This is a genomic window from Flavobacterium sp. (assembly GCF_004211145.1).
Classification (GTDB): Bacteria; Bacteroidota; Bacteroidia; order Flavobacteriales; family Flavobacteriaceae; genus Flavobacterium.
Genome location: NZ_SEBS01000024.1, coordinates 57,672 through 106,331, shown reverse-complemented (window position 1 = coordinate 106,331; position 48,660 = coordinate 57,672). Strand labels below are relative to the sequence as shown.

34 protein-coding genes and 1 tRNA gene (1 of these 35 cut by a window edge) are annotated in these 48,660 nt (G+C 48.3%); 17 read left to right on the top strand and 18 right to left on the bottom strand.

Annotated features, from left to right (window positions below; translation table 11 throughout):
• From EOO50_RS12085 to EOO50_RS12075, 3 genes are all read right to left on the bottom strand, one after another.
• Window positions 1-906 (bottom strand): acetyl-CoA C-acyltransferase (locus EOO50_RS12085; RefSeq protein ID WP_290840472.1); only part of this gene is annotated, 906 nt, incomplete at its 3' end.
• A gap of 98 nt (window positions 907-1,004) precedes the next feature.
• Window positions 1,005-3,395, bottom strand: a complete 2,391-nt coding sequence (locus EOO50_RS12080; protein WP_290840471.1) for a 3-hydroxyacyl-CoA dehydrogenase/enoyl-CoA hydratase family protein — start codon at window positions 3,393-3,395, stop codon at window positions 1,005-1,007.
• Entirely contained in the window at window positions 3,379-3,837 is a 459-nt protein-coding gene (locus EOO50_RS12075) for a MarR family transcriptional regulator (protein ID WP_290840469.1), read from the bottom strand. The genes EOO50_RS12080 and EOO50_RS12075 overlap by 17 nt, the downstream gene beginning before the upstream one ends.
• 198 nt (window positions 3,838-4,035) lie before the next feature.
• Between EOO50_RS12075 and EOO50_RS12070 the strand changes: the two genes are divergently transcribed.
• Entirely contained in the window at window positions 4,036-5,727 is a 1,692-nt protein-coding gene (locus EOO50_RS12070) for a discoidin domain-containing protein (RefSeq protein ID WP_290840467.1), read from the top strand.
• A 519-nt stretch (window positions 5,728-6,246) separates the two neighbouring features.
• Here EOO50_RS12070 and EOO50_RS12065 read toward each other — a convergent pair.
• The 6 genes from EOO50_RS12065 to EOO50_RS12040 all read right to left on the bottom strand — a co-directional run bounded on the left by EOO50_RS12065 (window position 6,247) and on the right by EOO50_RS12040 (window position 17,844).
• Entirely contained in the window at window positions 6,247-7,785 is a 1,539-nt protein-coding gene (locus tag EOO50_RS12065; protein ID WP_290840466.1) for a T9SS type A sorting domain-containing protein, read from the bottom strand.
• A gap of 108 nt (window positions 7,786-7,893) precedes the next feature.
• The gene (locus EOO50_RS12060) at window positions 7,894-9,672 is read right to left on the bottom strand and encodes a long-chain fatty acid--CoA ligase (RefSeq protein WP_290840464.1); all 1,779 of its coding nucleotides are present in this window, start codon (window positions 9,670-9,672) and stop codon (window positions 7,894-7,896) included.
• Window positions 9,673-9,789: 117 nt separating this feature from the next.
• Complete coding sequence (locus tag EOO50_RS12055) at window positions 9,790-10,545, bottom strand: LuxR C-terminal-related transcriptional regulator (protein WP_290840462.1); 756 nt, start codon at window positions 10,543-10,545, stop codon at window positions 9,790-9,792.
• Between the two features lie 314 nt (window positions 10,546-10,859).
• Complete coding sequence (purL, locus tag EOO50_RS12050) at window positions 10,860-14,522, bottom strand: phosphoribosylformylglycinamidine synthase (RefSeq protein WP_290840460.1); 3,663 nt, start codon at window positions 14,520-14,522, stop codon at window positions 10,860-10,862.
• A 254-nt stretch (window positions 14,523-14,776) separates the two neighbouring features.
• Entirely contained in the window at window positions 14,777-16,270 is a 1,494-nt protein-coding gene (locus EOO50_RS12045; RefSeq protein WP_290840457.1) for a hypothetical protein, read from the bottom strand.
• Window positions 16,271-16,317: 47 nt separating this feature from the next.
• Window positions 16,318-17,844 (bottom strand): T9SS type A sorting domain-containing protein, encoded by a 1,527-nt coding sequence (locus EOO50_RS12040; protein WP_290840455.1) that lies wholly within the window; start codon window positions 17,842-17,844, stop codon window positions 16,318-16,320.
• 95 nt (window positions 17,845-17,939) lie between these two features.
• Here EOO50_RS12040 and EOO50_RS12035 point away from each other — a divergent pair, with 95 nt between their 5' ends.
• From EOO50_RS12035 to EOO50_RS11995, 9 genes are all read left to right on the top strand, one after another.
• Window positions 17,940-18,365: a PaaI family thioesterase gene (locus EOO50_RS12035; protein WP_290840453.1), complete on the top strand. Its 426-nt coding sequence runs from the start codon at window positions 17,940-17,942 to the stop codon at window positions 18,363-18,365.
• Window positions 18,365-19,402 (top strand): isochorismate synthase, encoded by a 1,038-nt coding sequence (locus tag EOO50_RS12030; protein WP_290840451.1) that lies wholly within the window; start codon window positions 18,365-18,367, stop codon window positions 19,400-19,402. The genes EOO50_RS12035 and EOO50_RS12030 overlap by 1 nt, the downstream gene beginning before the upstream one ends.
• A 509-nt stretch (window positions 19,403-19,911) precedes the next feature.
• On the top strand, window positions 19,912-20,628 hold the full coding sequence (gene bshB1, locus EOO50_RS12025) for a bacillithiol biosynthesis deacetylase BshB1 (protein WP_290840449.1): 717 nt from the start codon (window positions 19,912-19,914) through the stop codon (window positions 20,626-20,628).
• 63 nt (window positions 20,629-20,691) lie between these two features.
• A tRNA-His gene (locus EOO50_RS12020) sits at window positions 20,692-20,765 on the top strand.
• 85 nt (window positions 20,766-20,850) lie between these two features.
• On the top strand, window positions 20,851-21,642 hold the full coding sequence (locus tag EOO50_RS12015; RefSeq protein ID WP_290840447.1) for a hypothetical protein: 792 nt from the start codon (window positions 20,851-20,853) through the stop codon (window positions 21,640-21,642).
• A gap of 83 nt (window positions 21,643-21,725) precedes the next feature.
• Window positions 21,726-22,145, top strand: coding sequence for a response regulator (locus tag EOO50_RS12010; RefSeq protein ID WP_290840445.1), 420 nt, complete (start codon window positions 21,726-21,728; stop codon window positions 22,143-22,145).
• A 386-nt stretch (window positions 22,146-22,531) separates the two neighbouring features.
• Window positions 22,532-23,170 (top strand): autotransporter domain-containing protein, encoded by a 639-nt coding sequence (locus EOO50_RS12005; RefSeq protein ID WP_290840443.1) that lies wholly within the window; start codon window positions 22,532-22,534, stop codon window positions 23,168-23,170.
• Window positions 23,171-23,241: 71 nt separating this feature from the next.
• Window positions 23,242-23,727: a hypothetical protein gene (locus EOO50_RS12000; RefSeq protein ID WP_290840441.1), complete on the top strand. Its 486-nt coding sequence runs from the start codon at window positions 23,242-23,244 to the stop codon at window positions 23,725-23,727.
• 308 nt (window positions 23,728-24,035) lie between these two features.
• A complete protein-coding gene (locus EOO50_RS11995; protein WP_290840439.1) occupies window positions 24,036-24,290 on the top strand; it encodes a hypothetical protein in 255 nt (84 codons plus the stop codon).
• Window positions 24,291-24,573: 283 nt separating this feature from the next.
• On the opposite strand, the gene EOO50_RS11990 is transcribed toward EOO50_RS11995, so the two are convergent.
• From EOO50_RS11990 to EOO50_RS11960, 7 genes are all read right to left on the bottom strand, one after another.
• Complete coding sequence (locus EOO50_RS11990) at window positions 24,574-25,593, bottom strand: M28 family peptidase (RefSeq protein ID WP_290840437.1); 1,020 nt, start codon at window positions 25,591-25,593, stop codon at window positions 24,574-24,576.
• 49 nt (window positions 25,594-25,642) lie between these two features.
• On the bottom strand, window positions 25,643-26,686 hold the full coding sequence (locus EOO50_RS11985) for a DUF3667 domain-containing protein (RefSeq protein WP_290840435.1): 1,044 nt from the start codon (window positions 26,684-26,686) through the stop codon (window positions 25,643-25,645).
• A gap of 135 nt (window positions 26,687-26,821) precedes the next feature.
• A complete protein-coding gene (locus EOO50_RS11980; RefSeq protein ID WP_290840433.1) occupies window positions 26,822-27,589 on the bottom strand; it encodes a dienelactone hydrolase family protein in 768 nt (255 codons plus the stop codon).
• A 1-nt stretch (window position 27,590) separates the two neighbouring features.
• Complete coding sequence (locus EOO50_RS11975; protein WP_290840431.1) at window positions 27,591-27,866, bottom strand: hypothetical protein; 276 nt, start codon at window positions 27,864-27,866, stop codon at window positions 27,591-27,593.
• Between the two features lie 146 nt (window positions 27,867-28,012).
• Window positions 28,013-28,303, bottom strand: a complete 291-nt coding sequence (locus tag EOO50_RS11970; RefSeq protein WP_290840429.1) for a hypothetical protein — start codon at window positions 28,301-28,303, stop codon at window positions 28,013-28,015.
• A 16-nt stretch (window positions 28,304-28,319) separates the two neighbouring features.
• The gene (locus EOO50_RS11965; protein ID WP_290840427.1) at window positions 28,320-29,294 is read right to left on the bottom strand and encodes a YihY/virulence factor BrkB family protein; all 975 of its coding nucleotides are present in this window, start codon (window positions 29,292-29,294) and stop codon (window positions 28,320-28,322) included.
• A gap of 75 nt (window positions 29,295-29,369) precedes the next feature.
• Window positions 29,370-30,173, bottom strand: a complete 804-nt coding sequence (locus tag EOO50_RS11960) for an SRPBCC family protein (RefSeq protein WP_290840425.1) — start codon at window positions 30,171-30,173, stop codon at window positions 29,370-29,372.
• A 239-nt stretch (window positions 30,174-30,412) separates the two neighbouring features.
• Here EOO50_RS11960 and EOO50_RS11955 point away from each other — a divergent pair, with 239 nt between their 5' ends.
• The 5 genes from EOO50_RS11955 (at window position 30,413) to EOO50_RS11935 (ending at window position 40,245) form a co-directional block, all read left to right on the top strand.
• The gene (locus tag EOO50_RS11955; RefSeq protein ID WP_290840423.1) at window positions 30,413-30,991 is read left to right on the top strand and encodes an NUMOD4 domain-containing protein; all 579 of its coding nucleotides are present in this window, start codon (window positions 30,413-30,415) and stop codon (window positions 30,989-30,991) included.
• A gap of 269 nt (window positions 30,992-31,260) precedes the next feature.
• On the top strand, window positions 31,261-32,970 hold the full coding sequence (locus EOO50_RS11950; protein WP_290840421.1) for a patatin-like phospholipase family protein: 1,710 nt from the start codon (window positions 31,261-31,263) through the stop codon (window positions 32,968-32,970).
• 43 nt (window positions 32,971-33,013) lie between these two features.
• Window positions 33,014-33,619, top strand: a complete 606-nt coding sequence (locus EOO50_RS11945) for an HPP family protein (protein ID WP_290840419.1) — start codon at window positions 33,014-33,016, stop codon at window positions 33,617-33,619.
• Between the two features lie 87 nt (window positions 33,620-33,706).
• Window positions 33,707-35,266: a L,D-transpeptidase family protein gene (locus EOO50_RS11940; RefSeq protein WP_290840417.1), complete on the top strand. Its 1,560-nt coding sequence runs from the start codon at window positions 33,707-33,709 to the stop codon at window positions 35,264-35,266.
• 725 nt (window positions 35,267-35,991) lie between these two features.
• Window positions 35,992-40,245: a GEVED domain-containing protein gene (locus EOO50_RS11935; protein WP_290840415.1), complete on the top strand. Its 4,254-nt coding sequence runs from the start codon at window positions 35,992-35,994 to the stop codon at window positions 40,243-40,245.
• Window positions 40,246-40,514: 269 nt separating this feature from the next.
• On the opposite strand, the gene ligD is transcribed toward EOO50_RS11935, so the two are convergent.
• Both ligD and EOO50_RS11925 read right to left on the bottom strand, forming a co-directional pair.
• Window positions 40,515-43,181, bottom strand: a complete 2,667-nt coding sequence (gene ligD / locus EOO50_RS11930; protein WP_290840413.1) for a DNA ligase D — start codon at window positions 43,179-43,181, stop codon at window positions 40,515-40,517.
• A gap of 310 nt (window positions 43,182-43,491) precedes the next feature.
• The gene (locus tag EOO50_RS11925) at window positions 43,492-44,280 is read right to left on the bottom strand and encodes a Ku protein (protein ID WP_290840411.1); all 789 of its coding nucleotides are present in this window, start codon (window positions 44,278-44,280) and stop codon (window positions 43,492-43,494) included.
• A gap of 351 nt (window positions 44,281-44,631) precedes the next feature.
• Between EOO50_RS11925 and EOO50_RS11920 the strand changes: the two genes are divergently transcribed.
• Entirely contained in the window at window positions 44,632-45,015 is a 384-nt protein-coding gene (locus EOO50_RS11920) for a response regulator (protein ID WP_290840409.1), read from the top strand.
• A 1-nt stretch (window position 45,016) separates the two neighbouring features.
• Window positions 45,017-48,660, top strand: partial view of an ATP-binding protein gene (locus tag EOO50_RS11915; protein ID WP_290840407.1) — the 5' portion only. The gene runs 514 nt beyond the window's last position; only the first 3,644 of its 4,158 coding nucleotides appear in the window; its start codon is at window positions 45,017-45,019; its stop codon lies off the right edge, out of view.

Sequence of the window (48,660 nt, the reverse complement as noted above, 5' to 3'; positions counted from 1 at the left end):
TTTGAGCGCTTTCGGAATTGCTTTTACGGGACCGATTCCCATGATTCTTGGCTCGACCCCGGCGGCGGCGAAACTCACCAAACGCGCAATCGGTTCGAGGTTGAGTTCTTTTACCATTTCCTCGCTCATGATCAGCACGAACGCGGCTCCGTCGCTCATTTGGGACGACGATCCGGCCGTAACCGATCCGTCGGCGGCGAAAACGGGTTTCAATTTGGCGAGCGCTTCACGCGATGTGTCGGCTCTCGGTCCTTCGTCTTTATTGACGACGTACGAACGCGTGGCTTTCTTGCCGTTCGCGTCGACGTAGGTTTCTTCGATCGTAATCGGTACGATTTGCTTGTCGAATTTCCCTTCGGCTTGCGCTTTCAACGCTTTTTGGTGCGACTGGAATGCGAATTCGTCCTGGTCTTCGCGCGACACGTTGAATTGTTTGGCTACGGCTTCGGCGGTCAATCCCATTCCCCAATAATAATCCTCGTGGCCTTCTTTCGCGACGGCGTAATCGGGTACGGGTTTGTAGCCGCCCATCGGGATAAAACTCATGCTTTCGGCTCCTCCGGCGATGATGCAATCGGCCATTCCCGACTGGATTTTTGCGGTTGCCATCGCAACGGTTTCGAGTCCTGACGCGCAATATCGGTTCACGGTTACTCCTGGAACGTCATCGACTTTCAATCCCATCAGTGAGATCAATCGCGCGACGTTCAACCCTTGTTCGGCTTCAGGCATCGCGTTCCCGACCATGACGTCGTCGATGCGCTTCTTGTCGAAGTCGGGCAATTCGTTCATCATGTATTGGATCGTTTCAGCGGCCAATTCATCGGGGCGTTTGAAACGGAATAAACCTTTCGGGGCTTTGCCGACGGCGGTTCGGTATGCTTTTACTATGTATGCTGTTTTCATTTTTTTGTCTTTAAGATGATAGATGATAGACGGCAAGATGATAGACGATTCTGTCGCTGCACGGTCTATTATCTATCCGTCTATTATCTCAAGTCTTTTTAATTTCTAAGCGGTTTGCCTTTTGTGAGCATAAACTGTATCCTTTCCAGCGTTTTTCTTTCCGTACAAAGCGACAAAAATGCTTCGCGCTCCAAGTCCAAAAGATATTGTTCGGTGACCAAAGTCGCTTCGGATAAATCTCCACCGGCCATAACATAAGCCAGTTTGTTCGCGATTTTCTTATCGTGTTCTGAGATGTAATGCCCGGCTTCCATGCTGTCTGTCCCGACGTAGAACATGCCGAGCGCTTGTTTTCCAAGAACTTTCACGTCTTTGCGACGGATGGGTTGCGTATATCCGGCTTCGGCCAAAATCAAGGCGTGTTTTTTGGCTTCGGCGATTTGACGGTCGCGGTTCACGACGATCACGTCTTTTCCCTTTTGCAAGATTCCAGTGTCGAACGCTTCATAGGCCGAGGTCGAGACTTTCGCCATCGCAACGGCGAGGAAATATTCCTGAAGTACGTTGAGTTCGACATCGTTTTTATGGAATTGATCCGAAGCGCGCAAGGCCATTTCCTTCGATCCGCCACCGCCCGGAATTACTCCGACGCCGAATTCGACGAGTCCGATGTAGGTTTCTGCAGCTGCAACGACTTTATCGGAATGCAGCGTCAATTCGCAACCACCGCCCAACGTCATGCCGTGAGGCGCCGCAACGACCGGGATCGACGAATAACGCACGCGCATCATCGTATCCTGAAATTGCTTGATCGCGAAATTGAGTTCGTCGTATTCCTGTTCGACGGCCATCATGAAAATCATCCCGATGTTCGCGCCGACCGAAAAATTAGCGCCCTGATTCCCGATGACCAATCCCTGAAAATCCTTTTCGGCCAAATCGATGGCTTTCGTGATGCCTTCGATCACTTCGCCTCCGATGGTATTCATCTTCGAGTGGAATTCGAGGTTCAGGATTCCGTCGCCCAAATCTTGGATCGTCGCACCCGCGTTGCTCCAGACTTTTTTGGATTCGCGGATGTTGTTGAGTATGATGAACGAATCCTGTCCCGGGATTTTCTTCTGGGATTTAGTAGGGATATCGTAAGCGAACGTCGCGCCTTCCTTGATCGAGTAGAATGTTTTGTTGCCCGAAGCGAGCATGTCGTCAACCCAGGAAGCGTAATTCAAATTCGCGGCTTTGATGAGTTCGATTCCTTTTTCGACACCGATCGCGTCCCAAATCTCGAACGGGCCGTTTTCCCATCCGAAACCGGCTTTCATCGCGTCGTCGATCTTGTATAAATCGTCGGTGATTTCAGGAATTCTATTCGAGACATAAGCGAACATGCCCGCGAAATTCTTGCGGTAGAATTCTCCTGCCTTGTCTTTTCCGGTAATTAAAACTTTAAATCGGTCGATCGGTTTGTCGATGGTTTTCGTGAGTTCCAAAGTCGCGAACGATGCCTTTTTTGCCGCGCGGTATTCCAACGTATCGAGGTCGAGCGACAAAATATCCTTGTCGACTTTCTTGTAAAAACCTTGTCCTGTCTTGCTTCCGAGCCATTTGTTTTCCATCATTTTGGAGATGAAATCGGGCAGTTTGAACAGTTCGTGCGCTTCGTCCGATGGGACGCCTTCGTACAATCCGTTTGCGACATGCACCAACGTATCAAGCCCGACGACGTCAACGGTTCGGAAAGTTGCCGACTTCGGACGTCCGATTACCGGCCCTGTCAATTTATCGACTTCCTCGATCGTCAATCCCATTTCCTTTACGAGATGGAAAAGCGATTGGATGCCGTAAATCCCGATTCGGTTACCGATGAATGCGGGCGTGTCTTTTGCGACGACCGATGTTTTTCCGAGGAATTTCTCTCCGTAATTCTCGAGGAACGACAATACTTCGGGCGATGTTTTTGGGCCCGGAATGATCTCGAACAATTTCAAATAACGCGGCGGATTGAAGAAATGCGTGCCGCAAAAGTGCTGCTGGAATTCCTCGCTTCGGCCTTCGCTCATGAAATGGATCGGGATTCCCGACGTGTTCGACGTCACCAAAGTTCCCGGCTTACGGAATTTTTCGATCTGGTCGAACACCAATTTTTTGATGTCCAGCCTTTCGACCACGACTTCGATGATCCAGTCGGCTTCAGAGAGTTTCGCCATGTCATCGGTCGTGTTTCCCGTCGTGATGCGATTCGCGAATTTTTGATGGTAAATGGGAGACGGCTTCGATTTCAAGGCGTTCTGCAAGTGTTCGTTGACTATTCGGTTGCGAACGATCTTGCTTTCAAGTGTCAGGCCTTTTTTTATTTCGGCCTCATTCAATTCCTTTGGCGCGATGTCGAGCAACAGGACTTCGACGCCGATATTGGCAAAGTGGCACGCAATTCCCGAGCCCATGATGCCCGAACCGACTACGGCAACTTTTTTAATGCTTCTGTTCATTTGTAGTTGAGTTGAATATGTTTTTTTCTGCGATGAGCTCGTTTATGGTTTCGGCGACTTCGATAAAGTGGCGCAATTTCTCCTCGGTGATGTTGTCCTTCACAATCTCGTTGAACTTGAGCACGGTGTTTCGCGAGAGTTCTCTTTTTTCGCGCCCGAAATCGGTCAGGTAAATCAACACGCCCCGTCCGTCTTCAGGATTTGGTCGGCGTTCGATGAGACCTTTGTCTTCCATCGACTTCAATGTGCGCGTGAGGCTTGTGGCTTCCATTCCCATTTTTGGGCCGAGCGCGGTCGATGGCGTTCCTTCTTCGCGATCAATGCTCAACAATGCGAATCCCGTCGACATCGTCGCACCGTATTTCGCGGCTTCCTCATTATACATTCGCGCGACTGCCTGCCAGGTCGCGCGAAGGATGTAATCTATGGTTTTGTCTTTCATATTTTACGCAATCGTTTTCAAATATAATAAAAAAATACTATGCACGCATAGTAAATCGAAAAAATTAATGTTTGGATAACTTCCAAATTGCGTATTGCCATGCCAATCGGGTTTGCTAACTTTAGGAAATCGGAACCAAAAAATCCCAATATGTCCAAATTTCTTTTGCGTTGTTTTGTCTTTTTTAACGTGCTTGTAATGTGTGCGCAACAAAAGACGTTTTGCAACCCGATCAATGTCGACTACGGTTATCAACCTAATCCGGAGCATGTAAAATGGGGAAAACATCGCGCGTCGGCCGATCCCGTAATCGTGAATTACAAGGGCGACCTGTATCTTTTCAGCACGAATCAGGCGGGATATTGGCACAGTTCGGACATGCTCAACTGGAAGTTCCACGAGAAGAGATTTTTGCGGCCATGGAATGTAAACGGAGAGGAAATCTGTGCGCCTGCAGTTGGCGTAGTCGGCGATACGATGGTCGTGTTCGGAAGTACGTATACGCAGGATTTCACGCTTTGGGGCAGTACGAACCCGAAAGGAAACGAGTGGTTTCCGATAAAGGACAAATTCGCGCCCGGCGGCTGGGATCCCGCTTTTTTCACCGACGATGACGGAAAATTCTACATGTACAACGGCAGTTCCAACAAACATCCCGTGATGGGCGTCGAGCTCGATCGCAAGACGTTCGAACCGATAGGCGCGAGGCGACCGATGTATTTCGTCGAGGATTGGCGTTACGGATGGCAGCGTTTCGGTGAACACATGGACAATACGTTTCTCGATCCGTTCATCGAGGGCGCGTGGATGACCAGACACAACGGAAAATATTATTTCCAGTACGGATCGCCGGGAACCGAATTCAGCGGTTATGCCGATGGCGTCGTCGTCGGGGAGAAGCCGCTTTTCGATCTTGAACCGACCGTCGCCCAATCGGATCCGTTGAGTTTCAAGCCCGGCGGGTTTTCGAGAGGCGCGGGCCACGGCGCGACATTCCAGGACAATTCGGGGAAATACTGGCACGTTGCCACGAGCGTCGTTTGCGTTAAAAATACTTGGGAACGGCGCATGGGAATCTGGCCGTCGGGATTCGATAAGGACGACGTGATGTGGTGCAACACGGCTTTCGGCGACTATCCGCAGTTTTTGCCGTCGGCGCGAAAAGGCGAAAATACATTTTCAGGTTGGATGCTTTTGAATTATAAAAAGCCGGTCGAAGTTTCGTCGACGTTGGGAAGTTATTTCGCGAACAATGCGGTCGATGAAAATATCAAGACCTATTGGAGCGCAAAGTCGGGAAACAAAGGCGAATGGATTCAGACCGACTTGGGAAACATTTCGACGGTGAACGCGATACAGATCAATTACGCCGATCAGGACGCGGAACTCATGGGCAAGCAATCGGGAATATTTCATCAGTACAGGATTTTGATGTCAAACGATGGAAAGAAATGGACGCTTCTCGTAGACAAAAGCAAAAACACGAGCGACGTTCCGCACGATTACATCGAACTTGAAAAGCCAGTAAATACTCGGTTTATCAGGCTCGAAAATATTCATGTTCCGACGGGAAAATTCGCGATCAGCGGGTTGCGCGTCTTCGGAAATGGAAATGGAGAAAAACCGAACAAGGTCGGGCAACTCATCGTACTTCGCACCGACAAGGACAAACGCAGCGCCTACATAAAATGGCAGCCCGTCGACAACGCGTTCGCATACAACTTATATTACGGAACCGCGCCCGACAAATTGTACAGTTGCATCATGATCCACGATTTCAACGAATATTGGTTCAAGGCGATGGATTTGAAGAAGGCGTATTATTTTAGGATTGAGGCGGTGAATGAGAATGGGGTTTCGGAGAAAACGGATGTTTTGAGAGTGGAGTAGAGGTTTGGGGTTTAGGGTTGCGGAGAAATTTTTTACCATTAAGAACATTAAGGGCATTAATATTATGACTTGACTCTTTGGAGTTTTCAGAATTGTCGTAGTAGGTTTTTGTTAGCTTAATGTATTTAATGTTCTTAATGGTTCAAAAAAATTATCTTCTGCAGCATATTTCTTCGACTAATCTCATACCCTCATTTTAAAAGTCGCGGATAAAATAACTTACATAACATTTCGCATTGAAATTTGACACAAAAAAAAGCCTCCGAATTGAATCGAAGGCTTTTTTTTACCATTAAGAACATTAAGAGCATTAAGTTTATGACTTGACTCTTGGAGTTTTCAGAATTGTCGTAGTAGGTTTTTGTTAGCTTAATGTATTTAATGTTCTTAATGGTTCAAAGATCTCAATTGTCGTAAAACTCGATCAACTTGCGTTCGATTAAGCTACCTGAACTTATATGTATAAAAAAAAAGCCTTCGAACAATCGAAGGCCTTTCATCAAATTTGTTCTAAACAAATTATTTTTTCACGAAGTTGAATGTTTCCGCAACGTTGTCAAATTTCACGTAATAAACGCCTTGACCCAATTCGCTTACCGCGATCGAACCGTTGAAAGCGCCTGAAAGTACTTTTTGTCCAACCGTATTATAGATTGCAAAAGTGCTTCCCGCCAATTTCGCGTCGACATCGTTGAAAGAAATCACGCTGTTCGCAGGATTCGGGTAAAGTGCAATTTTCGAAGTCTTGACTTGTTGAGCGGCCAAATCGTTTCCTGAAAGGTAACGCGCCAAAGCAAAGTCGTTTCCTGTGTAACCGACTGCAAGGATTCGGTTGTCGGTTTGGATCGTCATGTCAAAAGCTTCGCTCATTGCGTTTGCGCTAAAGTTCGTCGTTACTTTTCCATCGGCATCAAATGTATTGTCGATCGTGTAATCTGCATTGATGCGGCTCAACGCGAATGAACGCGTCGTCGTGTTTCCAGTCGAACCCGCCATTACGAAACGACCGCTGACGTCCTGCTGTACGCGGTACGCCATTGATGTGTGCAACGCGTTGAATGAAACCGCTTCCTGGTTTGCCGAAGCTCCAAGCGCTCCGGTCGACGCGATCTCGAAAATGGTAAACGCGTAGTTCTGTGCCGAGATGTCGCTGCTTCCTGCCGCAACGATCGTGTTGTCGGATTTCAGGAACATTGAAAAGATCTTGTCGTTTCCGTTGAAAGAACCGTTGAAGTCGTTCGCTCCGTCAGTGTCGAAGGTCGTGTCCATCGTTCCGTTCGCGTTGATGCGTCCGGCCCAACCGTTGTTCGACCAAGGTTGTGACGGGAAATCTCTCCAGCCCACGGCCGTGATTTTTCCATTTGTCTGAACCGTCAAATCTTCGACGTTCATCAAATATTGTTGGTCGAGGTTGTTGAGCCACATCAAACGAATTCCTGTCGTATTGAATGTCGTGTCAAGCACTCCGGCCGACGTGTAACGAGCCACGACCGGTTTTGCCTTCGTAGTCGTCGTCATCGTGTTTCCACCGACGATGATGTTTCCTGTAAGTGCGTGGATTTTCACGACGCTGATATTACAAGCCTGTGTCGTTCCTTCAAAAGACGTCACCACTTTTCCTGTCGTGTTGAACGATGTGTCGAGTGAACCGTCGGTGTTGTAACGCACGAGCGCGCCTTTTTTCTGGCTTCCGTCGTCAGAATAACCGGCAAGGACGATTTTTCCGTCGGCTTGGATCGCGATCGAATTCGCTTCGTCTTCGCTGCCAAGTTGTACGTCGGTCGTGACGATTCCGCCTGTTCCGAAAGTCGTGTCGAGCGACCCGTTCCAGTTGTAACGAACCACGGCGAAGTCTTTACCCGTCGTCGCGTTTGTTGTCATTCCGGCAACGACGATTTTCCCGTCGGCCTGCAACGCAACTCCGAACGCTTTGTCGGCGCCTGTGTTGATTGATGTGATTACCTGACCGCCAGTCCCAAAAGTGGCGTCGAGGCTTCCGGCTTGTGCAAATGATGCCATACCGGCTAATAGTAAGCCAATTGAGTAGAATTTTTTCATTTTAAATTTTTTGTTTCGGGGCGTAAAATTAGACGATTAATCGTAACCGCAAACGTTTTCCCTGACAATTTTTGAGACAAAAAAAAACTCCCGATTAAGGGAGCGTTTTTATCGTTGACCGTAAATTTTCTGGTACAGGTCTTTGTATTTTTCGAGGATGTTTTTGCGTTTGAGTTTTAGCGTCGGAGTCAATTCGCCACCGTCGATCGACCAGATTTGCGGCGTGAGTTCGAACTTCTTGACTTTTTCCCAATTCCCGAATTTGTCGTTTATCTTTTCGATTTCTTCTGAGATGCGGGTTTTGACGGCTTCGTTGCACACGATATCCTGAGGTTCTTCGCCGATCTCCAGTTTGTGGATGCGCGCCCAATCTTTCACGAACCCAAAATTCGGTTGGATGAACGCGGCAGGCATTTTCTCGCCTTCGCCGATAACCATTACCTGTTCTATGAAACGCGATTGTTTCATGGCGTTCTCGAGCAATTGGGGAGCGATATATTTCCCGCCCGACGTCTTGAACATTTCCTTTTTGCGGTCGGTGATCTTGAGGAAACCTTCGCTGTCGATTTCGCCTATGTCGCCCGTGTGGAAATAACCTTCGGTGATGACTTCGGCCGTTTTCGCATCGTCTTTGAAATAACCCATCATGATGTTCGGGCCTTTGCACAGGATTTCTCCGTCCTGGGCGATCTTGACTTCGACGTTTTCTATCGGTTTCCCGACGGTTCCTATCTTGAAGTTGTGGTTGCGCATGTCGTTCACGGCGATTACGGGCGACGTTTCGGTAAGACCATAGCCTTCCATGACGGCGATATCGGCCGCGGCGAACATTCTCGCCAAACGCGGTTGCAACGCAGCGCTTCCCGAAACCATCATGTTTAGATTTCCGCCGAGCGCGTCACGCCATTTGCTGAAGATGATCTTGCGCGCCCATTTCAGCTGGAATTCGTACCACCAGCCGTTTTGTCCATAAGGTTGGTAGCGTTCGCCGAGCCCGATCGCCCAGAAGAACAACTTGTATTTTATTCCCGTGAGCTCGCTGCCTTTGGCGTGGATTTTTTCATATACTTTTTCGAGAAGTCGCGGTACGACGGTCATCACGTTGGGCTTGACTTCCTGGATGTTCTCGCTGATCTTGTCGATGGATTCGGCGAAATAGATGCCGACACCGTAATATTGGTACAAATAAACGACCATGCGCTCGAAGATGTGGCAGATCGGCAGGAAACTCATCGCACGCGTCCTGCCTGCGTCGAACGGGATTCTTTTTTCGCTTCCGAGTACGTTCGACACGATGTTCTCATGCGACAACATAACACCTTTCGGGCGTCCCGTCGTTCCTGACGTATAGATTATAGTCGCGAGATCTTTGGTCGTAATGCTGTCTTTGCGCGCCTCGACTTCGGCCTGATTGCTTTCGTCCTTCCCTGATTCGAGGATTTTCGACCAGTTCTCGCAACCTGAAATCTCGTCGAGACAATACACTTCCTTGAGTTTGGGAAGGTTTTTCCTCACCGAGTTCACTTTTTGGAGAACGGTTTCATCCGACACGAAACAATAGCTCGCTTCGCAATGGTTCAAAATGTATTCGTATTCTTCTTCGGTGATCGTCGGATACACGGGAACGTTTTGTGCGCCCGTCTGCAAAATCCCGATGTCGAGAATGTGCCATTCGGTGCGGTTGGCCGACGAAATCACTGCGATCTTGTCGTCTTTCTGCACGCCCATCCGCAGTAGTGCGCGCGATACTGTGTTGGCTTGCGCAAGATATTCGTCGGTCGAAGTCTTGATCCATTTGCCGTCGTGCTTGGTGACTAAAGCGTCAGGGATGTTATAGTTTTTCTGCTGATGATATGGGAAATCGAACAGGCGTGTGATGCTGGCCATTATTGGGATTTTATTTTGTGCAAATTATTAAAAAAAGCGATGCGGAATTGCGAATGGAAGTTTAAAATGCCATCTAAATTTTTGAGAATCTTTTGGGCTTGAATCCGCTTAAAATAATCAAATCAAACCTTGCAACACGCACATCTTGATTAGCTGCGCGACGTTTTTGCAACCCGATTTCTGCAGGATGTTCTTGCGATGCGTCTTGACCGTGTGCGGACTTATGAAGAGTTTGGTCGCGATTTCCTCGCTGTCGAGCCCGTCGCTCAGATCTTTTATGACCTGGATTTCCTTGGCCGAAAAAGAAAACGAACTTTGGGAATCGTCGAGCGGGATGTTCAAGAACGACGGTTCGCCATCCAATCCGATGATCGAGAAACGCTCGTTGTTGACCTCGGTCAAATGGTCGATGCGCGTGTGGATGTTGATCGCTTTGCCGTAACCGCCGTTGGGACCGAGCGTAAGCATCATCGCCTGATGGTTGAACAGCGCATAGTCACCATTCGCCAACCTGATCCTGAAATTGAAACTGCTTTTGTACCGCATGAGTTTTTCGGGCGTGACATTCTTGAAGAAAAATTGCGCCACGCCGGCTTCGAGCCGCATGATCAGGTCCATGTCATCAGGGTGGAAACTGGAAATGATCTCGCTGAATTTCAACGATGTAGGATTAAGTCCGAGCATTTCCTGAAACGAATTGCTTGTATTCGAAATCGACCCATCGGAGAAATCCACCACATAATAATAGAACGGCCCGAGACTTACGATTGAACTCGCGAGTTCGTTGAACGTCACGTTGCGTTCGGTTCCGGGAATGCCCCGGTTCGGGTCGGCGTCCCAGGTTTGATGGAGTTTTTGGAGCTTATCTTTCATTTTGGTATCGGACCCGAATTGGCAAAAACGTGTCACCGTGGACTTTTTTTGCTATGAATTTGTACTGTGGATTTTTTTTGGCGCGAAGCATGAACCAGACAGATTTGCTACGCGGATTTTTTCTAAACCATTAGCTCATTAATAACATTAAGATTCTCCGCGTTGTTTTCAAAACCATTAAGAAGTTAAGAGCAGTTAAGATTATGGTTTGCCTTAACTAAACTTAACTTCTTAATGGTAAAAAATATTTGAATACCGATTAATCCCTTAACTGGTCAGTGATACTGTAATTTCCTAAAACGTCGGCTAACCAATTAATCAACCTTTTCCAACCATTTACGCGCATTCACGAACGCTTCCACCCAAGGCGTGACCTCGTCCTGTCGGCCATCAGGATAATTCGCCCAGTTCCATTGGAAAACCGACCGTTCTATGTGCGGCATCGTAACCAGGTGTCGGCCCGTAACGTCGCACAACATCGCGACGTCATAATGCGAACCGTTCGGGTTTGCGGGATAACCTTCGTAACCGTATTTGGCTACGACTTCGTAATTGTCTTCGCTCATCGGCAACTCGAACTTTCCTTCTCCGTGTGAAATCCAAACGCCCAGAGTCGTTCCCGCCAACGTCGACAGCATTATCGAATTGTTTTCCTGTACTTTCACCGACGTAAATCCGGATTCGTGTTTGGCTGAATCGTTATGCAACATTCTCGGTTTCACATTGTGTCCCGGATTGATCAACCCAAGTTCGATGAACAACTGGCAACCGTTGCAGATTCCAACTGAAAGCGTGTCTTCGCGTCTGAAGAAATTCTCCAAAGCCGTTTTCGCTTTCTCATTATAAAGGAATGCGCCCGCCCAGCCTTTGGCCGAACCGAGTACGTCCGAATTCGAGAATCCGCCGACCGCGCCAATGAATTGGATGTCTTCCAACGTTTCGCGACCTGAAATCAAATCGGTCATGTGCACGTCTTTCACATCGAAGCCCGCGAGATACATGGCATTTGCCATTTCGCGTTCCGAATTCGAACCTTTTTCACGGATGATCGCGGCCTTCGGCTTCGGTTTCGAGGAATCGATCTGCGGTTTCTTTCCGTCGAAATGTGTCGGAAGCTCAAACCTCAAAGGTTGGTTCTTATAATTGTCGAAGCGTTCTTTCGCTTTCTTCTCGCCCGATTGTTTCGTGTCGAGCAAATACGATGTCTTGTACCAAACATCGCGCATTTCAGCTACGTTCAGGCTGATGTTGTCGTCGGCGTTTGCGATCGTTACCGTATTTCCTTCGACGACTTTCCCGATGTTGAAAAACTCGATATCATTTGATTTCAATGTCTTTTCAACCGAAGCATCGGCCTGGAAAACGATCCCGATATTCTCCGAGAACAACAGTTTGATCGTGTCATTCTCATTGATTTTCGTCAAGTCGAATTGGGCGCCGAGGTTCACGTCAGCGAAACACATTTCAAGCAAGGTCGTGATCAAACCACCGCTTCCGATGTCGTGTCCGGCTGCGATTTTTCCATTCGAAATCAATTGTTGCAAAACGTCGAATGTCTTCTTAAAGCTCGCGGCGTCGGTAACGTCCGGAGCTTCATTTCCGATCTTGTTGAGGATTTGCGCAAACGACGATCCGCCCAATTTGTGCGAATCCTGTGAAAGGTTGATGTAGTAGATATTGCCGCCGTTCTTTTTCAATACAGGTTCGACGACTTTCGTGATGTCGGTGCAATTTCCGGCCGCCGAAATGATCACGGTTCCCGGGGAAATCACGTCTCCGTCAGGATAACGCTGTTTCATTGAAAGCGAATCTTTTCCCGTCGGGATGTTGATTCCCAAAGCGATCGCGAAGTCTGAACACGCTTCGACTGCTTCATACAAACGCGCATCTTCGCCTTCGTTCTTGCACGGCCACATCCAGTTCGCCGACAGCGAAACGCCTGAGAGTCCTGATTTTATCGGTGCCCAGATCAAGTTTGAAAGTGATTCGGCGATCGCATTCCGGCTTCCGGCTTTCGCATCGATGATCGCGGCGATAGGCGAGTGGCCGATCGAGGTCGCGATCCCTTCTTTCCCGTTGAAATCCAACGCCATCACGCCGACATTGTTCATCGGCAATTGCAACGGACCTGCACATTGTTGTTTTGCCACGCGTCCGCCCACGCAACGGTCGACTTTGTTCGTGAGCCAATCCTTGCACGCGACGGCTTCGAGTTGCAGAACCGCCTCGAGATATGTCTGGAAATCGGCTTGGGAATAGTTCAGGTTTTTGTAGTCGCGGTGTATCGAAACGTCGTTCATTATCGTTTTCGGCGACGAACCGAACATGTCTTCGATCGCGAAATCCATTGGTTTTGCGCCCGTGGTTTCTGATTCGAACGTGAATCGGTGGTTGTTCAAGATATCACCGACCTCGTACATCGGGGAACGTTCTCTCTCGGCAACCTTGTGCAGGAATTCGATATCGTCCTGGCCGATGACCAATCCCATTCGTTCCTGTGATTCATTCCCGATGATTTCCTTGGCCGACAATGTCGGATCGCCCACAGGAAGCGCGTCGAGGTTTATCTTTCCGCCCGTTTCCTCAACGAGTTCGCTCAAACAGTTCAAGTGTCCGCCGGCGCCGTGATCGTGGATCGAGACGATTGGGTTGTTGTCGCTTTCGACGAGGCCGCGGATCGCGTTTGCGGCGCGTTTTTGCATTTCAGGATTTGAGCGTTGGATTGCATTGAGTTCGATTCCTGAACCGAAAGCGCCCGTATCGGCACTCGAAACCGCAGCTCCGCCCATTCCGATCCTATAGTTTTCACCGCCCAAAATGACGACTTTGTCACCTTGTTGCGGTTTTTTCTTGATCGATTGGTCGGCCTTTCCATAACCGATTCCGCCCGCTTGCATGATGACTTTGTCAAAGGCGAGGCGTCGGTCGTTTTCTTCGTGCTCGAACGTCAGGATCGAACCCGTGATCAGCGGTTGTCCGAATTTATTCCCGAAATCCGACGCTCCGTTAGACGCCTTGATCAAAATGTCCATCGGCGTTTGGTATAACCATTTGCGCTCCGGCATTCCGTTTTCCCAGTTTCGATCATTTTCGAGACGCGAGTACGACGTCATATAAACGGCGGTTCCGGCGAGTGGCAACGAACCTTGTCCACCGGCCAAACGGTCGCGGATTTCTCCGCCCGAACCCGTCGCGGCTCCGTTGAACGGCTCGACCGTCGTCGGGAAATTATGTGTTTCGGCTTTCAATGAGATCACCGATTCGAATTCTTTTTCAGAATAGAAATCAGGTTTGTCAGCCGTTTTTGGTGCGAACTGCGTGACTTTCGGTCCTTTGATGAATGCGACGTTATCTTTGTAGGCCGATACGATTTCTCCGGGAAATTCGGCCGACGTTTTTTTGATGAGTTTGAAAAGCGACGTCGGTTTTTCTTCTCCGTCGATCACAAAAGTTCCGTTGAAGATCTTGTGTCGGCAGTGTTCCGAGTTGACTTGCGAAAATCCGAATACTTCAGAGTCGGTCAATTTGCGCCCGAGTTTTTCAGACAGATTATTCAAATACTCGACTTCCTCGTCGTTGAGCGCCAAACCTTCCTGTTTGTTGTACGCGGCGATGTCCGAAATTTCGAGGATTGGTTCGGGCGTGATGTTGATCGTGAAGATATCCTGGTTCAATTCGGGATATTTCTGCGACAACATCGGGTCGAAACCCGTGAAAGGTTCGTCGACCTTCAGGAATTCCTCGATTCGGATAATTCCTTCGATGCCCATGTTCTGGGTAATTTCGACGGCATTCGTGCTCCAGGGCGTGACCATTGCGGCACGTGGTCCAACAAAAAAATCCGTGAGGACGGATTTCTGTATTTGGTGCGCGTTGGCGAATAACCAGTTTAATTTTGATACGTTTTCGTCCGATATCGGGCCTTGCGTTTGTACTGCAAAGACGACATCGCTTTCGTTTCCGAAGAAATGGATCATGGTAAGATGAGTTGTGTTTACGCGTGCAAATTTACTGCGTTATTTTTAATTTTGGATTATAAATTATGAATTGTATCGCCACATCCAAAATTTAAAATTCAACTTTTAAAATAATTTTTTGGGCGTTGCGCCGGCTGTAAGGTTTTGGGTAAAGTCAAAAGTCAATGAGCCGCCGCCGGGCTGCCCGTTCCAAGTCCTCGCGCTCCTGCGTCGCACTGCGGGCTTTCCACTCGCATCCCTAACGCGGGCGATGATCAATCCTCGAAAGTCGTCCAGTTGTACGCGCCCAGATCGAACGGATCAATCCTCGGGTTTTCGAGAATATCGACGTCGACATCGGTATCGATACCAAAACCGCGCGCATCCGAATTTTCGCCTATCATCAACTCATTCTCGTTAATATTCCTGAATCGCGGATTTCCACCTTTCACGATGTTCGTTTCGTCATCGAGGAAGTTGTACAATTCGTTTCCGACCTGTCCGTACTTGATCTGGCATTTCGTGAAGTTGAAATTGAACGTATCGTCGTCGTTCTTATCGAGCAAAAGTTCGCGTTGGTTTGACCCGAAGATGATGCAGTTCGTGAAGTTTGCTGCCAAAAGCGGCTCGGTGACGACTGCCTGGTCCACTTCGGCATAATTATTCAGCCAAACGGCCGTTTGCTGTGAGCTCACGAAATTGTTGTTGATTGTGCAATGCGTAAAATTATACGTTCCGCCGAACAAGCACGCAACGGTCGCCGTTCCCGCCGAGTTCACCACGACGTTCGTTGCCGTAATCGTCGATGTCTGTCCGTAAATACCGTATTGGGAATTGTCGTAAATCTGTACTTTATCGAGGTTGACCGTCGCATTCTGGGCGTAAATAGGAGCGATGCCGTTCTTTAATGTAGCGTATGCAAAATTTCCGGTACTGTTACCCGTGAGCCAGATACCGAACCATTGCCCCGGAATATCCGAGAAATCGGGTTCGAGGCGGTCGCCTTCAAAAATGATCTGGTTGTCTTGCGTATCGGCTGTAGATGGCGCGCCCAAAGCGTTTATGGTCGCTCCGTCGGCTAAAATAATTCCTGAGAGATCATGGAAATGCACGCGCGCCCCGGGTTGGATCGTGAGCGTTTCGTTCGCCGGAACCGCGGCCAATCCGTAGATCACGTACGGTTTATCGTTCCCGAAAACAAATTCGTCGCCGTTCACGGGATCGGCGTGGTCGAGTACGAAACCTTCGACAAGATCTTCTCCGATCTGCAGGTATTCGAGGAAATTCCCGTCCTCATCGCGTTTCGGATATAAAAAATATGCGTCCTGGACAAGCGTCACCAAATCGACGTCCTGGAAGTTTCCGGTTTCCCCGAACAGGATTTGGTCGGTGTATAAAAACGTTGTTGGATCGGCGTCGGCCACGCCCGTAGTCGTCTCGATGAAAATGTACATGCTGTCTTTTGCGAGCATTTCGACGTTGTGGAAAACGCGGTTGTTTTCGCCCGTCATGCCGTCGACCGTGATGCGGTATTTGGAATCGAGCCCTTTTCCGAGTTGGATCGTCGGGATGCTGATGTCTTTGTCGCTTCGGTTGTATACTTTGAGCGTGTACGTGCTCGAGCCGATGTTCGCGAAAACCGTGTCGAGATACACCGTATCGCGAGAGAAACGCAATCCGCCAACGCTGTGTTGGAACTCGAAATCGCTGCGGCAAGACGAAAGGCAAATCAAAAATCCTATGGAAAAAAGCAGAATAAAATTACGCATGTGGTTCGGTTTGTACTATGTAACGTGTTTCGGTTTGTAAAAGTATGTTATTTTATGACTTTGACGGTTTTGGTCGCTTGCGAATTTTCGTTCTCGATCGTCACCAAATACGTTCCCGGCCCAAACGGGAAATCGATCGCGGCGGTTTCAGTTGCTGAAATTATTGAGATAAGTCGCTGGCCCAAAGCGTTGCGCACCGTGACCTTGGCATTGGCGACGCTTTTGACGTTGAGTTGGGATTTTACAGGGTTCGGATAGACTGAAAACGCCTCTGTTTCGATTTGTGCGACCGACAATTGTTCGGGGCTGAACTTTACGATCCAAACGTCGCTCATGCCGCGCGATTCCTCGGTTTTGTCTCCGAAGATTCCCGCGTTCGAACTCAGCCCGACGATGATCGAATTGTTCGAAGCCTTGCACAGCGACATAGCGAACGTACTTTGGTCGTTCGCGAAAATGCGGTTCCAGGCCAAGGTTCCGCTCGCGTTGAGCTTGGTTAGCATGCCGCGGAATGTCGGTTCGGTCGCGTAGGATGTGAAGTAAATTCCGCCATCGGGAAATTCGAGAAGTTCTGAAACGCGACATTCGCCCGTTATCGGTTGTTCCTCGTAGGTCCAGATCACTTGTCCCGACGCATTTGTTTTTACGACTACCGACTTGAACAGATACGAAAGCGCGCTGCGTCCGACAGGCCCTGAAATCGCTCTGGTTCCGCCCAAAAGTATATTTCCGTCAGACAATTCGATCACCGACGATACTTCTGAAAAATTGTAGGCGCGTTGCCACAAAATCGTTCCCGTAGCGCTTAATTTTACGACCCAGGAATCGTCGAGCCACGGATTTGCGAGCGTCCTGTCGCCTGAAATTCCTGACATCGAATAGCCGGCGCAAATGAAGTTCCCGTCATTGGTTTGTACGACCGATGTAAGCGTGTCATAGGAACTTCCGCCCAACGTTTTTTGCCATTGGATGTTGCCCGACGAATCCAGTTTCAATATCCAATAATCGGTTTGGCCGCGCGAGGCTTCGGTCTTGTCGCCGTCGATGCCTGAAGTCGATGTGCCGCCGATGAGGAAGCCGCCGTCGGTCGTCGCGATTATATCGCCCGTCATTTCGAACATGTTCGCGCCGTAAGTATGTTGCCAGATTATCTGACCCGTTGCCGACAATTTTACGATCCAAAAATCGCTGAAACCCTTTGAATTTTGTGTCTTTTCGAAATTTGCGTTGGAGTATGAATAGCCTAGAATGACGCTGCTTCCGTCGGGCAAAACGATGTATTTCGTGGGAATGTCGGTGTCGTTTCCGCCGATGGTTCGCTGCCACTGGATGTTTCCGATGCTGTCGGTTTTCAGGACCCAGTAATCGGTTTGGCCGCGGCCCGCTTCAGTCTTCTCGCCTGAAATGTCGGACGCCTGGGAATTTGCGCCGACGAGATAACCGCCGTCTGGAGTTTGTGCGATCGTCGAGATGCCGTCCTGGCCGTTACTGCCGATCGTACGTTGCCAGTCGATCGCGGGCGCCTGGGCGAGAACGGCCGAAGTCATGAAAAGTAAGGCGTAAAGTTTTTTCACGTGTGCTTTTTTGCCGATAAATATAACGGATTTCGCTCTAAAATCCATTCGGGCATACCGATTCCTTTTCGTAATTTTACGCGAAATACAACACTATGTTCGACAAAGAAAAAGTGCTTGCGATGTGCAACGCATTTTCAAAAGAAAACACTTTGATGGCCACGCTCGAGATGGAATTCATCGACGCCGGCCCCGATTTCCTGAAAGCCAAAATGCCCGTTACGCCAAAAGTGCACCAGCCGATGGGATTGTTGCATGGAGGCGCATCGGTCGCACTTGCCGAATCGGTTGGGAGTGCGGCATCGCTCATGTTCATCGATACGGCCGAACGCGAAGTGCGTGGCATCGAAATTTCGGCAAACCACGTCAAGGCGAAACGCGAAGGCACGGTTTACGGAACGGCGCGCATCATCCACAAAGGCGGAACGATCCATTTGTGGGAAATAAAGATTACCGACGAGAACGACAACCTGATCTCATTGTGTAAGCTCACGAACATGGTCTTACCAAGGAAACGCTGATGGAATTTTTCGAGAAAGCACAAAGTTGTCTCAGCGACGGGAAACCGTTCGTACTATTCCGAAAGCCCGACGAAACCACGGTTTCGGGAATGTTTCAACGCGATCGCGTATCGCACGGCTGTAACAAATGCGACGTTTCGGGTTTCGTGTTCGCGCCTTTCGCAGGTGACGACATGCTGTATTTGCCCGAATTGGAATCGGATATTGAAAGCGTTGCGTTTTTGCCGAAAGATGTGACGTTGAATGCGCCCGAACTTGAAATAGACGAAATCGCCAAAAAGGATTTTGAAGCGCTTGTCAATAAAGCCGTCGCCGAAATCAAGGAAGGAACGTTCGACAAGGTCGTCCTGTCGCGCACTGAAAAGGTCGCACTCGAGGATTTCGACATTTTTGAAGCCTTCAAAAAACTCGCCTGGGCGTACCCCAAAGCGTTCGTGTATTTGTGGTTCCATCCCGAAACGAATATCTGGATGGCCGCGACGCCCGAGAAATTACTCAAGGCAAACGGAAATTCGTTCGAAACGATGGCGCTCGCGGGAACCCAGAAATTCCAGGGAGACGCGAATGTCGAATGGCCAAGAAAAGAGCGGGAGGAACAGCGTTTCGTGACGGATTTCATCTGGAACAGCCTCGAAGGCCTGGTTTCGGAAATCGAATTGAGCGAACCGTATACGTACCAAGCCGGCAATCTGCTGCACATCCGAACCGACATTAAAGGACAATTGGCTTCGAACAATCATTTACCCGACGTGATTTTCACGTTGCACCCGACACCGGCGGTCTGCGGCCTACCGAAGCAAGCGGCGCGTGAATTCATTTTAGCCAACGAGGGTTACGACCGCGAATTCTATTCGGGATTCGTAGGCGAGTTGAATCTCGAAACCGGAACCGATCTGTACGTGAACCTGCGTTGCATGAAAATCATCGACGATCAAGCGCAATTATTCATGGGCTGCGGAATCACGAAAGACAGCGTCGCGGAGAAGGAATTTTTTGAGACGGTGAATAAGGCGTTGACTGTGAAGAAGTGCCTTTAATGGTTCAGGAATTCAAAAACTTCGAAATTCGAAATTCGTTGATAATGGGTTGGAAATTTGAAAACATTAAATTTTAAATGGATAATGGGTAATTGATAATGGATAATTGATAATGGATAATTGATAATGAATAATGAATAACGAATAACGAATAACGAATAACGAAAAATGGATAATCGATAACGAATCTACAAATCTACGAATCAACGAATAACGAATCAACGAATCAACGAATCCCGAATAACGAATTTTGGACTATAAGCCCAACGGAAGACAATGATTCAAATCAACGAATCAACAAATCAACAAATCAACGAATCAACGAATAACGAATAACGAATTTTGAACTATAAGCCCAACGGAAGGCAACGATTCAAATCAACAAATCAACAAATCAACAAATCAACGAATCAACGAATCAACGAATCAACGAATCACGAATTTTGAACTATAAGCCCAACGGAAGGCAATGATTCAAATCAACAAATCAACAAATCAACAAATCAACAATGAAACTAAACATACTCGCCTTCGGTTCCCATCCCGATGATGTCGAACTCGGCTGCGGCGGCACGATCGCAAAAGAAATCGCACTCGGGAAAACCGTAGGCATCATCGATTTGACCAGAGGCGAACTCGGTACGCGCGGAACGGCGGCGATACGCGACCAGGAAGCGGCCGATGCGGCGAAAATACTCGGCGTTTCGGTGCGCGAGAACTTAAATATGCGCGACGGTTTTTTCGTGAACGACGAGGAACACCAACTCGCCGTGATCCGCATGATCCGAAAATACCAGCCTGAAATCGTGTTGTGCAACGCGATCGACGACCGTCACATCGACCATGGAAAAGGAAGTAAATTGGTGTCGGACGCCTGTTTTTTGTCGGGGCTTCGCAAAATCGAAACCGAATACGACGGACAAACTCAGCAGGCGTGGCGCCCCAAAGTCGTCTATCATTACATCCAATGGAAAAACATCACACCTGATTTCGTCGTCGACATTACAAATTACAATGCGAAAAGGGTAGAGGCGATCATGGCGTATAAATCGCAATTTTACGACGCGAACAGCAAAGATCCCGTGACGCCGATCGCTACCAAGAACTTTTTGGAGAGCCTGGATTACCGCGCCCAGGATTTGGGACGTTTGATCGGTGTGGATTTGGCCGAAGGTTTTACGGCCGAACGTTATGTGGCAGTCAATAGTTTAGCAGATTTGATATAATTTTTTTTCATTTTTGTTTGTAAAAGATAGTTATTGGCTTATCTTTGCCCTCGCAAAAACATGGTGGTTGTAGCTCAGTTGGTTAGAGCGTCGGTTTGTGGTGCCGAAGGTCGCGGGTTCGACCCCCGTCATCCACCCTTAGATTTGGAAAGGCTTCGAGAGATCGGGGCCTTTTTTTGTTTTACTGCATATTCGATTCTTATTCTGAGGCAAATGCGCGATATGAAGACGGTTTTACGACTGCTGCTACTTTTGATTTCGTCGGGAATTTCGGCCCAGCAACGAACGACGACGGTTACGACAACGCCCGATGAACTCGTTTATCTTATAAGCGGCTATCGTGAACAATTAGGAAGCGGCGCCGACATCGGGAAAGAAGGTTACGATTTCCTGATGATCGATATCTTCGACTACGGCGACAAACGGTTCTTCTACCGACGACTCGTCGAAAAAAAGACAGGAAAGACCAAAGGCGTCTCGGTCATTGCGCACTTCGTCTCGAAAGGCCGCATCCATTACACGGCGATCGACATCGGCCCGAAAGGTTCCACATCGTTTCAAATCAGAGACGAGTCGGGAAAGTTCAACAGGAAAGCGACGTTCTCGACGCTGCGATATTTGAATATCATCTGTAACTCGACATCAGGGACGACTGCTGAGGAACTCGATTTTTTGACCGACGGGATCGAAAAGCCATTCGACGCCGACGGAAATCTCAAAAAGCCCGGCTATCGTCTTGAAAAATACTTCGCCTACAACAGGATGGACGCAACCGCTACATTTTATAAGTTCATTCTTGACGAGTCGAACGAAATCAAGGCGCTGTTCGCCATAGTTTCCAAAGACAAAAACGACAAGAAACGATTCGTATGCATTCCGCTCAAGGATGAAAAATTGCAAAGTGAGTTCAGCGAAAATCTATTCCATGGCATGGGATTGACGATGGCCGAAGTATTTTTGGAAGGCTACGATGCGATGCTCGGAATCCTGACCGACGATTTCTACAACAAATAAAAAATTCAATTTCCTCAAAAAGTCGAAATTGTGTAACTCAGTTTCAATTGAGTAACGTAAATTAGGATTTCAAAATTCGGGTTATGGTAATTTACGTCGACGACGATCGTGACGATCAAATGTTGTTTCAGGAAATCGTTTCCTCGTACGGGAAAGAAATGTTGGTCTTTGGCCGAAGCGACGAATTTCTTTCACTGCTCAACCAACCGCCCGGCGAAGACACGCTCGTCTTCCTCGATTTGAACATGCCGATCCGAACAGGCGAGGAAGTGTTGTCGATGATAAAATCGTCGGAACTCTGGAAAAACGTTCCCGTCGTGATCCTTTCGACATCGATCAGCGAGGTCACCATCACGAATTGCCGAAACGTCGGCGCGAAACTGTATATCGTAAAAGCCACCGATTTCTCGCGACTCAAAACGTCCATCGATTACGCGCTGGGAATCGACTTTAGGACTTTTGAGCCTGATGATAGGAGTTTTGTGTATTTTGAGATTCCGTGAAGAGAGTGCCTGAGTGCTAGGTGCCTGAGTGCCTGAGTTTCGATTCTGTAAAAATCAACTCCGTTTTCTAAAGGTGAAAAAAGTCACACAGAATTGTTATTTAGCGCTAAGAATATTGTTTCGTATGTTCGAAATTTGCACTCAGGCACTCAGGCACTCAGGCACTCAGCACTCAGCACTCAGCACTCAGCACTCAGCACTCAGCACTCAGCACTCAGCACTCAGGCACTCAGGCACTCAGGCACTCAGGCACTCAAGCACTCACTTTGCACTTTCCCCCCAAAACCTTGCATCATTCCAACATCAGCACCTCTTTTAAAGATTTTTTAACATTTCGAAAATCAGGCTTTAGTAATTTCACACCCACTAACCTAAAACACCTGATAATGAAAAGATCACTTCTGGCCATCGCACTTTTTGCATTTACGGCCAATTATGCACAAACCACAACGGTTACGACTACGACCACGACCGACAATGGAGAAACAAAAACTGCGAGCATGACGAGCGTATACGATAAAGCAGTGACGGTTTCGGCAATCGGATCGTTTCCTGAACTGAATCAAGTCGGGCTCAGCATCGAATTCCTTGGAAACAACCAAACAAAGACGATGAAAGACAAAAAGTTTAGTTATTATTCGTCGAAAATCGTGAACATCACATACGGTATGATGAAATATGAAGTTCCGGGGGACGATCTCGACGGAAATGGTTTTGTCGTAGAAATCGGCCAACGCACGTATTTCATGGGTAAAAACAGTGGACCATATCTTGGCAACTATCTTTCATACGGAAATATTAAGTTTGACGAAGATTTTGGTGGTGAAAATTTTGACGGAACATATTCCTATTTTTCACTATTCAGCCCTGAACTCGGATATAAAATCAAACTCGGAAATCTAGCCATCGATCCTTTTGCGGGAATAATGTGGAAACTAGAAATCAAAGGAAAAGGGTTTGTTGACAACCGCAACGTCGATGAATGGACGCCACGCGTCGGACTCAAAATCGGCTACCAATTCTAAAAATATTCGTTAATAAATAAGAAAACGCTCTGGGAAACCGGAGCTTTTTTATTTTTGTAAAAAATCACGCGATGAAAAACCTGTTGTTCCTGTTGTTGCTTCTGCCGTTGACCGCGATTTCCCAAAAGGATTACATGGCCGAAACGATCGAGAAAAAGGTCATGATGATCCAAACGTTCGTGCACAAGGCTGAAAAAGGCGAGGAGTCGTTCTGGCAGACGAAGGGCAAGGTCACGTACTTCATCGTCAACTACACCGAGCTGCAAAATCCGCAGTTCAAGGAACTTTTCATCAAGCAATACCAGGAATTGTTGCCCATCTACAACAAAATGATCGTGAGCCAGGACGAGAACGATACGCGCAAGTTCATCCTTACGTTGATCCGGCAGGAAGACGATTTCAGGAAATTGCTCACGCCCGAGCAACTCCAGAAATACCGCGACAAACTCAGCGATTACGACAAGAACGACAAGACGAACCGCGACGCCTACAACTCGCTTTTCTTCACCGATTCGCTGCTTGCCGAATACAAAAAACGCTACGACTACAAAGGTTGATTTGATCTTTTGGGCGTGCCACCGGCTTTGGATGTGGCTTGTCTCCCGTTTAAAATTCTGGCAACGCCGCTGTCAGGCTATCCGCTATATCTTTTTCTCGTTCCTCAAAAAAGGATGCCGCTTCTATCCTTCACGCCGATGCTTGTAAGATTCCCACATCCGTTCTTAAGGAAAACTTAAATGGAATCAGGGCGTTGTGTCAAAGATGTAACTTTAGGTTGTTGATGAGTTGATGAGTTGATTCGTTGATTCGATTCGATGTCTTCCGGACAACGCCAAACCTGAAACCAATAATAAAACTAAAACCAATGTCACAATTCACTTTCATCCAAAAGATAAATGTTGCGAGCATTCGCGATTATATCATCACGCATCGCATTGACCAAGGCGACACTTTGGTTTTGAATCCACAGGATTTCGAGCATTTGTTTCACGACATCAAAGCCTCGTCTGACGAGATTCCCGACATTCCATTAAAACTCCTGGGTGTTTTGATCACACAGGATTCAACCGATACCGTCCCAATCGGAAAAGTTCAGATCGTCAAGAACGAGAAGTTTTAAAGCTCGTCTTTTCGGTTTCAGGCCATTACGCTCATTTAGCGCACCGACATCCAATCCTTGTCGGTTCCTTATTTGACCGTGATGGTTTTTTTTTGGGGTTCAGGGTTCAGGGTGCAAGGTTTAGGGTGCAAGGTGCAGGGTGCAAGGTTCAGGGTGCAAGGTTCAAGGTTCAAGGTGCAAGATCCACGCAGTTATGTCTTTGACGGACGATTATACGTTCTAACAAAAAAACTTCCGGTTATCCAAAACCCTGCACCTTGCACCCTGAACCCTGTACCCAAACCTACTTTCCGTCCTTATCGACAACAAGTTTATCCTTCCTGTTCGCTATCTCCCAAGCCGTCACGAACGCCAATCTCGTACGGCTCAACATCGCGTCGAATTCGATCTTTTCGACATCGTCGCCGGGTTTGTGATAATCAGGGTGAACGCCGCTAAAAAAGAAAACCGATGGAATTCCGTTCTTCGCGAAATTGTAGTGATCCGATCTATTGTAGAAACGGTTCGGGTCGTTTCGGTCGTTGAATTTAAAATCGAGATCGATCTTGGTAAACTTCGAGTTCTGGTCGCGCACGATCTTATCGAGGTCGCTGGAGAGTCGGTCTGCGCCGATCACGTAAATGTAATTGTTTGTCGCGGTGTGCGGTTCGTCGCGTCGTCCGATCATGTCGATGTTGATGTCGGCAACCGTTTTCGCGATCGGAAACAATGGATTCTCTGAATAATAACGCGAGCCGTGCAAACCGTGTTCCTCGCCCGTTACGTGAAGAATCAGGATAGAACGTTTCGGCCCGTAACCGTCTTTCTTGGCTTTTTGGAACGCTTGTGCGATTTCCATCAACGCGACCGTTCCCGTTCCGTCATCGTCGGCTCCATTGTAAACGACTCCGTCTTTTGTTCCGACGTGGTCGTAATGCGCTGAGATGACCACGATTTCGTCAGGTTTTTCAGAGCCTTCGATAAAGGCCCAAATATTTTCGGAATCCGGCAGGTTTTCATTGCGCTTCGCATTCAGGAAAGCTGCGGGAACCTTTTGATAATAGTCGGTCGCGCCTGTCGGGAATGCGATTTTGTCCGATTTGTATTGGTCGATCATGTAGCGGCCGGCCTTCTTTTGCCCTGCGGAACCCGTTTCGCGTCCTTCCATGTCGTCGGCTGCGATGATCGTAAGGTGTTTTTTAAGTTCGTCCTGCGTAATCGTGTTCATGTATTTGTTCACGGTCACTTCGGCATTTATATCATTTTTGGTGCTTTTACACGAGATGACGAGCAACGCGGCACCGAATATCAGGTATTTTTTCATAAGTCTTGATTTAGTTCATATTTGTTGTCACGCCGATGGAATTGTTACATCAATGCATGTAAAGAATCGTGTAGGTTAATAATCCGACGGCAAAAATCGAGATCAGCACCATGTTGATGATGTAAAGCGCAAGGCTTTTGAGTCTCGAAATCGCTTTGCGTTCGCCATAGAAATTGCTGTGCGACCTGAAGAAATAAAAGAACCACCATCCGCAAAGGCAAAACCACATGAGGCCGACGAGCACCGAGAAAGGCATGAATTCGAAAAATTCCGCCGCGGTCGCGAGGCAGTTCATGACCATCATCGTCAATAATAGGAACGAGAAATAGTGCAACGTAAAAATTCCATGGTCGAAATAATACCAACGTTTTTTGCCGTGGAAAACCCACAACCAAAACGCGAAGAGCGGCATGTAAAGAAACAAGGCCTTGGGTACGTTGTGCACGAAGCCGTCGGTAAGCTTGTCGGCGAAATCCTTGTCATCGGTCTTTTCCTGGATTTCGGCAAGTTTGTGCTCCAACATATAACGAAATCCATGCAATTTTTTGCTTTCAGGCAATGAATTCTGTATCGAGTCGAATTCCCTTACGTTATCAAAATCACCGAAATCGTCGATGTCACGGTTCTTGCTCTTGTCATCTTCTTTTTCTTCGGGAGGTCGGCTTATGGAAAAGTCACCGATTCCACCCGGTTTCAGGGATACTAACGTGTCGGCCGTTGCCGGATTGGCTGCGATTTCTTTTTTGATTTTCGAGGTCGTGTTGTCTTCGTCTTTGGAAGGCAAGACGCCTAACAGGAAAAATGTGACGAAACTGATGAAGATGTACAATCGGACTGGCGCCAGATACGACAACCGTTTCCCCGACAAATATTCCTTGGTCAATCTTCCCGGCTTGAAAAGCAAGTGGCGGATCGTTTTCCAGAACGCATTTTCGTAATGCGTCAAATCCTCGAAAAAGTGAATGAAAAGATGGTGGAAGGTTTTGCGCGAGTCGGTGTTTTCCTGTCCGCAATTCGGGCAATAGCGCTTTTCGACTACGTGGCGGCAATTGAGGCAAGTCTTATCCTGGCGTAACGGATTGTGTCCCGACATGTTTTGTTGATTGGTGTTTTCAAAAATAACAAAGATTAAAAGATTGAAAGATTAAAAGATTGAAAGATTTGCGTGCGCCGTAAAAAAAATCCGCGACACTATGAATGTCGCGGATCATGTAAAGAATCAAGGGAATTATTTTTTGAGCGTTTCGTCGAGAAATTGCTGCAGCGCTTTCCAGGAGCGTTTGTCGGCTTTTTCGTTATAAGCGGCTCCTTTTGAATTGTCGGAACCGGCTCCTTTTTCAGTAAACGCATGGACGGCGTTCGCGTAGTAGATCATTTGCCAATCGGCTTTTCCATCGCGCATTTCCTGCTGGCACGCGATCACGTCTTCTTTCGGGACAAAGGGATCGTCGGCGCCGTGGCAGATCAAGACCTTCGTTGAAATCGCATCGTTTTGTCGCGACTTGTCTTTGCCGAGACCGCCGTGGAACGAAACCACTCCGTTTACAGGCATTCCGGAGCGCGCCATTTCAAGTACGCCCGTTCCGCCGAAGCAATATCCTATCGCGGCAACGTTGTTTTTTGCAGCTCCGAACTTTATAAGTTCATCGAACGCAAGTTGTATGCGACGCTGATAATCCTTATAATTATCCTTGTAATATCCGGCATTTTTACCGGCTTCACCGGGATTCTTCGGGTAATTGCCTTCTCCGTAAATGTCGGCGATGAAAACGTAATAACCCAATTTCGTCAATTCCTGTGCGACTTCCTTTTCGTGGTCGGTAATTCCCATCCAGGCAGGAAGAATCAACACACCTGGTTTTGCAGCCGATGGTTTTGCGGGGGCCGAAGCCAGTCCGTTTAGTTTTTGCGCACCGTCCTTATATGCGACGGATTTGAGTTGTGCCTGCGTCATTGCCGAAATGCAAAGCGCGAAAGCGAATAAGAGTTGTTTCATATTATTTTGTGGCTACAGTGTCTGAAGCGATCTTGTTGCGTATGCCTTTTTTGGCCTGCTCCATCTTGGCGCGGTTTTCGGCACGGCGTTTTTTGATTTCCTCTTCGGTTTTTTGTTTGTTGCGTTGTCCTTCGGCTGTAGGTTCGGCCTTGGATTGGGCGGGTTGCGACGTTTCTTTCTGCGTCACCGGTCTTGTTTGTTTCTTAGGCTTTTCCTGGGCCGATGCAGCGACCGAGAAGCCTAAAAACGCGATCAAAAGTAACACTGTCTTTTTCATAATGGGGTATTTATGGAAATTAAAGATACATTTTTTGGAATCACTTGGTTGCGCTTGCTCAAAATTTAACCTTCGCGACCCATTGGAAATATGTCCAAATCAGTTTTCCGCCATACCGCATTGTGAAAATCGTGCCACAATTGGAATTACTTGTTTCGCCCGGTACGACTGTTCTCGGCATCCCAGTCTTTTGTGCTGTCGCCTTGGTCGCGCACGTCGGTGTCGTTGATTTCGCTTACGTATCCCGCGGCGTCTTCGGCTTTATCCCGATCGGAATCTTCATCCTCGGCGGAGGTTTCCTTTTGCGGCGTCTTGTCGGCTAGTTTTGCCGATGTTTCGTCGATCTGCGGCAAGTTGTCGGTTACATCATCGAATGGTTTCTGATGATAATTGCGGTCTTCCTTTCCGTCAAACTTGTGGTTGTGTTGCGTGTCCATGATCTTAACTTTTGAATTATATTTTTTCCTTTTTTTTCTTCTCTTCTTGTTTTCGCGTCGGAATTACGCTTATCGTGCGTTCGAGTTCGTGTTCTTCGACATAGACCGCGTACTCGGCGGGACGAATCCTTGCGCCCGTGAATTCGGCGTAAGCGCGCGTAAATTCGGCACCGAAATACAGAATCGCGGCCGTGTAATAGACCCAAACCAAAATGATAATCAGCGATCCGGCGGCTCCATACGCGGTTCCCGTGCTGGTTGTTTCGACATAAATGCCAATCAGATAACGCCCGATCATAAACAAACACGCGGTGAAAAACGCCCCAATCCGTACGTGTTTCCAATCGATGTATGCGTCTGGCAACACTTTAAAGATCGTGGCGAAGAGTATTGTTATGACACTGAAACTCACGATGACATTTATACTGTTGAATAACAGCAGCGTGATTTCAGGGAAAAAACTTTTAAGCCAATCATTCATGGCGACGAGCGCTCCGTTCACCATCAGCGAGACGATGAGCAAGAATCCTAAACCGATGATGAGCGAGGAAGACAGAAGCCTGTCCTTCAATAATTTTACCCAGCCGCGTTTTGGTTTCGCCTTAACTTTCCAAATGATATTGATCGAATCCTGTATTTCGCCGAATACGGTCGTAGCACCAATTATCAGCGTTACGATACCGATGATGAGCGCGGTCGTGGTTTTGCCCGACAATTCCATGTTTCGGATCACGTCCTGTATCTGCAGCGCGGCTTCGGCCCCGATCAATCCGTTTATTTCACGGAACACATGGCCATTGATCGCATCCCGTCCCAGAAATAATCCCGCAAGTGAAATCATGAGCAGCAACAAGGGCGCCATCGAGAACACGGTGTAGTACGACAACGAAGCGCTCAACTTTAGCGCGCGGTCGTTTATGAAACCGTTGAACGTGTTCCTGAGCAATGTCCAGATATCGTGCAATGTCTGTTTCCTGAAATATTTGAGCATATTTGTGTTTTTAATTGAAAAGAAAAACACCGAATTTTCGATCCGGTGCTTTTCCAAGTTGTGTTGTATTATGGCTTAATTAGCGATTTGATAGTGCTCGACTTCGATGTGGTTCTTAAAGTTTTCGATGTCGTTCTTCAACATTTTTTCGAATAATGGATTCAGCAATTTAGCGGCCGCCTCACCTGCGATTCCGAGTGGCGCGTGATAGGAGATCGTAATGTCGAGGTCCGTTTTGTTGGTGCCGGTTTCGCTGAATACCACTTTCCCTGCATTATCGACTGTCGATCCCGGAAGCGAGTGCCAGCTCAGTTTTTTACCTGGCTCGTCCATTAATATCTCAGCTTTCCACGATAGTTTTCCGATGCCTTTCGGGCCTGTCGCCGTCCATTCTGATTTGAGGTTGTCGATTTCGTTTACGCTCGACAAATGTTTCATGAACAACGGAAGATTTTCCAGGTTTCTCCAGAATTTGTACACTTCATCGACCGGTCTGTTCACCGATATGGAAGTCCGGATATTCACGTTGGTTCCCGAGAGTTTGCCCGTTTTGTCCACGGCATCGTAAATTGGGCAATAGCCGCTGATGCCGCGCATCAACATCGTTCCGCCTGCGATACTTTGCGGAATGCTTTTCTTTTTTCCGGAAAGCGCCTTGTAAAGCAAATACGATCCGGCGGCGACCATTGCGATGCGTTCCACGGTGCTCACGTTTACTTTGAGTCCGGGAATCAGGCTTTTTTGTTCGTTTCCGTTCTCGTCAGTATAGTAAGAAGCTTCTTCAGGATTCGAGATGCTCGCGTATCGGTTCGGGTCGGTTCCCGATTGATCGATTTTTGAGAAATTTCGTTTTTCAGTAGTTGCGGTTGCGGTTTTCATAATGGTTGTTTTTAGCTTGCCTTACAAAGTTATTCCCGCAATCGTCATATTGCCTTACAGGATAATGGGGTTTTGTTGCATTGTTTATGTCGTATTGTAGAGGTAACCCCTACAAAATTGGTCGCGGTATGCGAAATCACCTAAAAATTTCCAAAAAAAATCTTAAAACCGCTTCGAATACGTCGCTAATGTTAACTTTGTGATTCCAAAACCGATTATAACCTAAAACCTAAACGACTATGCTGCGCCTTTATGCATCTGAAACGTTTAAAGAAATCACTATTGACGCACCTTTACGTATGCGTTATGCGATTTCGAATTACGGAAGATTAATGAGTTTTACCGAATCGATTGAAAAAGGCACCCTGTTGAAGGGCGGCCAAAGCAACGGTTACCGAATTCTCCCGTATAAGATGAACGTTGACGGAAAAATCAAAAACAAGATCATTTTTATCTACAAACTAGTTGGGGAGCTTTTCCTGCCGCCGCCGACCGAAGATCAGGTCCACTTGATCCACCTCGACCGAACGACCGACAACGACAACGTCAAAAACCTAAAATGGGTTACCAAAGACGAGTTCCTCGAGTTCTACAAAAACAGTCCGCGCGTGAAAGCCGGGAAAATCAAGGGAATGGCGCAACGCATGAAGTCAGACGGCCACAAGCTGACGATCACGCAGGTCATGCGCCTCAAGAAAGAACTTGCAAACCCAAATCGCAAAACCCGAATGAAAATACTTGCAAAGCGCTTTGGCGTTAGTGAAATGCAATTGTATAGGATTAAGCGCGGTGAGAATTGGGGACATATCCAGGTTTAATTGACAATTGACAATTAACAATGGATAATTGACGATTCGTTTGATATGATATAAGAAAAGTTCTCGTTAAACGGGAACTTTTTTGTTTTTATAACATTTCCGAGATCACATTCGGCGAAATAATTTGTTACATTTAATTTTCCGAAACAATCTCTCCCTAGTATCCCAATTTTGAACGGATTTTTCAAATTACGATAAATCCAATTGTCAATTATCCATTGTCCATTGTCCATTGTCCATCGTCCATTGTCCATTGTCAATTTTACTATATGAAACCATTCCGAATCGGCCTCTGCATGGCCGGAGCCGTCTCAGCCGGAGCCTACACGGCCGGCGTCATGGATTATCTGCTCGAAGCCTTGGCCGAATGGGAAAAGCAACGCGGACAACCCGGCGTTCCGACGCATCAGGTCACGATCCCGATCATGGGCGGCGCGTCGGCCGGAGGAATGACCGCAATGCTCGCCGCGAGTACGATCAACAATGAGATCGCGCCCGTCGGTTTGCCCGAACCTTCAAGACTGCTCGACGAACATCCTGAAAATAAACTCTACCACAGTTGGGTCGATCTGACGCATCGCGACATGTTCCCGAAAATGCTCGACACGTCCGACATCAGCAAAGGAAACATTGTCTCGCTACTCAATTCGAAGTTCATCGATGAGGTCGCCAATAAGATGTTGCAAGCGAACGTCGACAAATGGCAGCCGACGCCACCGTATTTCGAATCGCCCGTTAAAGTTTTCACGACACTTTCGAATCTCGCGGGATTCCATTACAACGTCGATTTCATCGCTGGCCGACGCAAGGAAAAATACAACATGTCGGTCCATAACGATTACGCGTGTTTTGAGGTTACCGACGGCACGATTCCCACAAGTCCCGGCTGGATTCCGCTCGACTTCAAAAACGGTACATCACTCAAGGCGGCTCGAGACGCGGCAATGGCTACGGGAGCGTTCCCGCTTGGCTTGCAATCCAGGATATTGGAGCGCGAAACGAAATACGTGCAGGATATTCCGTGGTTGCGCGACGTGTTTGCGAACAGTCCGCTTAAAGGCGAAACCGTGAAGACGCTCAACGTCGACGGCGGCATGATCAATAATGAGCCGTATGAAAAAGTACGCGATTTGTTGGACGAATATACGGTCGAGAGCCGAGGTTTGCAGTCGGTTTCGTTAGAACAGAAACAGGAAACATTGAGTTCGGTGAATTCGAATTTCAACACGTTCGAAAATACCGTTTTGATGATCGACCCGTTTCCGAGCAAGGACGCCGAGGAATTCAATTACAAGCAAGGCATCTTTTCAGTCATCGGGAAAACACTGTCGGCCATGACGGCCCAGATGCGCGCCAAACCAATCGATTACCGGTCGGTGATGTTCATGACCGACGCGAGCAAGTTCATCGTTTCGCCTTCGCGCCAAATCCGTGACGAGCAGGGAAATATCGTCGATGAATTGTTCGGCGAAAAGGCGATCGCATGTGGCACGCTTTCAGGTTTCGGCGGTTTCCTGAGTAAGGAATTCCGGATCCACGATTATTATCTGGGTCGATACAACTGCGAGGTTTTCCTGCGCGATTATTTCACCTTGACGGCCGAAGCACTCGAACTCAACCCGATTTTCGCGCAAGGTTACAAAACCGCCGACAAGTCCAGATTCTCGACGATGGCCGCCGGGGATTTGCGCTACCAGATCATACCGATATTTTCGGAACGTCCACAACCCGGAACGTTCAAGATGCCCGAATTCTCAAGCAAGACGAATTGGCCGACTATTTCCGAGAAAGAAATCGACCGTTTCGAGAAACCAATAAAGCAACGCGTGAACGCGATCATTCTCAACGCCGCCGAATTCAACTGGCTTACGACAAGCCTGATCTGGGTAGGAGCGAAGGTGGTGCTCAACCGCGTTTTGGCGGGCAAAGTGATCGGGGCGATCAAGTCGAGTTTGAGCGATTGGAAGTTGCTGCAATAGGAACCCGAATCCTTTTCCTATTTTTGCATCCTCAATCCATAACATGCCGATCCGAAAAATAAAACGCACTTATAGAAAAACGAAATACGGACTATATCGCGAAACGCTCGTTGATTTCAGAGAGCATTTCTGGGCGTTTGTCGGATCGTTTATCGGAATGGGAACGATCGCCTACTTGCAGTACAAAGCATTTCCAAAAGACGATTTTGTTTTCCTCATCGGGTCATTCGGTGCGTCTTGCGTTTTGGTGTACGGCGTGATCCAAAGTCCGCTTGCGCAACCTAGGAATCTGCTTGGCGGGCACCTGGTGTCGGCCGTCGTCGGCGTTTCTATTGCGAAAATCTTTCCTGATCTGATGTGGATTTCGGCTCCGTTAGCCGTCTCGCTCTCGATCGTATTCATGCAGGTCACGAAGACATTGCATCCGCCCGGTGGCGCTACGGCGTTGATTGCGGTTACGGGTTCGACCGAAATCCGGAATTTGGGATTTTGGTATGTATTGTCGCCTGTACTTTCGGGCGCGATTATCTTGCTTATAACCGCTTTGATTTTCAATAATTTGACCGATAAGCGTCATTATCCGAACCACAAAAAAGTTCAGGATTATAAACGGAAATTAATATTTAGGAAAAAGGGTTTCGACACGTGATCGCTAATTACATCTTTCCCATATTCTCTTACACGCGCTTGCCTGCCGCATTTCCGAACTGTAAATTAGCAGAAAATCATTACAGTTATGAAATTCAAATTGCCCCTAATCACAACCTTAATCGCCGTTTTTTTGCTCGTTTCTTCTTGTAAAAAAAACGACGGAAAACTTTCGGAAGACCCGAAAGACAGATACGCGCTCGACATGGCGAAGTCCGACGAGTTCTTTTCGAAACACCCAGATTTCAAACCTTTCAAGTCCGACATCGGAAAACTGTACGCCAAGCACGAGAACAAGATGATTTGGTATGACAAGGACGGACGCGTCGATTTCGCCGAAGTCTTGTACGACAAAGCCGCGCAGATCGAAAAGGAAGGCGTGATCGAGAAATTGCCTTATACGGATGAATATGAAGATTTATTTTCAGAACGCGACACTAAGAAACCGTCGGCTGAAGACGAATTGCTCATCAGTTCGCTATATTTCTTTTATGTGAATAAGGTCTACGCGGGCCTTGACGCCAAACAAAGCCAAAAAATGGGCTGGTTTTTACCACGGGAAAAAGTGTCGTATGTTTCTTATCTCGACAGTCTGATCAAAGATCCTGACCTCCTCGACGATAAAATGATGTCGAATTTTTCCCAATACGACAACCTGCGAAAAGGACTGAAAAAATACCGCGATATCGAGAAGAAAGGCGGCTGGGGAACGATCACTTTCCCGAAAGGTAAAAAAGATTTGAAGCCCGGAGATTCTGATCCCGCGGTCGCGCAGGTTCGTAAACGCTTATTCGTTTCGGGCGATTTGGGTAAAGATTCTGGAAGCTCGACTTTTGATGGCGAACTCGAATCGGCGATTGAAAAGTTTTCGAAACGCCAGAATTCCGAAAACAAAAACATCACGTCGGAACTCGTCGCGCAACTGAACGTTCCCGTCGCCCAACGCATCAAGACGATCATCGTGAACATGGAACGCTGCCGGTGGATTTCAAGCGATATAGAAAAAGCGCCGGAATACGTTGCAGTGAACATTCCGTCGTATCGTCTGCGTTATGTGAAAGACAGTAAAACCGCGCTCGAATCGAACGTCGTCGTCGGTAAGGAACTCAACAAGACCGTCGTGTTCAGCGGCAAGATGTCGTATTTGGTTTTCAGCCCGTACTGGAACATACCGAAAAGCATCGTGAAAAAGGAAATCGAACCCGGCATCGCGTCTGACAAGGATTACCTCGAAAAACACGACATGGAATATTACAACAATGGCAAGAATATCCGCCAACGTCCCGGAAACGACAATTCGCTCGGGCTCGTGAAATTCATGTTCCCGAACACGAACAATATTTACCTGCACGATTCGCCCGCGAAAAGCCTGTTCAACAAAGAAGATCGCGCGTTCAGCCACGGTTGCGTGCGCGTCCAGAAAGCGAAGGAATTGGCGAATTTGATCCTGGCCGACGATAAGAACTGGAACGCACGAAAAATCGACGAAGCCATGCATTCGGGCGAGGAAAAACAATACGGGCTCAACAGGAAAATCCCGGTTTACATCGCGTATTTCACGGCGATGGCCGATGCCGACGGAAACGTCGCTTTCTTCGACGACATTTATAACCGCGACGAACGTTTGGCGCGTCTGCTGTACAACTAATCAATTCCAGACGATAAAAAAGTCGCGACACAGGCGGATCTGCGTTTTCTTTTTGCACTTCCCGAGGTGTCGAGATTCAGCGAACTCAAATTTTTACTGTTCGGAAACAGATTCTTTACCGATAAACTGTCTTCACGCATGGCAATCAACCCGAACTTGGCTTCGGGTTTTTTGTTGGCATTTATTTTCGGGGTTTTTGCGTCCGAATTCGTAAACGATTTCAGGATTGAGGACTTGAATTCGTAGACCTTGAGGTTTTGGTCGGAGGTTATTTTCCTGATTTCCGAGATGTCTTTGAGACTCGTCGGACGCAGAAAATGCTTGCCAAACGAAATGTGAACGCGATTATGTTGACCTGGAGCGCGGTGGAGCCGATGAAGACGCCTGAAATCGTATCGCAACAGACCCGACGCGATATGTATTGATCTGTAATCTTTTACCAATTTAGTTTTTGAGTTTCTGCACCCGCCCAAATAAACTGGACGGTTTTTTTAATTTAAGTCAGTTTTTCGCTCATAAAAAAGGACGCAAAATTAATAATCGATGTTTTTTGACGGCAAAAAAAGTAGGTTTGTCGATTTTGTTCTTAAAATTTAAGAAATCGTTAAAACTTTTAAGAAAAAATAAAACGTAGTCAACTTATACTTTGTACATTAGTTAGCTGCCTGCTTTACAAATACTTAGGCAGAAATCAACAACATCATTCTTTAATCAATACTTTATTTATGAAAAAACTTTATTTATTGCTGCTGGCGATTTTTTTCGTTTGGCAGGGAAATGCGCAACTGGTGTCATCGTACACTTTTTCGCAAAGTTCGGGGACGTACACGCCGATTACGGGAGGTGTAAATATTCCATCAACCGCTGCTGCGGGTTCCGATGACGGTGTTACGACTGCGGCGCCCATCGGGTTCAGTTTTACCTACAACGGAACCGCTTACACACAGTTCGGCATCAATTCGAACGGTTGGATATCATTGGGTTCCGCGGCGCCTTCGACAACTAATCCGTATACGCCTTTATCGACATCTCCGACAATTAATATCGTATCGGGATTTGGTGTCGATATCATCGGGAGACAACATTTTATGGTCAATCGCACGGCTTCAAGCCCTGTTCTCACCGTTACGGCGGGAAACACGAACAACCTGGCGATCGGTTCGACGCTGTCGGGAACTGGAATTACTACGGGTACAACTGTAGTTTCTAAGACCGCGACTACGATCACGATGTCGGCGAACGTCACGTCAGCCGGAACCGGAAGCCAATTGCGTGCTTGGGACGGTACGTCAGGAATACGGTATGAAACCACGGGTTCAGCACCAAACCGGAAATTGACAGTACAATGGACGGGTTGGTCGCGTTACATCACCAATGCTTCGACTGGAGACAAGATCGATTTTCAGATTGTGCTGTCAGAAACTTCGAATTTGGTAGAGATAATCTACAACCATGCAACGCCTAACGCCTCGGGCACAATCGCACCGCAAGTTGGGTTAAAAGGCGCTTCGGCTGCGGATTTCTATAACAGGACATCGGCCACGAGTTGGAGTGCAACCACGGCCGGGGCTACAAATGCCGACGCGATAACATACAGCAACCTTATCGCTCCGGCTTCAGGATTGACGTATACATTTACGCCTCCCGTACCTTGCGTAGGAACTCCGACACCGGGAAATACGATCGCGTCCGATAATCAGGCGTGCTCAGGACGAACCGTGAACTTATCACTACAAAATATGACGGCCGGTTCAGGCGTGACATACCAATGGCAATCCGGAACTTCTTCCAGCGGCCCGTGGACGAACATCGCGTTCACGACTTCGACGGCCTCGCCGGTAGTAACTGCTACTACTTGGTATCGCGCTTTGGTTACGTGTTCAGGAAACACGGGAACATCTAACCCTGTTGCGATCAGTTTGAGCACATCGGCCAATTGTTATCCGATAGTAAGTGCGACGAATCCCGCCGATGAAGATATTTCGAATGTTACCGTCGGAACATTGAACAATACATCGAATAACTGTGTCAACGCCGCGCCGGGTTCCGGTTCGATAGCAGGACGATACAGTAATTACAGCACCACTGTTGCAGCGCCGAACCTTCAGCAAAGCAGTAGCGTAAGTTTCTCGCTGACGATGACTTCGTGCTCGACGAATGCTTTTGGAAATTTTTTCCAGATCTATATCGATTACAACAAAGACGGAGATTTCGCCGATGCGGGTGAACAAGTATACAGTCAAGGTACAAGTGTTACGTCTGCCGGGCATACCGTGACAGGATCGTTTACGGTTCCTGCGGCCGCAACATTAGGTATTACCGGGATGCGTGTCGTCAATATAGAGGCGACGGCAGGCACGACTAATTATGCTACTACATCATATGTTTATGGCGAGACCGAGGACTACATTGTCAATATTACGGCGCCTGTGCTGCCAGATTATGTAAATCTACAATTCCCTGCCACCGCCACTATCCTGGCCGGAAATACAGCAACTGTTTACGGTCAGGTCTATGAAGGCGGATTAACCGACGTCGAACCGGGTTATTCGGGTCAAGCGGCGGGAATCCAGGCATGGGTCGGCGTAAGTCCGATTGGGTCGAACACAAATCCAAATACATGGACGAACTGGACACTCGCTACGCACAATGCCGGCCACGTAAGCAATAACGATGAATATCAAGCGAACATTGGTGCTTCATTAGTTCCCGGAACTTATTATTATGCGACGCGATTCAGTCTTTCAGGCGGTCCGTTCGTATACGGAGGAACCGATGGTACCAATGGCAATTTCTGGAATGGCACGACGTTTAACAGCGGTGTGCTCACGGTAAGTCCTAATCCGACGCAATGCTCAGGTTCGGCTATTTCACCTGCCAACGGAGCGACCGGCGTGACTGCCGGAACGGTGGCATTTTCTTGGACGGCCCCAACGAGCGGCCCTGCACCGACATCATACGATGTTTACGCGGGAACCACATCGGGATCTTTGACATTTGTGGCGAATGTCCCCGGGACGACCGCCAATTTCAATGTAACGGGCTATTCGACGACATTCTATTGGAGAGTGGTGCCGAAATCAACAGCCGGAGGCGATGCGACAGGTTGTGCGGAATGGAGTTTTACGACTCAAGTCGACCCGTTCCTGCCGTATTGTTCAACCGTCGCGTATTCGGTCGATGTAGAACCGATCACGCTGGTTAATTTTGCAGGCATAAATAATACGACGAGTAATACGATTGACGGAACGCCGTCACTTGAAAATTTTATTGCCATTTCAGGTAATGTGACTACCGAAACCTCGTACCAAATGACCTTGAAGGGAAATACAGGTGGAAACTTCACGACAAACTTCAGGGTTTTCGTCGACTGGAACCAAGATGGTGATTTTGCCGATGTCGATGAAATATACAACGGCGGGTCGGTGCTCAACTCAACAGGTATTGACGCCGTCCAATCACAATTTTCGATTCTGGTGCCTGCAACTGCACTCGGCGGAACCACGCGAATGAGAATTAAAAAATTATACAGTGCCGATGCTGGCGTCCTGACCAATCCATGTACGGGCGGACAATACGGACAGTCTGAAGACTATTCTCTTAACGTGACGGTTTGTACGCCGCTTGTTTGGTATGCCGATGCTGACGGTGATGGCTATGGCGATGCTGAAGTCAGCCAGTCGGCTTGTAATCAACCTGTCGGATATATCCTCGACAATACCGATTGCGACGATGGACTTGCTGCCGTAAATCCTGGAGCTACTGAAGTCGCCTTCAACGGGGTCGACGACGATTGCGATGGCACGATAGACGAAGGCAGTCAATTGTTTTCTAAAGTTTTGGCTTCGCAATGCGGAACCACTTTGGCAACGATCAATTCCCTTATTGGGGCGGTCAGCTTCGGAGCGCCTGTTGATGGCTACCGATTCCGCGTCGTGAACACGACAACCAGCGCCGTTCAGACGATCGATCGTACATCGCCGAACTTCCAATTGACGCAACTTGCTACGTACGATTACGCGACGACGTATTCAATTTCGGTTCAATTGCGCCGCAACGGCATATGGCTCAACTATTATGGAGATAGCTGTTTGGTTTCGACTCCTGCTATTTTGGGACCTGGAGGCGCGGCATCGGTTACGCCTTCACAATGCGGTATCGTTTTGACCAATATCAATACGTTGATCGCCACTACAAGTTTGCAGGGCGTTACGGGATATCGTTTCAGGATCACGAACACGACCGACATCACGGCGCCAAATCAAGTACAGACACTTGACCGCACGACGCATTGGTTCTCTTTACCGATGTTGGCCACATACGTTTACGGAACTACTTACACGATTGAGGTAGCCGTGAAAACGGGCAGCAGCACGACCTATTCAGGTTACGGCGCGCCTTGTTCGGTATCGACTCCTGTAGTTCCCGTGATCACGAATCCTGGAACTGCGGCAACGGCGACATCGTTGTTTTATACGACAAGTTTGAACCGCGCGACGTCATACCGATTCCAATTGTCATTGATGGTCGCTCCGTTTACGACGATTATCGTCGACCGTACGGCGCATTATTTCAGTTTCGGCAACGTTCCGGGATATGTTCCGGGCGGTCAATATGCCGTTCAGGTTGCCGTGATGACCTCAGGCGTCTGGTCTCCTTTCGGGGAAGCCGAATTGGTAACCGCACCTGGAGCTGCGCGTGGTAATTTTGAGGAAGAAGCACTGCCTACCGTCGCTTTCCGAGCCGTTGGTTATCCGAATCCATACGCCGAGACATTCGCTTTGGACATGGACACATCAAGTGAAGAAAACGTAAAAGTAAGAGTGTACGACATGTTGGGCAAGTTGGTTGACGACCGTGAATTCGCTGCAGATCAAATCGAGATGCAGGCGTTCGGTAATCGTTATCCTTCAGGTGTTTATAACGTGATCGTAACACAGGGAACTTTCGCGAAAACGCTTCGAATGGTTAAAAGGTAGTGCCTGAGTGACTGAGTACCTGAGTGCCTGACGCGAAATCGTTTAGAAGATTCGCTCAGTTTTATAGGATAATTGAAAAAGAAGTCGGGTTCGAAAGGATCCGACTTTTTGATTTTGTGGTGTCACGTCAGCGATGTTTTTGCGTGAGGGATGCGAGCGGAAATCCTTTTGCCTGGAAAGCAAAAGATTGCAGCGGGTCAGCCCGACGGCGGCTTTGTAATAACCTGCGCAACGGACGAAATTGACAGCCGCCGGCACGCCCAAAAAAATCACATGCTTTTCAATAGCAGTTTCAAGTCTATCGCATCGTTGAAGAAATTCTCCCACAAATCGCCTTTTTTCTCGAGCCGTTCGGGCAAGGTGTTGATGTTGAACGCCTTTAGATCGAGGTCGTCGTTGATCTCGTCCCACTCGAGAGGCGTGCTCACTCCGGCGCCTTCACGCGGTCGCAACGAATAGATGCTCGCCATGGTTTTGCCTTTTCCGTTTTGCAGGAAGTCGAGGTAGACTTTGCCCTGTCGTTTGGACGGCATCCGCTCGAGGCTCGTGATCGTGGGCAAATCCCTGTGGACCATTTGGCTGATGAGGTGCGAAAAGTCGCGTGTCTGCTCATACGAATATTTCGGTTTTACGGGGATGAACACGTGCAGTCCGTTTCCGCCCGACGTTTTGATGTATGCGGGAACGTTCAGGCTGTCCAGGATTTCCTTAACTTTTTGCGCCGTCTTTACGATGTTTTTCAACGGCGCGCCTTTCGGGTCGAGGTCGAAGATGATATAATCGGGATGGTCGAGCGTTTTGATGCGGCTGCTCCAGGGATTGATTTCGATGCATCCGATGTTCGCCATGTACAACAACGTATCCTTGTCGTTGCACAACAGCCAGGTTACGGGCTCGGTTTTGGAATCGGATTGGATTTCGATGGTTTTCGCCCATTTCGGAGCGGTGTCGGCGACGTTTTTCTGGAAGAAACCTTCGGATTTTATACCGTCGGGCGTGCGCCTCATGGATTGCGGTCGATCCTTGAGATAGGGCAGGATGTAGTCGGAAATTGAATTATAATACGCGATAACGTCGCCTTTGGTGATCTTTTCCTTGGGCCAGAATACTTTGTCGAGGTTGGAGAATTCGACTTTTTTTGACAATTGCGGAATGTCTTTCACCGACGTTTTTTTGGGACTCGCTGCGCGTTGGACACGCTGCGCTTTGGACACGTTGCGCTTTGGAATGCCAGACTTGCTATCGGGGCTGCTTTTGGTATCCATTTCGTTTATGGTTTCGGTTTCGATTTTTGGAAATTCGAGGATTACGTCCTGTGCTTTTTTGTCAGGGCGAAGACCGAGGTAGACCGGATGCCGCATCGAATTCGTCTCAGTGAATTCCGAGAACTTTACGTTCGCGACGAGTTTTGGCGTGACCCAATGCACGTTTTTTTCTTTTGGCGGATTTTTGAATGCGGGCGTCTTGCGTTCGAGTTTGTCGAGTTTTGTGCGCAGATCGTTCAGGATTTCTTCAGTATATCCGCTTCCGACTTTGCCCGAATACATGAATTCGCCTTTGTCGTAATATCCGAACAGCAACGCGCCCAGGCCTTTGCGACTGCCGCTCGGCTCGGTGAATCCGCCTATTACCATTTCCTGCTGTTTCTCGGTCTTGATCTTGAGCCAATCTTTCGAGCGTTTTCCGTTCGTGTATTTCGAGGCGATTTTCTTGGCGATGATGCCTTCGCCGTCTTCCTTTTCAGCTTTTTTGAATGCTTTTATCCCATCGCCGACAATGTGGTCGGAGAAGATGATGTTCTTCTTTTTGGGCAGGATCGCCTTGAGGATTTTCTTGCGCTGCAGCAAATCGAGCGACCGCAAATCGTAATTCCCGAAATACAGGATGTCGAACACGTAGAATTTCATCGTGCCGCGATCGGGATTTTCGTCGTGGTTCTGCAGCCATTGGAAACGGCTTTTGCCTTTGTCGTCCTCGATCACGATTTCGCCGTCGAGGATCATGTTCGGCGAAACACCTTCGAGGAGTGCGACGATTTCAGGATATTTCTTGTTGAATGAGATTCCGTTTCGAGAAACCAGTCGGCATTTCTTGTCTTCGATTTCAGCAAGCGCGCGATACCCGTCGAACTTGGTTTCGAACAACCAATCGTCGTTGTCAAACGCTTCGTCGGCAAGTGTCGCCAATTGCGGGCTCCAGTCTTTCGGGAATTCGTCGAGGCGTTCGGCTTCGGATAGATCTTCGGGCGAAAATTCTTCTTTCGCGGTTTTCTTTTTACTTGAGATCGCTTTTTTGAGCGAGGCTTTCTGTTCGGTCGCGGTTTTTTTCGTGCCGTCATTTTTTCTATCCGAACTCCAGACATCGTCTCCTTTCGCGATCGCGTCGAAATCGCGTTTGGTCAGGATGGAGTAGGGATTGTATTCGATGTCCTTGCCCGAGAATTCGTCTTTATGCTTGATGAGTAACCATTGGTTTTCACCTCGTCCGTGCATTTCGACGAGCGCCCACGAACCTTTAAGTTTTTCGCCGTGCAACACGATTTTTATCGAACCCGATTTGTGCTGCTTTTTCATTTCGGCGTTCTGCTTGGCAAGCGGGATTTCGCCTTCAGGTTCATAGGTTCCGATGTCCCAGACCATGACGGTTCCGCCTCCATATTCGCCTTTGGGGATCGTGCCTTCGAAGTCGATGTAATCCATCGGATGGTCTTCGACATGCATCGCCAAGCGCTTGTCCTGAGGATTTCCCGACGGGCCTTTCGGAACCGCCCAACTCACTAAAACGCCATCGATCTCCAATCGGAAATCGTAGTGCAGATGCGACGCTGCATGTTTTTGGACTGCGAAACGCAATTCGCCTTTGGACGGTTTTTTGACGCCTTTTGGTTCGGAGGTTTTTTGGAAATTTCGCTTGTCGTTGTAGGTGTTGAGATCCATAATTTTTTGATTTTAGACACGCTGCGCTTTGGACACGCTGCGTTTTGGACACGCTGCGCTTTGGACACGCTTCGCTTTGGACACGCTTCGCTTTGGACACGCTTCGCTTTGGACACGCTTCGCTTTGGACACGCTGCGCTTTGGACACGCTGCGTTTTGGACACGCTTCGCTTTGGACACGCTTCGCTTTGGACACGCTTCGCTTTGGACACGCTTCGCTTTGGACACGCTTCGCTTTGGACATTAGGACTCAATCGTTGTTGCCAGATTTTTTCGACGCGTCCCTGATGTCCAAAGCCCGCAGGGTGCGTCAATTCTTAATCGCTTCCAAACTCGCCCGCAACTGATCCAACAAATCATCGGCCGGATGGCGTTCTTTTTTCTTCTTCGGTTCTTCGTCCTCGACTACTTTTTTGCCTTTCGCCGCGGCTTTTTTCTTGATGACTTTGAGCAATTCGTCTTTGTACGTGTCTTTGTATTTTTCGGGTTCGAACTTATCGGTAAGCTGGTCGATGATGTTCATCGCCATATCGAGTTCTTTCTTGCTGATCGTGATGTTTTTTGCGGGCAGGTTTAGTTCGTGAGGATCGCGAAGATCCTGGTCGAATCGGATTTGGATCAATAGGATCGCGCCGTCTTCCTCCTTCAGGATGCCAAGGTGTTCCGACTGTCGGATAATGAATTTACACAATCCGACTTTACCCGATTTTTTAAGCGCGTCCCGCAACAACGCATAGGTTTTTGCGGCGATTTTATCGGGTTCCACGAGATATGGTTTTTCGAGGTATTTGGATGCGATTTCGTCTTCCTTTACGAATTCGAAGATGTCGATCGACTGGGTTTTCTCGGGCATGGCGCGCGCGATGTCGGCCTTGTCGAGAATCACGTAATCACCGTTCTCCTTTTTATAGCCTTTCGCAATCTCATCCCACGGCACTTCTTTCCCATCTTTTTTACAGACGCGCACGTATTCGATTCGGCATTGGTCTTTTTTTCGGATCATGTCCAGATCGATGCGATGTGTCTGGGAACCACTGTATAATTTCACGGGAATGTTCACGAGCCCGAAGCTGATGCCGCCTTTCCAAAGTGCTTTCATGTTTTTTGCGATTTTGCAACGTTCACACAAAGATTTGTTTTCTGGCAGAAATTTGCCTTATAAAATCAGTTGCAAAGCTTACATCTTTGACACACAAGTATTGTAACCGTACAAGGTGCGAATGGTAATGCTGTAAGATAATTCGTTATGCGATACCGACTTTTGTATGCAACCGTTAAAGATTATGTCATGAATGCGAACAACCCCATAAAATCAGTCACGTCAAAACTTTGGTTGCAAACCCGAATCAGTTTTTGGCGTATGCGTTTTGCGGCTTCCGGAATGATGAAAAGTTAAATACGTCCATTCCGACGCGAAAATCAGTACCACTCAATTTATCCTATTACGATCATGGCTTCCCCAAAGCAGTGTTTTTTTATTGATGACGATGCAGATGACCAGGATTTTTTCTGCGACGCCGCCCATACGATCGATTCCACCATACAATGTACTTTCGCCAATAATGGCATAGAGGCGATGTCCAGATTATCGGATGAAAATTTCTCGCCCGACGTGATTTTCATCGACATGAACATGCCCATGATGGGCGGACGCGAAACACTTGAAGAAATCCGCAAAATAAATCGTTTGAATAAAACCGCAATTTACGTATATTCGACAGGCGTTGCGCCCAATGTCGCCGAGGAAATGCTCGCGCTTGGTGCAACCGAATTTTTGACCAAACCATCGAATATGACTGACTTGCAACAATTGCTCGAAAAAATCCTAAAATGAAATGACTGTAGTTTCGGCAAAATCATTTCTTGATGGCGGAGGCGAACTCGGACAACTCATACGCGAAAAAGACTGGAGCGACACACCTTTAGGTGATCCGTCGACGTGGCCGCAAAGTCTGCGCACATCGATCCGGATTATCCTGACCTCGCGCCAACCTATGTTCGTTTGGTGGGGAAGCGAGCTCATCAACATCTACAATGACGCCTACAAATCGATCGTCGGAGGCAAACATCCCGAGGCGCTCGGGCAACCCGCGTCTGTCGTCTGGAAGGAAATCTGGAACGAAGTCGAGCCGCGCGCCAAGACCGTAATGGAGGAAAACACCGGGACGTACGACGAGGCACTTTTACTGCTCATGGACCGAAACGGCTATGTCGAAGAAACCTATTACACATTTTCATACAGCCCGGTTCCCGGAGACGACGGCACGACCCAAGGCATTATCTGCGCCAACACCGACGACACCAGACGCATCATGGGCGAACGCCAGTTGCGCACGTTGCGTGAGATTTCCAAGAATATCTCGGGCGTAAAGACGAATCACGAGATTTATCAAAAATCGTTGCAGGCGCTTGAGGCGAACCCGCAGGATTTTCCATCGGTGGCGCTTTATGAGATATCGAACGATGGCACGCAGATGAAACTTGTGGGCGATCTCTACGAACTCCCGAAATCACTCGCGCCCGAGGTCATTTATATCGAAGCACAAAAAGAAGTATATCCCGAGTTATGGCAGGTCATCCAAACCGGTAAAATCCAGACCGTTTCGAATGTGATCGAACGTTTCGGAAGCATGAACAGTCCGTTTTGGGAAGAATCTCCGAACGACGTCTTATTGCTCCCGATTTTACAGCCCGATCATGAATTCCCGTTCGCGTTGTTATCGGTCGGGCTCAATCCGCATCGACTGCTCGACGACGACTATATCGACTTTTTCAATTTGATAGCCGACCAGATTTCGACGGCGCTCAACAACGCTTACGCACTCAAACGCGAACAGAAAAGGGCAGAGGCGCTCGCCGAGATCGATCAGGCGAAGACGATTTTCTTCAGCAATATCAGCCACGAGTTCCGGACGCCGCTCACGTTGATGCTCGGCCCGATCGAGGAAATGCTGAACTCGTCGGCCGAAAATTTCACGACCCAAGACAAGGGAAACCTCGAAATCACGCACAGGAACGCGATGCGATTGCTGCGATTGGTGAATTCGTTGCTGGATTTCAGCCGAATCGAGGCCGGACGCGTCAAGGTAAAGTTCCGTGGGATCTGTCTCGGACAATACACGGCCGATCTCGCGAGTTCGTTCCAATCGCTGTTCGACAAAGTCGGTTTGGACTTCGAAATTCGGACCGACGTAAAATCCGCGGTTTTCGTCGACACCGACATGTGGGAAAAAATCGTACTCAACTTACTTTCGAACGCTTACAAATACACGCTTTCGGGCAAAATTACCGTCAGCGTCATCGAAAGCGAAAGTCATGTGACTTTAACCGTTTCAGACACGGGAACCGGAATTCCGGAATCGGAGATGCCGCATCTTTTTGAGCGTTTCCATCGTGTGAAGAACGCCGCAGGCCGCAGTTACGAAGGTTCGGGAATCGGATTGTCGCTCGTGAAGGAACTCGTACAGTTGAACCACGGCACGATTTCAGTGCAGAGCGTCGAAGGCGAAGGCACGGTATTCTCGATTCAAATGCCTATCGGACGCAAACATCTGCACGACGAGGAAATCGCCACCGACGAATTGCCCGACAAGATCGTCCCGACGCGTTACAGCGAAGAAGTGTTGCATAATGTTCCCGAAACTGATCCTGTCGCCGAACCCAAATCGAACGGCCAACAATACAAAATCCTTGTGGCCGACGACAATGCCGACATGCGGGATTATATAGTCAAACTGCTCGAAAAACACTACAATGTCATTCTGGCCGAAAATGGAAAACAGGCACTCGAAAAAGTCGCCGAATTCAGCCCTGATCTGATCGTGAGCGATATCATGATGCCCGTGATGGACGGGATCGAGATGTTGCAACACGTGAAATCGGATCCGGTCACGAAACATATCCCCGTACTTTTATTATCGGCACGCGCAGGTGAAGAGGCCAAAATCGAAGGCTACGAATTGGGTGCCGACGATTATCTGGTCAAGCCGTTCTCTGCCAAGGAACTGCTCGCGCGCATCCATTCGCAGCTCAGGATGGCCAAGACACGTGAACACATCGACCGCCAGCTACATAATGTTTTCATGCAGGCTCCGGTCGCGATCTGTTTGCTTCGCGGTTCGGATTTTATCGTGGAAACCGCGAACCAACGCATTCTCGATATTTGGGGGAAAGACGCCGAAACGATGCTCAATCGCCCTGTTTTCGAAGGCATCCCCGAAGTCGCGCGCCAAGGTTACCGCGATTTGCTAACCCAAGTTTACAACAGCGGCGAAACGTATATCGCTGAAGAAATGCCGCTCGAAGTGCTTCGGAACGGAACCGCCGAGAAGATCTACATCAAATTCGTGTACGAACCGTTTTACGAAGAAGACGGAACGGTGTCGGGTATCATGGTCGTCGCCGACGATATAACTGAAAGCGTAACGACGCGCAACGCGATCCAAGCGAGCGAAATTCGTCATAAACTGGCGGTAGAAGCCGCTCGGATGGGAAGTTTCGAATGGGTTTTCCACGAAGATTCGTTCATCTACTCGAATCGTTTGGCCGAGATTTTTGGATATGCGGCCGCGACATCGTTTCACCATTCCGACTTTGTCGATAAAATCCACCCCGACGATCTCGTCACGAGAAACGCAGCCGTGAACGAGGCCATGCAAACCGGGTTGTTGTTTTATGAGGCGCGGATCATTTGGGACGACGGTTCGGTGCATTGGATTCGGCTCAACGGAAAAATCGAGAACGACGCGACGGGCGAACCCGCAAAAATGTTCGGAACCGTGCTCGATATCACGAATGAGAAACTTCGGACATCGAAATTGCAGCAAAAAGTCATCGACCGGACGCAAAGTCTCAAAGAGAAAGACAAGGAACTCCGTGTGAGCGAGGAACGTTTCCAGCGCATGACCGAGGAAGTCCAGGATTACGCGATCATCTTACTCGATACCGACGGCACGATCCTCAACTGGAATCGAGGTGCCGAAAACATTAAAGGTTACAACGAAAACGACATCGTCGGCAGGAGTTTCACGATATTTTATTTGCCTGAAGACCAACAAACCCGTTTGCCGCAACGCCTGATCGCCGAAGCCGCATTGAACGGCCGCGCCACTGACGAAGGTTATCGCGTCAGGAAAGACGGCACCGTTTTTTGGGGAAGTATTTCGATCACGGCGCTTCACGACAGCGAAAACAACGTGATCGGCTTTTCAAAAGTGACGCGCGATCTTACCGAGCGAAAATTGTCAGAGGATCGCATGAAGAAATACAACGCCGAACTCGAATTCCAGAACCGCGAGCTCGAGCAATTCGCGTACATCGCGTCACACGATTTGCAGGAACCGTTGCGCAAGATCCAGATGTTTACGGGAATGCTCGAACGTAGCATGGGCGATCCTGAAGCCGTGAACCGATACTTCGAGAAGATAAATTCGTCGGCTGAAAGAATGTCCGACCTGATTCGCGCGGTTCTCAATTACAG

Coding starts and splice junctions, on each gene's coding strand:
- ligD (WP_290840413.1), bottom strand. CDS start 43,181: ATGGATCTCAACACCTACAACGACAAGCGAAATTTCCAAAAAACCTCC.
- EOO50_RS12080 (WP_290840471.1), bottom strand. CDS start 3,395: ATGAACAGAAGCATTAAAAAAGTTGCCGTAGTCGGTTCGGGCATCATG.
- EOO50_RS11955 (WP_290840423.1), top strand. CDS start 30,413: ATGCTGCGCCTTTATGCATCTGAAACGTTTAAAGAAATCACTATTGAC.
- EOO50_RS12010 (WP_290840445.1), top strand. CDS start 21,726: ATGGTAATTTACGTCGACGACGATCGTGACGATCAAATGTTGTTTCAG.
- bshB1 (WP_290840449.1), top strand. CDS start 19,912: ATGAAACTAAACATACTCGCCTTCGGTTCCCATCCCGATGATGTCGAA.
- EOO50_RS11960 (WP_290840425.1), bottom strand. CDS start 30,173: ATGAAAACCGCAACCGCAACTACTGAAAAACGAAATTTCTCAAAAATC.
- EOO50_RS12045 (WP_290840457.1), bottom strand. CDS start 16,270: ATGCGTAATTTTATTCTGCTTTTTTCCATAGGATTTTTGATTTGCCTT.
- purL (WP_290840460.1), bottom strand. CDS start 14,522: ATGATCCATTTCTTCGGAAACGAAAGCGATGTCGTCTTTGCAGTACAA.
- EOO50_RS12070 (WP_290840467.1), top strand. CDS start 4,036: ATGTGTGCGCAACAAAAGACGTTTTGCAACCCGATCAATGTCGACTAC.
- EOO50_RS12055 (WP_290840462.1), bottom strand. CDS start 10,545: ATGAAAGATAAGCTCCAAAAACTCCATCAAACCTGGGACGCCGACCCG.
- EOO50_RS12000 (WP_290840441.1), top strand. CDS start 23,242: ATGAAAAACCTGTTGTTCCTGTTGTTGCTTCTGCCGTTGACCGCGATT.
- EOO50_RS11980 (WP_290840433.1), bottom strand. CDS start 27,589: ATGAAACAACTCTTATTCGCTTTCGCGCTTTGCATTTCGGCAATGACG.
- EOO50_RS11975 (WP_290840431.1), bottom strand. CDS start 27,866: ATGAAAAAGACAGTGTTACTTTTGATCGCGTTTTTAGGCTTCTCGGTC.
- EOO50_RS11935 (WP_290840415.1), top strand. CDS start 35,992: ATGAAAAAACTTTATTTATTGCTGCTGGCGATTTTTTTCGTTTGGCAG.
- EOO50_RS11990 (WP_290840437.1), bottom strand. CDS start 25,593: ATGAAAAAATACCTGATATTCGGTGCCGCGTTGCTCGTCATCTCGTGT.
- EOO50_RS11970 (WP_290840429.1), bottom strand. CDS start 28,303: ATGGACACGCAACACAACCACAAGTTTGACGGAAAGGAAGACCGCAAT.
- EOO50_RS11995 (WP_290840439.1), top strand. CDS start 24,036: ATGTCACAATTCACTTTCATCCAAAAGATAAATGTTGCGAGCATTCGC.
- EOO50_RS12030 (WP_290840451.1), top strand. CDS start 18,365: ATGGAATTTTTCGAGAAAGCACAAAGTTGTCTCAGCGACGGGAAACCG.
- EOO50_RS12015 (WP_290840447.1), top strand. CDS start 20,851: ATGAAGACGGTTTTACGACTGCTGCTACTTTTGATTTCGTCGGGAATT.
- EOO50_RS11950 (WP_290840421.1), top strand. CDS start 31,261: ATGAAACCATTCCGAATCGGCCTCTGCATGGCCGGAGCCGTCTCAGCC.
- EOO50_RS11920 (WP_290840409.1), top strand. CDS start 44,632: ATGGCTTCCCCAAAGCAGTGTTTTTTTATTGATGACGATGCAGATGAC.
- EOO50_RS11940 (WP_290840417.1), top strand. CDS start 33,707: ATGAAATTCAAATTGCCCCTAATCACAACCTTAATCGCCGTTTTTTTG.
- EOO50_RS11965 (WP_290840427.1), bottom strand. CDS start 29,294: ATGCTCAAATATTTCAGGAAACAGACATTGCACGATATCTGGACATTG.
- EOO50_RS12065 (WP_290840466.1), bottom strand. CDS start 7,785: ATGAAAAAATTCTACTCAATTGGCTTACTATTAGCCGGTATGGCATCA.
- EOO50_RS12005 (WP_290840443.1), top strand. CDS start 22,532: ATGAAAAGATCACTTCTGGCCATCGCACTTTTTGCATTTACGGCCAAT.
- EOO50_RS11945 (WP_290840419.1), top strand. CDS start 33,014: ATGCCGATCCGAAAAATAAAACGCACTTATAGAAAAACGAAATACGGA.
- EOO50_RS11925 (WP_290840411.1), bottom strand. CDS start 44,280: ATGAAAGCACTTTGGAAAGGCGGCATCAGCTTCGGGCTCGTGAACATT.
- EOO50_RS11985 (WP_290840435.1), bottom strand. CDS start 26,686: ATGTCGGGACACAATCCGTTACGCCAGGATAAGACTTGCCTCAATTGC.
- EOO50_RS12060 (WP_290840464.1), bottom strand. CDS start 9,672: ATGGCCAGCATCACACGCCTGTTCGATTTCCCATATCATCAGCAGAAA.
- EOO50_RS12075 (WP_290840469.1), bottom strand. CDS start 3,837: ATGAAAGACAAAACCATAGATTACATCCTTCGCGCGACCTGGCAGGCA.
- EOO50_RS12035 (WP_290840453.1), top strand. CDS start 17,940: ATGTTCGACAAAGAAAAAGTGCTTGCGATGTGCAACGCATTTTCAAAA.